The sequence below is a fragment of the Salarchaeum sp. III genome, from assembly GCF_036418315.1.
GTDB lineage: Archaea > Halobacteriota > Halobacteria > Halobacteriales > Halobacteriaceae > Salarchaeum.
The window spans coordinates 759326-812594 of sequence record NZ_JAZHPG010000027.1 but is presented as its reverse complement, the minus strand read 5'-3'; the positions used below and the strand labels follow the sequence as shown (position 1 = coordinate 812594).

Here is a 53269-nt window from a genome sequence, read left to right as displayed (position 1 = left end):
CTCGGCGTCGCCGCGGGCTGGTTCCTCCTCACCGCGGCCGTCACCGCCGGCTACCTCGGCGGCATCGCGACCACCCTCGACCACGCGACTCTGGGCGGCGTGGACGCGGCGGTCGAACACGCGCTCCCGATGCTCGCGGTGCAGGTCGTGACGGCTGCCGCCGCGATTCTCGCGTTCCTCCCGGCGCTCGTCTCGCCCGCGTTCGTCGTCCTCGCGTTCCCGGCCGCGCTCCTCGTGACCTACCTGCTCTACGGCGCGCCCTACCTCGTCGTGCTCGACCGCTCCGCGACCGACGCCCTCGCGGGGAGCTACCGGCTCGCGCTCGACTCCCGCGAGTACCGGTCGTTCGGCCTGCGCTACCTCGGCGTCGCCGCGGTCGCGTCCATCCCGCTCACGGCACTCGCAACGAACGCGGGCGTGCTCGGCGTGCTCGCCGCCGCGGCGATAGCCGCCTATCCGTCCTACGTGGGGAGCGTCGCGACCATGCGGGTCGTCGCGGACGCGGACTGACACCCGCACTCGTTTTATTCTCGAATCGACTACGGAACCCGTGGAGAACGTCACCGACCGCACGAGCAACCCCTTCGGGATGAATCCGCCGCGGGAGACGCCGGTTCCCGGGTACGGGGACGCGAACGCCGACTTCCACGTCGTCGGCGACCACCCCGGCGTTCACGGCGGCGCGGACACCGGCGTGCCGTTCACGGGCGCGGAGCGCGGCCTGCGCCTCCAGCGCGCGCTCGCCGCCGTCGGCCTACTCACGGACGTGGGCGACCGGCCGGGGGTGGAGAACCTCTACCTCTCCTACCTCCACATGGCCGACGCGGACGGCAGTCCCGACGAGGCGGCGTACCGCGACCTCGAACCGTTCTTCGACGCGGAACTCCGCGCCATCACCGCGCACGTCCTGATTCCGGTCGGGGAGCGCGCCATCGACCACGTCCTGCGCGAGTACACCGCCCGGCACGCCAAGCACGCGCCCGTCGACCCGGACGCCCTGCACGCCGAGGAACTGCTCGGCGCGGGCTTCCTCGTCCTCCCGGCGAAAGACCCCGGCGACTGGACGGACGCAGACGAACGAGCGTTCGTGGACGCGCTCGCGGACGTGCTAGACCACGACTACCGCCGCGAGACGGACTTGGGGCGGTTCCTCACCGGCCCCGACCCATACAGGGTGCGCTAGTCCTCCGTCCGGTCTCGGAGTTCGGTGCGCCGGATCTTCCCCGTCACCGTCTTCGGGAGTTCCTCCACGTACTCGATCTCGCGGGGGTACTCGTGCGCCGCGAGTTCGGACTTCACGTGCGACTGTATCTCGCCAGTGAGGTCGTCGTCGCCCTCGTAGCCCTCCGAGAGCGTCACGTAGGCCTTCACGATGTTGCCGCGCTCGGGGTGCGGTTTCGGAACGACCGCGGCCTCCGCGACCGCGGGGTGCTCGCCGAGCGACGACTCGACGTCGAAGGGGCCGATCCGATACCCGGACGAGAGGATGACGTCGTCAGCGCGCCCCTCGAACCAGAAGTAGCCGTCCTCGTCCCGGGACGCGAGGTCGCCGGAGAGATACCACTCGTCGCCGTCCGGATCCTCGACGAAGCAGTCGGCCGTCTTCTCCGGGTTCTCCCAGTAGCCCGCGAAGAAGCACGGATAGTCGCCGCGCTGGGCGATGACGCCGGTCTCGCCCGGCGGGAGTTCCTCTCCGGTGTCCGGGTCGACGACGGCGGCCGTGATTCCGGGGAGGGGTTTTCCCATGCTGCCGGGGCGAAGTTCCATCGTGGGATAGTTGTTGATGATCATGTTCCCCGTCTCGGTCTGACCGTACGTGTCGTGGATGGTGACACCGAGGGTCTCCTCCCCCCAGTCGACCACGCCGGCGGAGAGCGGTTCCCCGATGGAGAGCGCGTGTCGGAGGTCGAGGTCGACGCCGTCGAGCACGTCCTCGCGCTCGCGGAACATCCGGTAGGCGGTCGGAACGCTGAACAGCACGCTGATCGGGTATTCGTCGAGCAGGGCCGCCCAGTCCGCCGGGTCGAACTCGCCGTCGTAGACGAACAGTTCGGTTCCCCAGAACCACGCGCCGAGCGTGTTGATGACGCCCGTGAGCCAGCCGATGTCGCCGGTGCTCCAGTAGAGGTCGTCCGCGGTGAGGTCGACGGCGTAGTACTGGGTTGCGGCGACGCCCGCGACCCAGCGGTGCTCGTGCAGAACGCCCTTCGCGGGGCCCGTGGTTCCGGACGTGTAGTAGAGGAGGGCGTTCGAGTCGCCTGAGGTTTCGGCGGCCTCGTAGTCCGGGCTGGCGTCGGCGAGCGCGCGCTCGTACCGGACGTCGCCGGGTTTGCCGCCGCCGACGGTGACGACGGTGTGGACGGACGGCGCGTCGTCGAGCGCGTCCCCGACGGTGTCGCGGTTCTCGTCGGTGGTGACGGCGACGGCGGCGTCACAGTCGTCCAGCCGGTACGCGATCCCGTCCGGTCCGTATCGCTCGTTCACGCTCCCCCAGACCCGGCCGGCCTTCAGCGCGCCGACCAGCGCGACGTAGTGCTCGGGGATCCGAGGCATGTACGAGACGACGCGGTCGCCGGGGTCGGTGTGGGTTTCGAGGACGTTCGCGAACCGGTTCGAGCGCTCGGCGAGTTCCGCGAAGGAGAGCGACTCCCGGGAGCCGTCGCTGCCGGCGTACCGGAGCGCGACCCGGTCGGTGTCGGCGTATCGGTCGACGCACTCGTGGGCGATGTTCAGGTGTTCGGGCGCGTCCCAGTCTGCCTCGTCGAAGAACCGGCTCCAGTCGAATCCGTCGCGTTCGGCCTCGTAGTCGGGGAGGTTGTTGGACGACATCAGGCAACAATTGTCACATGCACACATAGTCTTTTCCGCGTCCGCTAACTCCTTACTCCCCCCTGTCGAACCCCCGGGTATGCGACACATCCAGCTCGGGAACACCGAGTTCGAGGGCCGGAACAGCGTCTACCTCCTCGCCGGGGACGGCCCGACGACGCTCGTGGACACGGGCGTCGGCACGGACGGCGTGCACGACCAGCTCGCGGGCGCGCTCGCCGACGCCGGCCACGCGGTCGGCGACCTCGACCGCATCCTCCTGACGCACTTCCACGAAGACCACGCGGGCCTCGCGGGCCGCCTCCAGCGGGAGAGCGGCGCGGACGTGTTCGTCCACGAGGCGGACGCACCGCTCGTCGCTGGCGACGACGACGCCCGCGCAGCGATGCACGCCCGCCAGCGCGAACTCCTCGACGAGTGGGGGATGCCCGCGGAGAAGCAGCGCGAACTCCTCGACTTCCTCGACACGCACGACGACATCCGGGGCGAACCCGCGGACGTGACGCCGGTGGCGGACGGCGACACGCTCGCGCTCGGCCCGCACGAGGCCGAGGTCGTTCACCTCCCCGGGCACGCCGCCGGGCTCGCGGGCTACCTCGTGGAGCGCGAGGGGCGCCGGGAAGCGTTCGTCGGGGACGCCCTCCTCCCGAAGTACACGCCGAACGTCGGCGGCGCGGACGTGCGCGTCGAACGCCCCCTCCAGACGTACCTCGACAGCCTCGACCGCATCGAATTCCTCGACCTCGACCGGGCGTGGCCCGGCCACCGCGGCCCCATCTTCGCGCCGACCCTCCGGGCGCGAGACATCGCCGACCACCACGCCGAACGCACCGAACGCGTGCTCTCCGTGCTCCGCGAGCGCGGGCCGGCGACGCCCTGGGAGGTCAGCGCGGACCTGTTCGGCGACCTGCACGCCATTCACGTGCTTCACGGTCCGGGCGAGGCGTACGCCCACCTCGACCACCTCGCGCACGAGGGCGTCGTCACTCGCTCGGACGGCGAGTACGCACTCGCGGACGCGGCCGACACCGCCGACATCCGCCTGGACTGATAAAACCCGTATCAGTAAAGCAGGTGTCGTATCCGAACGGGGCGTATCTCTCTCCCTGCCTGCAGACTGCAGGCACTGTGCCTCTGAGAACGGAAGCCGTCTCCGGCTTCCACTCTCCACTACACTCTTTGAGCCGCGCGTCCGACCGTCGGACATGGACGTGTCTCTCGACCGCTTGCGCGACGACATCGAGGCGAACGCCGCGTTCGGCGCGACCGGCGACACCGCCCGCACGAACCTCACTGGAAGCGACGCGAACCGGGACGCCCGCGACCACCTCGTAGAGCGCATGGAGGACGCGGGCCTCGACGTGCGCGTGGACGCCGTCGGGAATATCGCGGGCCGGTGGGTTCCCGAATCGGCGGACCCGGACGCGCCGGCGGTGGCGTCGGGCAGCCACCTCGACTCGGTGCCGAACGGCGGCATCTTCGACGGGCCGCTCGGCGTGTACGGCGCGCTCGAAGCCGTGCGCGCGCTCCAGGGGGGCGACGCCGACCTCGCGCGGCCCGTCGAGGTCGTGTCGTTCACGGAGGAGGAAGGCGCGTCGTTCGCGCCCGGCCTGCTCGGGTCGTCCGTCGCGACGGGCGAACGCGACCCCGAAACCGCGCTCGCGTACGAACACGACGGCCGGACGCTCGACGACGCGCTCGACGCCATCGGCTACCGGGGCGACGGCGTGCTCGACGCGAGCGCGTGGGACGCCTGGGTGGAACTCCACATCGAACAGGGCACGCGCCTCGAATCCGCGGGCGCTGACGTGGGCGTCGTCACCGACATCACGGGAATCACGCACTGCGACGCGGTCGTCGAGGGGCAGGCCGACCACGCGGGCGCGACCCCGATGGACGCCCGGACGGACGCGTTGGCCGCCGCGAGCGAGTTCGTGCTCGACGTGGAGGACGCCGCCACCGACGCCGCGGCCGAGGACGGAACCGCCGTCGGCACCGTCGGGAGTCTGAACGTGTCGCCGAACGCGACGAACGTCGTTCCCGGCCGCGTCGAACTCGGCGTCGACATCCGGGACGTGAAGTACGACACGATGGACGACATCGTGGCCGCGGCCCGGGACTCCCTCGACCGCCTCGAAGCGGAGCGCGGCGTGGACACCTCGCTCTCGCGGCCGTTCGACGTGCCGCCCGCGCCGATGGCCGACCGCGTGCGGGAGGCGGCCGCGGACGCCGTCGCGGAGAACGACCTGTCGAGCCTCGCGTTGCACTCGGGCGCGGCGCACGACACGATGCACGTCGCCCGCGTGACGGACGCCGGCCTGCTGTTCGCGCCCTCCGAGGGCGGGTTCTCGCACAGCCCCCGCGAGTGGACGGACTGGTCTGACTGCCGGGACGCCGTCCTCGCGCTCGCGGGCACCGTCGAACGGCTCGCGGGACGGTAGTTACTTCCCGCGCGCCGCCCGAGAGCGCCGTATGAACGGCCGCGCCATCGCGTCCCTGCTCGCGGCGCTCGCCTGCGGCGTCCTCGCCGCGCTCGTCCCCTCCGCCGTCGGCGCGACGGCCGAGTTCGCGGGCGTCCTCCTCGCGCCCGCGCTCCGGAACACCCTGCTCGCGGTCGCCGCCGTCGCCGCGCTCGCCGCCGCGTACGCGCTCGTCCTCGACACGCTGCTCGCGCACACCGCCGACCGCCGCCGCCAGCACCGCCTCCGCGCCGTCGTCCGCCTCGCCTTCCTCGTCGTCGGCACCGTCCTCGTGCTCGCCGTCGTCACCGACCAGTGGCTGCCCGCGCTCGTCAGCCTCGGCGTGGTCGGCGTCGCCGTCTCCCTCAGCCTCCAGCAACCCCTGCTCTCCCTCCTCGGCTGGGTGTACATCACCACGAAACAACCCTATCAGGTCGGCGACCGCGTCGCCATCGGCGACTCGAAGGGCGACATCGTGGACGTGGACTACCTCGTCACCACGCTCTGGGAGATAAACGGCGATTTGGTGTCGACGAACCAGCACTCCGGCCGCCACGTCACCGTCCCGAACTCCGTCGTCCTCAGCGCGCACGTCACGAACTACTCCCGGGACGAGTTCCCCTACGTCTGGAACGAACTCTCGATTCAGGTCGCGTACGAGACCGACCTCGACTTCGCGCGCGGCCTCCTGCGCGACACCGTCGACGACTACCTCGGGGACGAGATGGCGCGGAACGTCGCGCACTACCGCGAGATGCTCGCCGAAACCCCGGTGGAGATGGAGGTGAACGACCGCCCGACCGTGAACGTCGTGCAGAAGGAGTCCTGGGTGGAACTCCGCGCGCGCTACCTCGTGAAACCGCGAGCGGGAACGCGGGTGCGGAACGACCTCTACGCGCGCGTCCTCGACGCGTTCGGCGAGCACCCCGACCGGGTCGCGTTCCCGCTGGGGCGGAACCGCTAAGCACCTCGCCACGCGTGCCCTGAGTATGAGCGACGTACTCACCGACGCCGCCGCGGCCGCCGTGCGCGCCGGCAACCCCGACACCGACCCCGTGCTCGCGGAGATGACGGAGTACGGCCACGACGAACACTTCCCCATCGTCGGCCCCGACGCCGGCCGCTTCCTCCGACTGCTCGCCCGACTGGTCGGCGCGGAACGCGTCTTCGAGTTCGGCTCCGGGTTCGGGTACTCCGCCGCGTGGTTCGCGGACGCCCTCCCCGCCGACGGCGAACTCGTCCTCACCGACTTCGACCCCGAGAACCTCGAGAAAGCGCGCGAGTTCCTCGAACGCACCGGCGACGCCGAGAAATGCGCGTTCGAGGCCGGGGACGCCTTCGAGACGTTCGACGCCCACGACGGCCCCTACGACATCGTGTTCGTCGACTGCCAGAAAACCCGGTACGCGGACGCGCTCGACCGCGCCGTCCCCGAACTCCGGGACGGCGGTCTCGTCGTCGCCGACAACGTCCTCGACGGCCCCGCTTCGCCCGCGGAACTCCGGGACGCGTTCGGCGGTAATCCGCCCAGCGACACCGCTGCCGGTATCGCGAAATACGTGGAGAAAGCGGGGGAGGAGCCGTTCGAGACCGCGATAGTCCCGCTCGGCGAAGGCCTCGCGGTCAGTCGCTACAGCCCTTAGTCGCGGAGCGCGAGGAACGCCGCGCCCGTCACCGCGAGCAGGCCGACGCCGAGACCGAACCCGGGCGTGCTACCCGAGGAACCCGAGTCGTCGGACTCCGTGGTGGTGTCCTCGGACATCGTCGTCGTGTCCGCCGATTGCGTCGTGGTGGACTCGGTCGTCGTGTCGTCGGCCGTCGTCTGCGTGGTCGTGTCGCCGCTCGTCGTGGTCTGCGTCGTCGTACTCTGCTGGGTGTCCGCGACATCGAACGTCGCGGTCGCCTGCGAGCCGCTGGACTGCGGGTTGATGTCGAGCGTCACGTTGTACGACCCGGCCTGGTCGGGGTTCGCGACGTCCTCGTAAACGACGACGACCTCGTCGCCCTCGTAGAGGCTGTAACTGCCGCCGAGGTCGAACGTGAGGGTCGCGCCGTTGTTGCTCGAGGAGACGCTCGCCAGGTCGTCGCTGACGTTCACGTCCACGGCGTCGCCGGTCTGGTTGTCGCCGCGGTCGATACCGATGGCGGCGACGTCCTCGACGCTGACGTTACTCGCGTCCGCGCCGGACCCCTGGTAGTTCACCTGGAAGCCGTTCCACGAGGAGGTGTCGACCGTGGAACCGGCGGTGAGGGTTGCGGTGTGCTGTGCGGTCGCGCCGGCCGCGCTCGGGTTCGCCGTCAGGGACGCCGCGGACGCCGCGGCGACGCCGCCGGTGAACGCGCCGGCGACGACGGTCAGTGCGAGCAACGCGGCCACGAGGCTACGTGTGTTCTTCATTGCTGTACCACACGCAACACGAGACTTCTTCAAAGGCCTTCGGGCCGAAAAATAATCGGCCTTACTAATGAGAATCGTTCTCGCGGTACTCCGCGGCACGGTCGAGCGCGGCCGCCTCCGTCGGTTCGCTCACGCGCTCGTACGCCTCGCCCTCGGGCGCCTGTTCGAGCCGGTCGTACGTCACCGCCCAGTCGCCGCCCGCCGTCTCCCGGACGGAGACGACCGCGTACCCGTCCGCGCGCTCCCACCGCCGTCCCGTGTGCGCGTCCACTTCCTGCCAGTCCATACCAGAAGAGCGCGCGCCAGCCACTTATCACTCCCCGTCGTCGGCCACAGGGCTATTGACGGCGTAGCCCCCGCACCCGGGTATGCCACTGCTCGCCGTCGACGCGGACTTCGAGATAGCCGACGCCGACGCGTCCGCGCTCGCCGACCGCCTCACCGAACTCTACAGCGACCACATGGCCACCGGCACCGGCCACGTCGCCGTCGCCGTGCGCGACGACCAGCACCTCTCGCTCGGCCGCGGCGTCACCGGCCCCCTCCTCTTCCTGCACGCCGACGTGCGCGAGGGCCGGTCGTTCGACCGCCGCCGGTCGTTCGCGCTCGCCGCGATGGACGAGGCCCGCGACCGCTTCGGCGTCCCCGAACCGAACCTGAAGGTCGCGTTCACCGAACACGCCGGCCAGGACCTGATGGGGTACGACCGCGTCGGCGGCGCGTGGTCGCCCGAGGAGGATGACTGAGGTCGTGGTGGCGGGCGAGACGCTCGTCGACTTCGTCCCGGACAGCCCCCGCCCGCTCCCCGAGGTGGAGTCGTTCACGCGGCGCGCGGGCGGCGCCCCCGCGAACGTCGCCGTCGCCCTCAGCCGCCTCGGCCACCACCCGCGGTTCGACACCCGGGTCGGCGCGGACGCCTTCGGCCGATTCCTCGCCGACACGCTCGACGCGGAGGGCGTCGGCGACCACGTCCAGCGCGACGCCGAGCGCGACACCGCGGTCGCGTTCGTCAGCCACGCGCCCGGCGACGACTCATTCAGCTTCTACCGGGACGACACGGCCGACTGCCACCTCGACACTACCCGGGTTTCGAGCGACGCGCTCGACGCCGCGGAATGGCTGGTCGTCGGCGGTGTGATGCTCTCCGCGGAGCCGGGCCGCACCGCAATTTTCGACCTCGTCGAGCGCGCCCGCGAGCACGACTGCCGGGTCGCCTTCGACCCGAACGGCCGCCCCGCCCTCTGGGAGTCGAAACACGAACGCCGCGAGGTCACGGACCGCGCACTGTCGGCGAGCGACCTCGTCGTCACCTCGCCCGACGACCTCCCGTGGCTCCCGGACGCCGGGTTCGCGGACGCTGTCCTCTCCGCCGGCCCGAGCGCCGTCGCCGTCACCCGCGGCGACGCGGGCGCGGGCCTGCTCACCACCGACTCGTCCCCCTGGGGCGAGACCGCCGTCGACCACCCCGGGTTCGACGCCGCCGAAGTCGACGCGACCGGCGCGGGCGACGCGTTCACCGCCGGACTCGTCGTCGCCATCCTCGACGACCGAGACGCGGAGAGCGCGCTCGCGTACGCGAACGCCTGCGGCGCGGCCGCCGTCACCGCCCGTGGCGCGATGCCCGCGCTCCCCGACCGCGAGGCCGCCGAATCCTTCCTGTAGGCCAAGAATTATTCGAGGCGCGGGAGACCAGCCGGGTATGTCGGAAGAAGCCCTCCTCCGCTCCATCCGCCGATGGCTCGTCGTACTCGCCTTCCTCGTCGATATCGTCCTGCTCGCCGTCGCCAATGGCACGCCGCTCGCGCTGTTCGCGGCGTTCGTCGGCGTCCTCCTCCTCGTCCGGCTACTCTGGTCGTTCCTCGCGATGTTCGAGGAACCCTAGATGACATCGTCGGGGTCGTGGTCGGCGCGCATTCGCTGCGCCTCCGCGGCGTACTGCTCGCGCTCGTCCGAGTCACTCACGCGCCCGAGGTTCTCCGGGTCGGCGTCCACGGCGGCCGTCGTGTCGCGGTGGTCGCCGAAACTGGTGAGCGCGCGCTCCTTCCGGAAGTAGCGCTCGCCGTCCGGCGTCGCGTACGTGAGGATGATGAGGTTCTGTTCATCGTCCGAATAGGTGCGTTCGACGAGCCACACGCGAACCTGGTCGCTCTCGGTCGTGTTCATACGAGAAATCGGGGACGAGAACGTAAGGCCGTACCGCCTAGTACTCGTACTCGTCCTGGCGGAGCTGGACGTAGCCGCCGTTCGCGAACGTCTTCTTCGTCTTCCGATAGCTCCGGTAGAGCTTGAGGCCGTGCACGCCGACGCTCGCGGTCTTCCGACTGATGAGCGACCCGCCCGTCGACTTCTCGAGGATGCGCTGGGCCACGTCGAACGTCTTGTCCCAGTCGTCGGGGCCGTAGTCCTTCACCACGTCCGCGATGGCGACGTTCCGGAGGAGTTCGCTCCCGATGGCTTCCTTCCACGCCTCGTTGTACTCGTGGAGCATGCCCTCGGCGGCGTACTCGCCGGCGAGCGCGCCCGTCCGCATCGCGACGTGGTCGCCGCCCTCGTGGAACGCCGACGTGGTGCCCATCGCGCCGCCGACGACCGCGATGTTCGCCTCGGTGGGTGAGTCGATTGGGCGCGTGCTCGAAATCGAATAGGTCTCCGTCCCCTTCGACTTCCCGTACCCCTCCTCGATGATCGGGAAGTCCTCCTCGATGTCGTACTCGTCGCCGTACACCTCTTCGAGGAGGCGTCGAATGTACTCCTTGCCCGAGGGTATCTTCTCGTCGTCCTCCCGCAGGAGGCGGTACTGGGATTTGTCGAAGTCGTCGATGTCCATCCCGATGGGCATCGTCAGACCGACGCGCCCGACGTTGTCCTGATTCGGGAAGATCCAGGGGTACGCGGTCTCGCCGGGCATCCAGCCCCACCAGAACTTGATGTTGTGCCGCTCGAACACCTCCTCGGGGATTTTCCGGTACTCCTGGTAGGCGATGTGGTTCACCGTGCGCGGCGACAGCACCTCGGAGGCCGCGCGGTCCTCGGGCAGGTACTGGTCGAGGACGGGCATCGTCATCTGGCGCTGCGGGCCGTCCGCGAGAATCACGTAGTCGGCCTCGACTTCGCTCCCGTCCGCGAGCGTGAGCGTGTGCGACGGTTCGCCCGAGAGGTCGGTGTCGACGTTCCGCACGCTCGTCCCGACACGGTACTCGGCGCCCGCGTCCTCCGCGCGGCTGCGGAGCCAGTCGTCCAGGCGCGCGCGGTGGAACGTGAACCCGAACTCGTCGTAGGAGGACTCGATGCCCGTCCGGTCCAGTTCCATCGTCTCGCTCGGCCCGATGAACTCCGCCTTGTCGAGGCGCTGCTGGTAGACGCCCTCGGGCATCGCGTCCACGTCCAGTTCCGCGATGTCCACCCAGTAGTCGAGGAAGCCCGCGGCGTCCGTCGAATCCGGCCCCAGGTCGGGCCGGTCCGCGCGCGGCACTCCCTTCTCGAACACCACGGCGTCAGCGCCGTGCTCCGCCGCCGTTCGGGCGGCCGACGACCCCGCCGGCCCACCGCCGACGACCGCCACGTCCACTCGTTCCATAGTCCGGGTATTCGAGTACGGCGTTAAAAGCGTTCGAGATTCACCGCGGTCACGGCGGCCGCCGCGGCCGCCGCGGTCGCCACAGTCACCGCGGGGTTTACGTGACCGTCTCGGATACAGTCGATATGGACAGAGGGCGCGCCATCTACCGATTAGCGGAAATATACGTCGCGGTGCTGGTGTTCGCCGCGCTCCTCACCACCGGCTGGCTCGTCCTCCCCAACATCGCCGGCGCCCCCGAACTCGCCGGCGTCTGGTTCGCGGTCGGCGGATTCGGCCTGCTCGTCCTCTTCATCATCGTCTTCGGCTACTACACGCGATAACGACGCTCAGGGGAACAGCCCGCGGTACTCGTGCGCGCTCGCGACACGCTCCATCGCGATGGTGTACGCGGCGGTGCGGAGGTCGGGAATGTTCTTCTCGTCGTAGACGCCGACCATCTCGTCGAACGCCATCGTCATGCGGTCGCGGAGGTCGTCGTTCACGTCTTCGAGGTCCCAGGAGTACTGCTGGGTGTTCTGCACCCACTCCAGGTAGGAGACGATGACGCCGCCCGCGTTCGCGAGGATGTCGGGGACGACCGGGACGTCGCGTTCGACGAGCACGCTGGACGCGTCGAACGTCGTCGGGCCGTTCGCGGCCTCGATGACCACGTCCGCGCGCAGGTCCTCCGCGACTTCGGTGGTGATGACGTCCTCGATTGCGGCGGGGATGAGGGCATTCACGTCGAGGCGGAGGAGGTCGTCGTTCGAGATTCGCTTCGCGTTCTCGTACTCGGAGAACGTCTTCCCGTCCGCAACGTGCGCCGACACGTCCTCGATGTCGAGGCCGTCCGGGTCGTAGATACCGCCCGTCACGTCGCTCACTGCGACGACGTTCGCGCCGCGCTCGGTGAGGAGTTGGGCGGCGACGCCGCCGACGTTCCCGAAGCCCTGGATGGCGACGCTCGCGCCCTCCAGGTCGGCGTCGAGGTACTGGAACGTCTCCTCGGTGATGATGGTGACGCCACGGCCGGTCGCTTCGACGCGGCCCGCCGTCCCGCCGACTTCGAGCGGCTTCCCGGTGACGACGTTCGGGACCGCGTACCCCTGGTAGACGGAGTACGTGTCCATTATCCACGCCATCGTCCGCGCGTCCGTGTTGATGTCGGGCGCGGGGATGTCCATCTCGGGGCCGATCATCCGGCGGATGCCCTCGGTGTACCGGCGGGTGAGCTGTTCGATTTCGCCGTCGGAGAGCTGTTTTGGTTCGCAGACGATACCGCCTTTCGCGCCGCCGAACGGGAGGTCGACGAGCGCCGTCTTCCACGTCATCCAGCCGGCGAGCGCCTCGACTTCCCCCATCGAGACGCCGGGGTGGTAGCGGATGCCGCCCTTGTACGGGCCGCGGGAGCTGTCGAACTGACAGCGGTAGCCGTCGTACACCTCGACGTGACCGTCGTCGTGCTCGACGGGCAGGCTGACCTTCTGGGTGCGCTCCGGCGACTGCAGTCGTTCGTAGATGTTGTCGGAGATGTCGACGTACTCGCGGGCGCGGTCCATCTGCGCCAGCATATTGTCGAGCGGACTGTCTGCCATAGCGGTAAGGCTTACACGAACCCATAAGGCAATATCGGACCTCCGCCCGGTGTGTGAAGGAGTGACGCGGGCGGAGGGTGGTAGACACCGTGCCTCTGGTGGAGCGACGACCGAACCCATCCACGCGGCCGTCCGCGGCACCGGGGTGTTCCGCGGCGACCGCACCCGGTCGGCGCTCCACGGCTATCCGGAGGGACCGTCGGACGTTATAGGGTCGTGACCGTCGAACACCGTTCAGATCGTTTATCGCCCGTGAACGGTCGCGCCGACAACGCTTTGAGCGCCCGCGCCCGTGTTCGGGGTATGCTGGGTCGCGCCCTCGGGACGGTCGTCGAGCGTGCGTTCGACGCGCTTCCAGGGCCGGCGGCGCGCGGCGTCCGCCTCGTCGCGCACCGCGGGTTCGCGGGCGTCAACCCCGAGAACACCACGGACGCCGTGACGCGAACCGGCGGCGCGGACGCCGTCGAGGTGGACGTGCGGCGCGCGGCGTCGGGCGAGGTCGTGGTGTGTCACGACGCGACCGTCGACCGCGTCACCGACGGCACGGGACCGGTCGGAGGCCTGAGCGCCGTCGAACTCGGCTCGCTCTCCGTCCACGACAGCGGCGCGGGCGTCCCGACGCTCGACGCGCTGCTCGACGCCGTGCCGGACCGCGTGGACGTGAACGTCGAACTGAAGGAGCGCGGCCTCGGGAGCGACGTGGACGCCGCCGCCGACCGCGTCGAGAACGACGTGTGGGTGTCCGCGTTCGACCCCGTCGCGCTCCGGGACTCCACGCTCGACCGCGCGCTCCTCTTCGACCGGCAGCCCCGAGAGAACCTCGCCGTCGCGGACGAACTCGACTGCGTCGCCGTCCACCCGAGCGTCGCGCTCTGCCTCGCCACCCGCACCGTCCAGCGGGCGCACGCGCGGGGGTTCGACGTGAACGCGTGGACGGTGGGCGGTCCCGCCGTCGCGTGGGCGCTCGCCCGCCGGGGCGTGGACGGCGTCATCGCGGACCGCCCGAGCGTGGTGCGTCAACCCTAAATTCCGGAACCGCCCAGTCCGTGGTATGCGAATCGAGAACTCGTTCATCGCCGCCGACGGCGTGGGCGAGACGACGGAACGACGCCTCTGGCAGGACGGCGCGACGCACTGGGACGAGTTCGACCCCTCGCTGGTCGGCGAGAAGACGGGCGAACGCATCCAGTCATACATCCGGGACGCGCGGCGCGCGCTCGACGACGGCGACACCGACGCGCTCGCCGAAACCCTCCCCTCTGGGAGCCTCTGGCGGCTCTACGAGAACGTCCGCGACGAGGCGACGTTCTTCGACATCGAAACCACCGGACTGGACGCCGCGACGAACGACGTGACCACGGTGAGTTTCCACCGCGGCGGCGACACGACGACGCTCGTGCAGGGACGCGACCTCACGGCTGACGCCCTGGAGCGCGAACTATCCAAGTCGGCGATGCTCGTCTCGTTCAACGGGAAGCGCTTCGACCAGCCATTCCTGGAGACGAACTTCGACCTCGACATCGGGACGCCCCACCTCGACCTCATGTACCTCTGCAAGCGACTCGGGCTCTCCGGCGGCCTCAAGTCAATCGAGAAGGACCTCGGCGTCAGCCGCGAAGGCGTGGAGGACGTGGACGGCCGGGAGGCGGTTCGGCTCTGGAAGCGCTACGACCAACGAGAAGACGACGCCGCGCTCGACCGCCTCGTGAAGTACAACCGCCTCGACACGGAGAACCTCCGCGTGATTCTGGACGACGTAACTGGGCGCCTGCACGACGACGTGTTCGCGCGCCACGTCTGATTCCCGGTTTCGAAGAACGTACCACACCCGCCTTAGGGCCGCAGAACCAACTGACAGGTAATGTCTCAGGACCGACGCGGCATCCCGCGCCGCGAGTTCGTGAAGTCCGCGGTCGCCATCGGCGGCGCGTCCGCGCTCGCGGCCTGCCTCGACCGCGGGCCGGGAAGCATTCCGACGGGAACGGACGACCTCTCCGCGCTCCCGGAGCGCCAGCACGCGTGGAACGACGCGCTCGCCATCGACGACGCCGGGAACGCGCTGAACGCCCGCCATCACGTCCTCCTCCTCCTCGACTACACGGGCGACGGAACGCCGTCCGACGCGGAGCGCGAAACCGTGGAATCCGCGCTGCGCTCGCTGGAGCGCGCGTACGAGCGAAGCAACGAGGGCTTGCTGTTCACGCTCGGGTACTCGCGGGCCTACTTCGACCGCTACGACGCCGCGCCCGCCAGCGTGGACCTCCCGCGGCCCGAGGCGCTCGCGCCGTTCGAGGACCCGGACGCCGACACCCCGGACGCGATACTCCACCTCGCGAGCGACCGCGGGGACGCCCTCCTCGGCGCAGAGGAAGCGCTTCGCGGGAACCAGACGGAAGCGAACGGCGTCGAAACGACGGACTGGAGCGGCGTCTTCAGCGTCGCGGAGCGCCGCACCGGCTTCGTCGGCGCCGGCCTCCCCGCCGAGCACGACGACGTGTCCGGCGTCCCGGACGGCGCGGTGGACGAGGACGCCCCGCTCTACATGGGGTTCAAGTCCGGCTTCCGGGGCGCGCAGGCGAGCGAGGACCGCGTTACCATCCAGTCCGGGCCGTTCGCGGGCGGCGCGACCCAGCACGCGAGTTTCATCGAACTCAATTTAGACCAGTGGTACGAGCAGGACTCGCGCTACCAGCGCGTCGCGAAGATGTTCTGCCCCGCGCACGCCGAGAACGACCGCGTCGAGGGCGTCGGCGAGAATCTCGGCGCGAGCAGCGGCGTCGCGTCCTGCGAGAAACCGCAGGAGACGGCGCGCGAGCAGGGCGTCGTCGGACACTCGCAGAAGATGGAGGGCGTGCGGGAGGACGGGTCGCCGCTCATCCTCCGGCGCGACTTCGACTCGACGGACGGCGGGCGCGCGGGCCTGCACTTCGTCAGCCTCCAGCGCGAAATCGGCGAGTTCGTGGAGACCCGCGATGCGATGAACGGCACGGACGTGGCCGACGACTCGGCGGTCGGCCAGCGAAACAATAACGGAATCCTCCAGTACATGAACGTCGTGAGTCGCGGGAACTACCTGCTGCCGCCGCGCTCGCGGCGCGCGCTCCCGGAGGCGGAGCCGTGAACCGCCGTCGCTTCCTCGCGGCCGCTGGCGCGGCGAGCACGGCGGGACTCGCGGGCTGTCTGGACGCGCTCGGGTTCGGCCGACAGTCCTCGCCGTACGCGCCGCCGCTCGTCGAGGACCGCCCCAACGCGGTCTACTACCCGACGCACGTCGAGGGCATGAAGTCGTTCGGCATGGCGAGCGATGGCCCCTACAAGTGCGCGCTGACGTACAGCTATCCCCATCGGTTCTGGCTCGTCACCAGCAACCCCGACGACCCGACGAACAAGGTCGAGATTCGGGGCGAGGATTCGATTCACGTGATGCCCGTCGTCTGGCACGAGGAGACGGGACTCGTCCCGCCCGCCGCGAACCCGAGCGTGGAGTTCGCGCTCGCGGACGGCGACGAGTCCGTGCCGTCGGTGTCGCCGTGGCCGATGATTTCCCAGCCGATGGGCGTCCACTTCGGCGACAACGTCGCGCTCCCGCGGAACGGCGACTACACCGCGACCGTCCGCGTCGCGTTCGGCGCCACCGAACGCACCGGCGCGCTCGCCGACGCCCCCGACACCGCCGAGTTCGACTTCGAGTTCACCTACCTCGCCGAGCGCGTCGACACCATTTCCTTCCGCACCCTCGACAACGCGGGCGAGCGCGGCGCCGTCGACCCGATGGAGATGGATATGCCGGTGAACCAGCTCGACGCCCCCGAAGACATGCGTGGTTCCCTGTACGGAACGGGGACGACCGGCGACGCGACAGTGCCCGTACTCGTCGTCGACAGCGCCGCGCGGTTCGGCGGTCGCGAGTCCGAGAGCTACCTCGTCGTCTCCCCGCGAACGCCGTACAACCGCTTCCCGCTCCCGATGGCGTCCGTCTCCGCACGCGCGAGCGCCGAGGGCGAAGTCGTCCACGACGGCCCGCTGACCGCGACGCTCGACCCCGACCTCGGCTACCACTACGGCGCACCCGTCAGCGAACCCCCGGACTCCGTCGAGGTGTCGTTCGACGCGCCGCCGCAAATCGCGCGCCACGAGGGCTACGAGACCGCGTTCCTCGACATGCCCCCGGTCTCGGTGTAGTTTCAGGGAGTTCAAGCCGCTCGACGCGTACTACTCGATATGAGCGACGACGACAGTCACGAGCACGTCGTCCCCGGGTCCGAGGAGGAACTGGACTCGGCGGACGTGCGCGGCTACGACTTCCGCGGCGACTTCGACTTCTTCGAGATGCTCGACTCGTACGAGACCACGGGCTTTCAGGCCACCCACCTCGCGCAGGCCGTCGACATCGCCCGCGACATGCGCGACGACGACGTGACCACCTACCTCACGCTCACGTCCAACATCGTCTCCTCCGGGTTGCGAGAAACCGTCGCCTACCTCGTCCGCGAGGGGTTCGTCGACGTCATCATCACCACCTCCGGCTCCATCACCGAGGACGTCATCAAGACCGCGAAACCGTTCAAAATGGGGGAGTGGGACGCCGACGAAGCCGAACTCCGCGAACGCGGCATCAACAGGCTCGGAAATATCTTCGTCCCCTCGGACCGGTACGTCTGGCTGGAGGAGTACCTGAACGACTTCTTCGAGGACTTCTTCGCCGACGAGAAAATCCGCACCCCCACCGATTTCTCGAAGGAACTCGGCGAAACCCTCGACGACGAGGACTCCATCCTGAAGAACGCCGCCGACCAGGACGTGCCCATCTTCTGTCCGGCGCTCACCGACGCCGAGGTCGGGAACTTCCTCTACTACTACCGCCAGGGCTACGACAGCGAGGTCGGTATCGAAATTCTGGACGACTACGATTCGCTCATCGAGCACGGCCTGCTCGCGGAGGAAACCGGCCTCATCGCGGTCGGCGCGGGCGTCCCGAAGCACCACGCCATCATGACGAACCTCTTCCGCGGCGGCGCCGACCACGCCGTCTACATCTCCACCGGGATGGAGGGCGACGGCTCGCTCTCCGGCGCGCCGCCCGAGGAAGCCGTCTCCTGGGGGAAAATAAAGGACGACGACACGAACTACGTCCAGATAGAGGCGGAAGCCACGCTGGTCTTCCCCCTGCTCGTCGCCGGCGCGTTCAAGCGCGACTACTGAAAGTGTACTGGACGCCGCAGAGCGAGTAGGGGAGACACTCACCGGCGACCCACCAGTATGAGCCGATACATTCGAATACAACAATAATCCAAAGGATTTTACACTTAAACACTATTGGTAAGATATGAACCGGCGTAGTGTACTCGTTGCAACTGGTGCAGCGACGGCCGGTCTCGTTACCACGAGTGGCTGCCTCAGCCGTTCCAACAAGGAGTCTCGTGCGAAATTATGCTTTGTGCGGTTATTCAACGAAGACGACCAGCCCCGGACGCTTGAGTTCGCCGTGGAAGCACCCAGCGAAGACGGGGCCGGAACGACAGACGTATTCGTGGACTCCTACGATCTTGACCCTGGCTCATTGAGGCGCATAGAGCCAGACGTAGGCGCCAGCGGTCAATACGTAGTTCGAGCCTCCTCCGAAAGCGAGACAGTTCGTGTTTCATTGTCAGAGAAGGTGGCTACTGCGGAGGGACAGCCCGAGGGGATCGCGTTGACCTTTCGGATGGTCAGCGGCGACCACTTACCGTGGGACTGGACGATATTCCCGGAGTGTTGACGGCGACATGGGAAGCATAACCAAGAAGTTGCGACCGGCCCGCTCAATGCATATGCCAGAGGTGAACTGTTGGTTCGCCACTGGCATTAACGACTTCACCAGTGTGATCGAGATTAAGCGAATAGGTGATTCATCTTGTCACGGGCGGCGTCGCTTCTCTCGTTCGTAGAAAGTTCACGCGACGACTGACTAGTGCGCCCAACGCGCCCCACAAACCAGTGTGTATCATCCCTGGCGATGCTGTTAATCTCGCCACGACCCTTCATGAGGATGTATTTCCTGACCACTTGTCCGTGACCGTTCTCACCCACGACGACTTAGCGACGCTCGGCCTCATCAACGCTCTGACCCATGCCTTGTTTATTCCCCTAATTAAACCCAGAATAATTGTGGTCGTGGCTAATCGGTTCAGCCCCGCACTGATTCGTTGATGCCTCCCGGATTCCGTAGAACCACAATTGCGTCGCCGGTGTTCATGGCTGGTGGCTCACAGAGACAGTACAAGGGAATGGTATGACGAACCAATCCCTGAGCGGACTGGTTCCGGCTATCGGCCGAGGACTGGGTGGATAGGTGCCGAGGTCCCAACTTGCACGGTGTAGTGTGGGTCGGGGTTCCAGTCACCAGCAACGACAGTCTTGTGCATCGTCTGCTTGTGGCCGAAGTAGATGTTATCGTAGTCCTGGGTGCCGAAGAAGTACTCGTGGTTGGACGTACCGTACGAGATGATTCCGAGTGCAATCGCGCCTACTGCTGCCAGGCCGCCAGAGATGATGCTGGCTCCAGCGAGATATGCGATACCTGCGGCGATAGTCGCTTTTCCGATCTCGTCCGGGGCGGCATCGAGCTCGATAGAGTATCCCGCGATTCGGTGATCGTAGCTCGTGAACGCTTTGCACGGTTCGAACGCATTCTCAGTCCAGGAATGGCGTTTGAAACCGTCAAGATGGTTCTGCGTGGTGAAGCCATCTGTTTCCTCGTGCATCTGGAGGGGACCGAGGCCGTCTTTGGTTTTCTCTGCGGAGACGATGAAGACCTGCTTAGTGACTGGTTGGACTGACGTGTCCCACGACGTAATCCGCTGCGTTCGCTCTGTGTCGTCATCAGCAAGCGTTTCAACTCTGTGGTAGAGTCCTGCACCGACATCTTCTGCATCGGACGGGGCGTCTGGGTGTCTGGTGTTCTTGTCCGTCTCTTTCGCTGCTACGGTCCCTGTGAAAACAGACGCTGCGAGACCCACTCCAGCCACTTTCAGCATGTTTCGCCTACTGACTATGTCTTTCTTATTAGACATCAAATAGGAAGAAGATTAGACTAATGATAAGTATTTCTATTTTGTCTAGAGAGCAAATAGATTTTCTAGGGGATAGACATATCTAAAATTATGAGGTCGCACACAGCGATGATAATCCAAACACTCTGTCCCGCGAACCTATCAGATATTTCACACTATGAATTATATTTTTGACATGTGGCACAAAGAGTCTGTCGTACCGGCTTCTCGAGGTGTGACTAAGCCGACCACGTCGAGAGAGTTAGCTTTGGTAAGTGCTACTTAATGTGTATTAGACACCAGATTTATTGATGTAGTAATAGTTTCGGACTAATTACATTTGTTAGAGGCTCGCCTGATTTCGACGATTCAGACCAGTCCCGAGGGCGACTCCAACCGCTACACCAATCGCAATCCACATCGGCAGGTTGTGCATAAGGATTCCTGCGGCAGTCCCAAGCGAGATGCCAACTCCGACACATCTCATCATCTCGTCTCGAGTTTCGGTATCGCTGGTTTCGTCCTCCATATTTATCGGTAGTCATCACAGAATATAAATTCTTCCTGAACGCTGCTGGCGTTTTTGCTCACGCATTCCAGGCTGGAACCAGGAGACCACGCTCGCGGTAGTAGCAACCCAAGCATATGATTACCCAATCGCAGTGAGCGACCTCACTCGCAAGGGGTTACCCGTTCCCCCACTCGAAATATAGGTCTCAACGACAAATCCCTGCAGGTGGGGTCTAAAACTCCCTGGAGCGACATATTCGCCCCACCGAGGGTGGTATTTTGAGCGAGGGGTACAGTGGCTCGCCGTGAGGGCAAGCCTGCGTCGCGCTGGAGCGTCTTTCGAACGATCGGACAACACTCGTACACCGAGTGGCCAGCCTACGCGTCGACACCGCTATATGATCGCTCCTCACCCAGTGGGTTAGAATCAGACGTTCGAGTCGTCTCAACTGTCTGGTTTACGCACCCAAACCATAACTCACTCGAACAGTTCGTCTGCTCGATTCTTCTGGCCTACTTCAGATTCGAGGTACACGACTGCTACAGACACTCAACTCGTTACGAGATGGCTACGCTCTTTCGCGTATTCGTGCTGAAAGAACTCCACAGATGGCAGCACGAAACATCTCCCGTCGAGTACCTCAATAGCCACCCCGAACTTTGTGAACGCTTAGAGTTGGAGTCGGTTCCGGATCAATCGACACTGCGGCGCATGAACAAGCGCTTCGCACGAGACCTCCGCGAGACGAATACCAACAAGAATAGTCGTTCAGAGAGCGCCCTGATCAGATTCCACTCATCGATTTGGTCGAAACCACGCATCACAGCCCCGCTAAACCCACTGTAGTCTCAACTTCCAGACTAACCAGTTCCTATATCGCCGCATGTGGTTTATTATCGTGGTGTTTTCGGTGATGGGGTTCGACACCCCGGGTGATGGCTGCGCGACCACCGATGACCGACGACGGGGAGGAACCGGACGCGGTGGCGTTCGGTATCGCGGCGGTGGACGAACACCTCGGGAGCATCGACTGGCCGGCGACGCCGTCGGAAATCACGGCGGCGACCGGCGACCCAGAGATTCCGTACGAGGCGAGCGGGCGGACGCTCGCGCTCTCAGAGGCCCTCGACGAGACGGACAGCGAGGAGTTCGAGTCACGCCGGGACTTGCTCGACGCCCTGCATCCCGTGTTCGAGGAACACCGGCAGTCCGCGGGGCCGGGCATCCTCTCGTGGCTCCGGAACGCCCTGCCGGTTTAACCGTTCTCGCGTCCTCCACTCTCGTATGACCGTTCTCGATATCGAGTGTCCGGACTGCGGGCGCGTGGAGTCGGTGCGGAAGGCGGGAATCGGCGAGTACCGCTGTACGGAGTGCGGACGGGAGTTCTCGCGGGCCGACCTCAGTCGATGAACGCGCGGAGCGCGTCGGGGTCGGCGGTGTCGCCGCGGATGGCGTAGTGGGCGGCGCAGGCGTTCGCGAGCGCGAGCGACTCGACCCAGGAGCCGTCGGCGGCGCGGCCGTGTGCGAGCGCGGCGCTGAACCGGTCGCCGGCGCCCGTGAAGCGGACGGGGTCGCTCGTCGGTTCGTTCGGCACGAACGCGAGCAGGTCGGAGGTGGCGGCGACAGCGTGCTCGACCTCGTGGATGACGAGCGCGTCGGCGCCGAGGGCGTCTCGGACGCCGCTCGCGAGCGACGCGTCGTCGTCGAAGGACGTGTCAAGCGCGTCCGCGAGAAACTGGGCTTCGGCGCGGTTCGCGCTCACGACGACCTCGTAGCAGTCGGTGAGCGCGCCGACAGCGTCGGCGAACCCGGGGGCGGTGTCGGGGTCGGTGACGGTCACGTCGCCCGGGTCGAGAACAAGCACGCCGCCGTCGGGATCCCGCTCGCGGAGTTCGCGGAGCGCGTCCGTCGCGTGCGGGAAGGACGCCCAGTTCGCCCACACCACCGCGTCCGCCGCGAGCGCGGCGTCGAGCCGGGATTCGAGCGCGCGTTCGAGCAGTTCGAAGCGCCACGTCTCGATGCCCGTGGACTCCTCGGTGAGCATCACCGCGTCCGACTCGAACTCGTAGACGTCGACGTGAGCGGGCGCACCCATCGAATACGCGTCGAACGGCAGCGTCTCGAAAATGTCGTGGTCGAGGTGGCCCGCGAGGAGCGCGTCGTCACCGAGTGCGTGAAACTGGAGCGCGGCGTTCACCGCCTGCCCGCCGGGGTCTGTGGTCTCGTGGTCGACGTAGAACGACTTCGCGTCACCCGCGGCGATGCGGCGGCCGAACGACTCGCGCGAGCGCACCGCGCCCTCCCGGTCCTCCACCGTGTACCGGCGGTCGACGCTGCCGTCCGGGAGCGCCGTGGCGGTCACGGACGCGTCCAGCACGCCGCGGGCGTCCGCAAGCCGTCCCGTGCGTTCGTCCATACAGGCGTCGGGGACCGCCGCGGGGTTAACTATTCGGCCAGCAGCGCGTCGAGGGCGTCGAGGAAGCCGTCCGCGTACGCGCCCGCGACGACGTGGTCGGCCGCGGCCTTCGCGGCGTCGTCCGCGTTCGCGACCGCGTACCCCGTCCCCACGGCTTCGAGCATCTCCACGTCGTTCGCGGAGTCGCCGACCGCGACGAACTCGTCCATGGTGTAGTCGAGGTCGGCGACGAGGGATTCGAGCGCGCGACCCTTGTGCATCCCAGGGGATTTCACGTGGTACGCGTATCCCGTGTCCACGACGTGCAGGCCGTGTTTTTCGGCGATTTCGCGGAGGGGCGCAAGCGGTTGGTCGCGGCTCACCGCGACCTCGGTCTCCCGCCAGCGGTTCACCAGGTCAACCTCGCCCCAGCCGGGACTGTGGCCGCGCGCGACGTACTCGTCCACGACGTCCTGCGCGGCCTCGCGGTCCCCGTGGAAGTGGAGGCGGTCGCGGTCGCGGTCGTAGGAGACGCCGCCGTTCTCCGCGACGACCCGCTCCGGCACGCCGATGAACCCGCAGAGCGCGACCGGGTAGGGAAGCGCCTTCCCCGTCGCGATGACGACGGGCGCGTCCCAGTCGCGGAGCACGTCGAGCACGCGGGAGTCGATGGAGCGGTCGTCGCGGCTGAGCGTGCCGTCGATATCCACGGCGAGCGGCGGAACCATACCCAATGCTGGCGCGACCGCGAGAAAAACCCTATGCGCCGAGACCGCCCGCGTTGACGTAGTCGAGGAACTCGTCCACGACGCCGGCGTCGTACGTCCAGAACCCGTGGAACGTCCCGTCGTCCTGCTCGTGCGCGATGAGCGCGAGCTTTCGGGCGTCCCGGCCGTCGCCGTCGTACACGACGAACCACGACTCCCGGACCTCCTGCACGTCGTCCGTGTGGAACGCGATGTCGAGTTCGCGCTGGGGTTTCTCCCAGTCCGGAATCCCGTACACGTGCACGTCCAGGCCGCTGTCCGCGAGCTGCGTGTAGACGCGCCACTGGTCCTCCATCTTCGAGAGTGCCTGAAAGCCGACCCGGAGTTCGCCGTGTCCGACGTTGTACGCGGACACCTCGACCTCGCGAGACGCGATTATCATGCTGCGCTTGTTGAAGGACGTGAACGTCGTCGTGTCGTCGTGTTCGAGCACCGCGGGGTACGCGTCGCGGTCGAAGTCGGGATCGGAGACGATGCCCGCCTCGAACGCGATGACGGAGTCGACGTCGTCGAGGTCGCTCGCAGCGACCACGTCGCCGTCCTCGTGCAGCACGGCGAAGTTCGCGGGGGCGTTGCTGCCCCGGGATTCCGCGACGGTCACGGTGACGCGCTGCGGGCCGAAGTAGTCGCGGAGCCGGTCGACGACGCGCTCGTCCGCGGGGTCGTAGACGGTGAGCGTTCGCCCCTCGCTCTCCACGCGTTCGACGAGCGAGCGGATAGAGTCCATCTCGCACGAAAATCGAACTGTCAGGGATATAAATCCGGGGGCGGCTCAGCGCCGCCAGTCGCGTGTCGTGTGGTTCAGCCGTTCACAGCCGTCGGCGGTGACGGCGACGAGGTCCTCGATGCGGACGCCCCACTCGCCCTCTCGATAGATGCCTGGTTCGACGCTGAACACCATTCCCTCCACGAGTTCGCGGTCGTTCCCGTCGACGATGTAGGGTTCCTCGTGCACGTCGAGGCCGACGCCGTGACCGGTGCGGTGGACAAACTCCTCGCCGAACCCCGCGTCCGCGATAACCTCGCGCGCGGCGGCGTCCACGGCCTCGCAGGACACGCCGGGTTCGACGGCGTCGACCGCGGCCTGCTGTGCTTCGACGACGGTCTCGTGCGCGTCGATGTACGCTTCGGGTGGCTCGCCCTCGAAGACGACCGTTCGGGTCTGGTCGCTCGGGTAGTGGTCGACGCGCGTCCCGAAGTCGAAGACGACCGGCTCGCCCGCTTCGATTTCGCGCTCGCCGTGATGGTGGTGGGGGAGCGCGGCGTTCGGCCCCGACCCGACGATGGTCTCGAACGAGGTACCCTCGCCGCCGTGGGCTTCGAGGCGGTCGGCGACGTACCGGGCGAGTTCGGTTTCGGTCATGCCGACGGCGTCCGCGCCGAGCGCGCGCACGTCCCGCATCGCGGCGTCCGCTGCCTCGCTCGCCCGACGGATGGCGTCGAGTTCGGCGTCGTCCTTCCGCACGCGCAGCGCGGACAGCACGTCCGTCGCGAGGCCGAACTCGGCGTCCGGGAGCGCCGCGCGGAGGTCCATCGAGAACCGCGCCCACATCGTCTCGTCGAGGAGCACCCGCGAACCGATGTCGAGGTCGTCCGCGATGGTTTCGACGTGCGCGACGGGGTCGTCGCCGTCGCTCCAGGTGCGAACGTCGTCCACCCACGTCTCCGCCCGCAACTGGTCCTCGTAGAGCGCGGGCGCGAGGAACGCGGCGTCGGTGGACGTGACGAACAGGAAGAAGTGGCGCTCACCGGGGGATTCGTGGAAGCCGCCGAGGTAGTAGAGGTTCGGACTCGGGAAGAGTATCAGGGACTCGTCCGCGTCGAGGCGGTCCTGGCAGGCGCGGGTGCGGCGTTCGAAGGGCGTCATGTCTCGGAATTCGGGGGCCACGACCTAAATCCGCCCGACCGGCGACGAGCTATCACTGGACCGCATGTTCGAGCAGATGGACCGCGCGTTCGACGACGTGCGGACGCGCTGGAACCGCAGCGAAGCCGGCGAACCCGGCGCGTACAGCGGCCTCGACAGCCTGAACCACCGAATGACGCACGACTGACAGACCACGGACGACACGCACACGCTCGTCGTCGACCTCCCCGGGTTCGAGCGCGACGAACTCGACGTGCACGCCGAGGACGGTGTCGTCGTCATCGACGCGGAACACGAAGCGGCGGGGAACGCCGCCCTCGGGCGACGCGTCCACGAACGCCTCTCCCTCCCCGCCGACGCCGACACCGGGGACGTGCACGCGACCTACCGGAACGGCGTGCTCGAACTCGCGTTCGGCCGCACCCACGAATCCGGCCGCCGTATCGACATCCGGTAGTCGGTCGCTACGCTTTTTCCCTCTCGCGCGGAGGGGAGACGTATGGCGTTTCCCTCATCCCTCGCGACCGCGCTGAGTTCGCGCCCGAAACAGCTTCTCGGCGCCGGGTTCGGCCTGCTCGGCACCGGCCACTTCGCGTTCTGGACGCGGTCCTCCACCGCGTTCTCCGAATCGCTCGCCGCCGGTGACTACGCCGCCGCGGTGACACCGCTCTCCGAGTACGCCGCCGGCCACCCCGCCTACCTGCTCGCGGTGCTCGTCGGAATCGCGCTCGTCGCGTGGGCGCAGTGAGTGCGAGCGCGTCCTCGCGGAGCTGGCGCGGCGTCACCGCCGTCGCCGCCTGGCAGGTCGTCGCGTCCGCCACGTACTACGCGGTGTTCGCCGCGACCTCCTCGTTCCGTGACACCTACGGCCTGAGCGGGTTCGAGGTCGGGCTCGTGGTGTCGGTGATGACGCTCGGCTACACGCTCTTCCTCTTCCCGATGGGGGCCGTCGTCGACGCGTACGGCGACCACCCCGCGATGGTCGGCGGCCTCGTCGGGCTCGCAATCGGCGCCGCTGGCGTCGCCGCGTCCGGCGCGGGCCTCCCGCTCGCCGGCACGTATCCGGGCCTCCTCGTCGCCGTGTTCGTCCTCGGGTGCGCGTACGCCACCGGGATGCCCGCGACGAACCGCGCCGTCGCCAGCCGCGCCCCCCGCGGCCGATACAACCTCGCCGTCGGCCTGAAACAGGTCGGCGTCACCGCCGGGAGCGCCATCAGCGCCGTGTTCGTCACGAACCACCTCGTCGTCCCGACGTGGCCCGCGAGCTTCGCCGTCATCGCCGCCGTCGGCTTCCTCGTCGCCGCCGCGTACGCGCTCACGTTCGACGGTACGGGCGGCAGCGGACGCATGGAGTTCCCGGACATCCGCGCCATCGCCGCCGACCGCCTCCTGCTCGTTCTGTCGCTCGCCGGGTTCTTCCTCGGGGCGGCTATCTTCACCCTCACCGGGTACACCGTCCCCTACATCGAGGACGCGACGCCCGCCACCACCGCGTTCGCCGGCGCGACGCTCGCCCTGATGCAGGTGGCGGGGAGTATCGGCCGCATCGGCGCGGGCAGCATCGCGGACCGCATCCGCGGTACCGCCGCGCGCGCCAGCCTCCGCGTGCTCACCGTTCAAGTCGCCGCGGCCGCCGTCCTGTTCTTCGCGCTCCCCGAAGCCCGCGGCGTCTGGCTGCTCGTCGTGTTCGCCGGCCTCGGCTTCGGCCTGCTCGGCTTCACCGGCCTCTACCACGGCGCGGTCACCGCGCTCGCCCCCGAGGGGAAGTCAGGGGCCGCGACCGCCGCCGGACAGATAACACTCAACATCGGCGGTCTCGTCGTTCCGCCCCTCTTCGGGTTCGTCGCGGACACCGCGGGCTACACCACCGGCTGGTACCTGCTCGGCCTCGGCGTCGCCGCCTCCACGGCGATGGTCGTCTTCGCGCTCGCGCGCTACGACTAACCGGCGATAACTATTACCGCCCGCCGGCCGAGCACTCTCGCATGTATCGCACCGGCCACTACGGCGTCAGCCTCCTCCTCTACGCGCCCGTTCTCGCCGTCCTGCTCGCCATCGGTCGGTCGAGCGCCGCGCTCGCCGGCCTGCTCGGCGTGCTCGCTCTCGCCCGCGTCCCCGACTGGGACCACCGGATTCCGGGGGTGACTCATCGGGGGTCGACGCACACGCTCGCGTTCGCGTGGCTCGTCGGCGCGCTGCTCGCCGCGGCGGCGCTCTCGCTTCCCGGTGTCGCCCCGGGTGCGCGTATTCCACTCGCCGCGCTCGCTCTCTTCGTCGGGACGTACGGCATCACCGCCCACCTCGTCGCAGACGCACTCACGCCGTCCGGCGTCGCCCTCTTCTGGCCGCTCACCGCGAACCGCTACTCGCTCTCCCTTACCACCGCCTCCAACCGCCTCGCGAACACCCTCCTCCTCGCACTCGGCGTGTTCGCCACCGCCGTCGCCGTCGCGCTCCCGTTCCAGTTCTGAATCCCGCATCGACTCGTACACCGTATGTCGCTCTACAAAATTTCCCCCGGGACGTCCCAACCTGGCTGTTTGGATTCCTACAGCCCACCACCACGGTAACCACGGCTCTTGATTGGTGTATACTCCCTTCGGAGGGGCTCCCCTGTCAGAGCGGACAATATCTCGATACGGAGAGCCGTTCTCGAAGACGCGGTCAGGGGGATCGAACCGCGCTCGGGAGTAACTGTTAAGGCTGTCAGTCCTGTACGTCCTGGTAAAGCAATGTCGGCTGATAAACGAATTCCCGTGACGGAAGAGACGCGCAAGGAGCTCCACGAGCTCAAAGAACCCGGGGAGACGTACGACGACCTGTTGCAGTCGCTCGCCCAGGAACGCCGCCGCCAAGAGCTCGCCGAGCGCTTCGCGGAAATGGACGACTCCCGCGAGGAATTCGTCGCCCTCGACGATGCCTGAGGACGACTACACCGTCCTCCTCCACCCGGACGTCAACGAATTTCTCACCGCTGTAGACGAGAAGACTGAACGGATCGTCCGCGAGAACCTCGGCTATCTCGCCGACAACCCCTATCCCGGACGAGGCCAAAGAGACAAAGAACGCCTCCCAATCGATGGAGAAGACCGGCATCGGATGCATATTGGTCGGACGTGGACGGTCTTCTACGATATCTACGAGGACGATGACGAGGTCGGCGTTCTCGAAATCCTCCCCATCGATGACGCCCACGACCGCTACGGCTTCTGAGGGCCATACACAGCAGGCCCATCTACGGAGGTCTCTTCGGTAGGAAGTGCTTATACTCGCCCAATATAGTGAGTGAAATTGATTAATTGGAATTCTAACTAGTAAGCGTATGGCTGACCCCCGTGACGTGGCCCCCTCCTCCTCAACCTACACTAGTCTCCGAGCCTTGGACGCCAGTCCCCGGACGAAACAAGAGCTCCTTCCAGAGGTCGAGATCGCACGGTCAACGCTTGATAGCGTCATGCGGAAGTTGGAGAAGGCAGGTATTGTCGTCTATACCGATGGGGAGTGGCATCTGACTGTCTACGAACGTGCGCCTTCACGCTCCATCAACGGTATCGTGAGCAACTCAGCGGGCTTCGTGAGGCTGCGTCGCTCGTCGATACGCCGAGCGAGGAGACATGGCTCGACTGTTCGCTTCTTAGCGATGCAGACGTCTATTCGTCGAAGGGAGCGATTCAGGAGGACGTTATGCAGGTGCTCCTCGATGCAGCACGAGAGGCAACGCGCTTTCGGCTGTTCACTCCACGGGTCCTCGCCGCGCACATGGAGCCGTTCACCGCCATACAACCGTGCTAAGGATTTATGCTACTCCGAGTTGGTATTCTAACTATGTCGAAGGATTCCACCTCAAAAGGGACTCAACAGGTGGTGACTAATGGGATCTTAGATGCAATTGGTACCCTGGGACTTTCCGTATTATGTGGGTTAGTTTCACTACTTGGAGTATTGATAATCGCAGTTGTTCTCGGGGAGTTCAATCCGCTCGGCCCAATTTGGACTGGAATAGCTATTCTTCTTGGCGTTGGCTTCGCAGTTGGAGGCGGGTATGGTCTCTATAAGCTGTAACGGTATCACTCAGATGCCGTGTCTTGGGGTAGTGAAGGCGTAACTCAACGAAAACAGCGAGCCGTGTTGAGTGATCCGCATTCATTTTTCGTTAGTCCCTGCGATACTAGTCGTTAAAGCAGTAGAGCTCAGGTAGACCCTGTTCCATACTTAATTGAGTACGGTGAATAATCCCCGAGATCTGCCTCAATCATTGAGAAATGGGACGGAGTCTCGTGTGAAAGTTAGTCGTAATCGAGACGAGCGAGCTCCGCCTGATGCGTCGTCACCCAGTCAAGCAACGAATCCATCTCCTCATCGACCCGGTGCGTATACTCGAGTGAGCCAATACGAACGATACTAGTCGAGATTCGATCAGGTTCTCTCCCAACGGAGAATCTTTCCTCGACAGACTCCGATTCACCCTCAAACCACCCGATCTCGTTTGTAGAACTCTTAAACAGGCAGGTGGGGGGTCTGTAGCCAGCCGCGACGGAACGTTTTTGACTGACCGGTCAGTAAGCTCGAGTGGAGAGCGAGCCGATGACCGACACCACCGGCGATATCGAACCCGAGCTTGAACGAGTGCTTCCCGACGCCGGAGCCGACCTCCTGCCCGAACTCCGGGACGCCCTCGACACGAACCACTGGTACGGCGACCTATCGCTCCGGGTGCACGACGCGCTCGCGGGCCGACGGCACGACGGGGCAGCGGCCGCAGCGGCCGGCGTGGAGTTACTCCACGCGTACTGTCGAGTGCGCGGCCAGCTACTCGTCCAACTGAGCGACGACATCGCGCACTCCCTGACCGCCGACCCGACGCGAACGCTACTCGCGACCGACCACCTCTACGCGGCCGCGTACGCCGCGTTCGCCCACGCCAACGCACCGACAACACTGTTCACCACGGCTATCGACACGTCCCAGCGCATCACCACCGCGTTCACGGCCCGATACACGGACCAGGCACAGAGCATGACCGAGCCGGGCGACCTCGTGGACGGCACGACCGGCGCACTCGGCGAGGCGGCAGCGGTCGCCGGTGCAGTACTCGCGGACGCCACCGGCGCACAGCGGGACGCAGCACGAACGCTCGGCCGCGGCCTCGGCGCGCTCGAATCCGTTCGGCGCGCGGATGAGTCGGAGCCCCGGGACCGCCCCGTCACCCTCCCGAACGTGGACGAAACCCAACTGAACGAGTACGCGGACCGCCGGCGAGCGGACGTCTCACGCGCGCTCGACACCCTCGAATCGAGCGTCGACGTACGCGCGCTCCAGGAACTCGTTCCCGAGTGAGCGCTGACGAGGGGCTTTTACGCGGCTCGGTGCAATCCCAGGGTATGTCGGAAGCTCGAACGACCGGCGAGTACCGGGTGCGCTCGCGAACGCCCGACGGCGCGGCGTTCGTGCTCGTCCCCCTCGACGGGGACGACGAACCGGTACGCGTCGAGGACGCCGGCGAGGCCCTCGCGCCCGGCAACCGCGTGAGCGCGACCCTCGCCTGGAGTGACGGTATCGCGCGCTTCGAGGCGTACGAAACCGTGGAGGACACCCGCATCACGTACGTCCGCGGCGCGACCGGTCTGTTCGAGGACGCGCTCGACACCATGGAGGAAGCCCGCCGCGAGAACCTCGGCGTGAACTCACAAACTACGTACAGCACGGACGGCGAACCGAACGGCGCAGTTTACACGTTCGCCAGTCAACCCGGCGAGCGCGACCTCTACACCGAGTTCCGGGACGGCACCGCGCCGCTCGAACCACTCCTCGACAGACTGGACGACTTCGAGGACTGCCCGCACCACGTGTTCGTCCTCGACCCCGCCGAACACGACTTCCTCGTGCTCTACCTCGTCCTCCGACGCGACAGCGTCCTCGAACGAACAGTCGAGGACACCTACGCCTAGCGTACCCGTCAGGAATTTATCACAGCGCGTTCGAGAGGCGAACGACGGAGCCGCGAACCGGCCCCGGAGACCGACCTATGCGAACGCACGTGTCCCGACGCTCGGTCGTCGTCGCGACAGCGGCGGCGCTCGGCGGCCTGGCCGGCTGTCTGAACCGTGGGCGTGACTGCGCGCGGCCAGCGCGAATCCTCATCGAGCGAGTGTACCCGCACGAGGACTACGAGCGCCAGATCGTTCCCGTTCGATACCGGGCGCTCACGTCCGCCGAGCAGAAGTTAGCCGAGTCGGCGATGGAGGCGCAAGTAGAGCCGTGTCTGTCGGAGGACGCGGCGGCGCGGCGGTTCGTCGAGCGGGTTCGGACGGCGGTCGACGAGCAGGGATCGATTCGCGGCGGCGCGAGTCACGCGTACCTCCTGTGGGACGGCGCGTACTACAACATCCGCCTCGTCGTCGACGGCGAACTCATCACCGCGTGAGGCGCACGTGACTGCCTACGTCTGCGCGAGTCGCACGAGGTCGGTCAGCGTCTCGTTCACCGGCGTTTCGATGCCGTGGTCGCGGCCGCGAGCGACGATTTCGCCGTTCAACGCGTCGATTTCGGTCTTCCGTCCGCGTTCGAGGTCTTGGCGCATCGAGGAGACGTTCTCCGCGGTGCGGCGGGCGACCCGCGACGCGGCCGCGACGGGGTCGACGGTGAGGGAAACGCCCTCGGCGTCCGCGACGGAGGCGGCTTCCTCGACCGCGCGGCGGAGCACGCGCTCGCCGGGGTCGGTGTCCGCGAGGCGGCCGTTCGGCACGCCCGCGAGCGCCGTCACGGCGTTGATCCCGACGTTCACGAGGACTTTCTCCCAGACCGCGCGCTCCGCGTCCGCCACCACCGTCGTCTCGATGCCGGCGTCGGTCAGCGCGCGGGCGAGCGCCGTCGCCGTCGTGTCGGTGTCCGCGAAGTAGTTCCCGACGTAGGTGTCGCCGACGCCCGCGTGCCGGACGTGACCCGGCGCTTCGAGGGTCGCGCCGTGGCTCGTCGTTCCGGCGAGCACCCGGGACGCGGGCACGAACTCCGCGAGTGTCTCGGGGTTCCCGAGACCGTTCTGGAACGTGCAGACGTCCGCGTCCGTGAGCAAGTGCTCGGCGTCGGCGAGCGCGCTCCGCGTGTCGTACGCCTTCACGCACACGAGCACGACAGCTACGGAGTCGACGGTGTCGGCGTCGGTTGTCACGTCCACGGGAACGCGCTCCGTCGTCTCGTCGGGGAGCGTGAGCCGAAGACCGTCGGTGCGGAGCGCGTCGACGTGCGCGCCGGGCCGTCCGACGAGCGTCACGTCGACGCCGCTCCGCGCGAGTCGACCGCCGAACACCGACCCGATAGCGCCCGGGCCGAGCACTGCGACGTGCATACCGCGGGTTCGACGCCCGCCTACAAAAACACTAGAAGTCGGCTTCGCGGAACGCCTCCTCCGCGTCGGCCAACTCGTCCATCCGCGCCTGCGTCCGTTCCTCGAGGGCGTCCGCCTGCGCGTGGAGGGTGTCGAGCGCCTCGCTCGACTGCTGTTCCTCGGGTGAGAGTTCGGACTCCAGCACGGCGATTTTCGACGTCGTCGCGTACAGTTCCTGGAACGCGTCGTCCAGCGTGAGCCGCGTGTAGAGGTCCTCGACGGCCTCGACGAGTTCCTCGCGCGTCACCGGTTTCGTGAGGTAGTCGTCGAACTCCATGTCGACGATGTCGTCGTCGGGTTCGACCGCGGTGAGCATCGCGACCCGGCAGTCGTAGCCCTGCTCGCGAATGTGTTCGAGGACTTCGCCGCCGGACAGCCCCGGCATCCGGCGGTCGAGCAGCACCACGTCCACGTCATCGTCGAGTTTCGACAACGCGTCTTCGCCGCCGTACGCGGTGCGGACGTCGTACTCCTCGTCCAGCCAGATGGCGTACGTGTCGGCGAGGTCGGTGTCGTCGTCGACCGCGAGAACCGTGGGGGTTTCCGCGGCGTCGTCCGACGACGGTTCTTCGGGTGGCATAAGTACGGGAGGGCAGAATGCCCCTTGTTCGTGTTCACGCCGTACGGCTTGTATAACCTTGTGGCCGGGTTAGATGGCGTGCGGGCCACCTCGTTCGAAACGCGCGTGTGTTGCCTACTGTTCCGCGCCGCAGACGAGGACCGGGCGGTCCGACCCGAGGATGACCGCCTGCGTCACGCTCCCGAACAGCGCTTTCCCGGTCGGCGTGCGTTTGCGGGACGCGACGCAGATGGCGTCCACGTCGAGGTCGCGGGCCGTGTCGAGGATGGCCTCGCTCGGGTCGCCGCTCGTCTCGTGCAGCGTCACCTCGATACCGGCGTCTTCGAGGGTGTCCTTCGCGTGTCGCGCGGACGCGAGCTGACCGATGGACGCCCCCGTGGGGTTGTCCTGAAAGTCGTGGAAGACGTGCGCGTGAATCTCGTCCCGACCGGGGAGGTCGACGACCGCGTCGACCTGGGCTTTCGCGTGTTCGTCCTTCTCGTCGACCGCGAGCAGTATCTCGTACATCGTCCCGGTGTGCGTTCCCGAGACGCATACCGCTTGTGGGTTACTGACACTCTCAGCGGCGGTGAGCGAACGCACCGCTTACGGCGCTCCGCCGGAAACCCCGGATATGGCCGAACCCGACCTCGACCGCGACGCGTGGCGCGAGCGCGTCCGTGAGCACCGCGCGGAGAAACGCCAGTTCGTCCGGGAGAACATGGAACTCCCGGAGACCGGTGACGACCTCGTACTCTACGACATCGACCCCGAGTTCCGGGTGGTCGCGCGCCTCCAGCGCGCCCAGAACCCCGAGGTCGTGCGGATGGAGCTGACGCGCGGCCCCGCCGCGGAGTACGAACGCGCCGCGACGCTCGGGTTCACGCTCGGCGGCGACCACCACGTCCTCGCGGGCTACCACGCGCCGAACCAGGACGGCCTGTTCGTGCCGTTCACGGACGAAACGTCGGGCGACGACACGCCGAAAATCGGCCGGTACGTCGAACTCGACGTCGCGGGCGTGGAGTCCGGGAGTCAGGTCGCGCTGGACTTCAACCTCGCCTACCTGCCCTTCTGCGTGCTTGACGAGAGCTACGCGAGCCCCGTCCCGCCGGAGCGCAATCACGTTCCGGTCGCTATCCGTGCGGGAGAGAAGCACGTCGAAATCGAATAGTCGCCGACCGAAGTAAGAGTGGAGAGAGCGAGTGTCAGCGACCGCCGGCGGTCTTACGCGCCGACCTCGGTGGCTTCGAGGAGTTCCTGGTAACGGTTGCGGATGGTGACTTCGCTCACGTCAGTGACGTCGCTGACTTCGCTCTGCGTGACCTTCTGGTTCACGAGCAGACTCGCGGCGTAGATCGCGGCCGCGGCGAGGCCGACCGGACTCTTGCCGCTGGTGACGCCCTGCTCCTGCGCGTTCGTGAGGAGTTCGCGGGCGCGGCGTTCGACCTCGTCGCTGAGGTCAAGTTCGCTCGCGAAGCGCGGGACGTAGCTCGCGGGGTCCGCGGGCGCGACTTCGAGGCTGAGTTCGCGCACGATGTAGCGGTACGTGCGCTTGAACTCCATCTCGTCGATGCGGCTGACGGTCGCGACCTCGTCGATGCTGCGCGGCGTCTGCATCTGGCGGGCCGCCGCGTAGACGGACGCGGTGGCGACGCCTTCGATGCTGCGGCCGGGGAGCAGGTCCTCGTCGAGCGCGCGCCGATAGATAACGGACGCCGTCTCTCGGACTTCCTTGGGGAGGCCAAGTGCGCTGCTCATGCGTTCGATTTCGCCGAGCGCCTGCTTCAGGTTGCGCTCCTTCGAGTTCCGGGTGCGGAAGCGCTCGTTCCAGGTGCGGAGGCGCTGCATCTTCTGGCGCTGGCGGGAACTCAGGCTGTTGCCGTAGGCGTCCTTGTCCTGCCAGCCGATATTGGTGGACAGCCCTTTGTCGTGCATCATGTTCGTCGTCGGCGCGCCGACGCGGCTCTTCTTGTCCTTCTCCGCCGAGTCGAACGCCCGCCACTCCGGCCCCCGGTCGATGCCGTCCTCCTCGATGACGAGGCCACACTCCGAGCAGACGGTCTCGCCGTGCTCCTCGTCGTTAACGAGCTTCCCGCCACACTCGGGGCAGGTGGTGGTGTGCTCTTGCTCGTCGGTGGTCGTGGTCTCTTCTTCGGTGCGCTGGCGGTCGCTGGAGTACGTTCGTATTGTAGTCTCGCTCATGGTGAATCTCCGAAAGCGAGGGAAAGCTTCAAACGCCTTTCCCTCACGCTTCCTAACCATCAGTAGGTGCGAAACAAACTTAAACCTTTCGTATACCTTGTGTAACCCTAGCACGCGATGGTTGCTGGTAGACGCCCCAAAACCCGGCGTACCGGAGGCTTTAGCCCACCCAAAAACACGACCGGTGGAGCACAAGGTTTAGAAGCGTGCTCGCGAACCCAACCATCACCTTCCCGGCCAATAATTTTATAGTTGAACGTTCTAAACATTAATCTAGTATGGCGGGGCAGACACCGCGTCCGACAGTTCTCGTCGTCGACGACGCCGACCGTCACGACCGCTACCGGTCGTGGCTGCCGTCGTACGAGGTTCGCGCGGTCGAGACCGAACGAGCGGCCATGGACGTCCTCTCGGACGACGTTCACGTGGTCCTCCTCGACGCGTGCCGCCACCGCGACGGGTCGCTCGTCGAGCGGAGCCACCGCCACGGTGCGCACGTCGCCCTGCTCGCCGCCGACCACGACGACGATGTCCGCGGACCGGACGCGAACGTCCCCGAACCGGTCGACCGGGCGAGCGTCGTGGACACCGTGGAATCCCTGCTCGCGCACACCGCCTACGACGCCGACCTCGACGAACTGTTCGTGCTCTGCAAGCGCCGGGCCGCCCTCATCGACGGGAACGCGGACCGCTCGAAGACCGTCGCCGCCCTCTCCCGCCGCATCGACGCCGTCGCCGCGACGCTCGACACTACCGTCGCCGACTTCGCGCTCGACGACTTCCAGGTCGCGTTTCACGACGTAGACACACCCCAAAGGGACGAGGAAACCGAACGAGGGCGTCGACGGAAGACTTATTCACACAGAACGCAGTGACACAAACCGAGAGCCGACGATGCCGGAACGCGCCGACGCGGTCGCGGTACTCGTGCTGGGAGACCTGCAGGACTCGGTCCGCCAGTACGCCGCACACACCGACCACGACGTTCACGCAGGCACCGCCGATGACATCGACGACACTATCGACGTCGTGGTGCTCAACGGCACGGCCGGCATCTCGGCCGACGGACTCGTCGAACACGTCCGCGACCACGACTACGAGTGCGGTATCCTCTTCCTGCGCGACCGCGACGAGACCGCCCGCGGCGTCGACCTCACGCTCCCCGCGTCCGCGTCCGCCGACGAGATTCGAACGGGCGTCGTCCGAATCGCGCGCCGGGTCGCGTACGAGGCCGTCGTGGACGACCTCTTCGACCTCTGCGAACGCCGCGCCGACCTCCTCGACGCCGGCGACGAGGACGCGGCTGACGCGGTCTCAGACCGCATCAAGGAACACCGCGAATGCACGGACGACATCGCGGCGACGTTCGACGACTCCGACTACCGGGCGGCGTTCCGCGACCTCGACTAGCCGTCCAGGTCGCGCGCGATGTCCGCGAGGCTGTCGCTCGGTTTCTCCGTCGCGTCGTAGTACGCGGTCGTCCCGGGTTCTCGGAGGCCGTACGCGTAGCCCGCTTCGACGATATCGACGGACACCGACCGGCCGATGTCGAGGTCGGTGTCGTCCAACCATGCGACGAGATGGTTTTCGCCCTCGCTCGGCGTGCGCGCGAGTCGCGGCGTCTCGTACGCCCCGCGAATCACGGGCGTGCCACCGCTCTCCGCGATTCGAGCGCGGTACTCGGTGCCGTCGAGCACGAGCCGAACGACCTCCCCGACCGGGAAGCGCTCACCATCGTCGGCGGGGAGTTCTATCTGGGGGCGTGTCGTGCCGCCGTACCGGCCGATAGTCGCGGTGACCGTCTCGACCGCGGGATTGTCGGACGCGATTCTGTCGGGCATATTCGAGGATGGGTGCGTGGAGAGAAAAACCGTGCGTCTATCGGTCGGAGCGCCACGCGCTGAACCGAATGTACGCGTAGAGGATGACGCCCGTGAGGGCGAACAGGAGGCCGAACCAGATGAGCATCGCCGCGACGACCTGCGCGAGGTCGTTCCCGAAGTACTTTGCGATGAGGAATCCGAGCGCGATGAGGAACACGTCCACGAGGACGAGCTTCAGCTTGAACTGATTGAGGTACACCCACTGGAACACCGGGTTCGGGTCCCCGGCCTCCTCCGCCGTGTTCGCGTCTGAGAGTCCAACCATACTCGGGCGTACGGCCGAGAACATCTATAAGTCCGGGGTTTCGCGGCGCACGGTCGAACGCGGCGTTTTTCATACTGCGCTCCCAACTTCGAATATGGCCGCGCCAACGCCGGAGGACGACCGCGAAACCGGCTCCCGGAAGCGGGCGTTCCTCTACATTTCGCCGTTCCTCGCGCTCGGCATCGCGGACGTCGTCCTCCTCCTGCTGTGGGGACTCGACGGCCTCTGGGGGTTCATGATACTCCCCCCGATTCTCTTCATCAGCGCCATCGGCTGGATAGCACTCCGATACGGCTTCGTCTAGACGCCCAGCGCACGGCAACCGCTCACCGGACGAAGCCGTATACGGCGTCCGGACGAAGCCGTATACGGCGTCGTTTAGGGGTGCTCGACGCTCGTGAACTCGAAGCGTGCGCCGCCGGCCTCGCTCTCCATCGCTTCGACGGTCCAGCCGTGCGCCTCGGCGATGCGTGAGACGATGCGGAGGCCGAGGCCGGTTCCGTCCTCGCTCGTCGTGTAGCCGGCGTCGAAGACCTTCGACGGGTCCGCGTCCCCGAACCCCGCGCCGTCGTCCGCGACCGCGAACCCGTCCTCGATGTCGCTGACGGTGACCGTCACGGACGGGCTGCCGTGTTCTATCGCGTTCCGGTAGAGGTTCTCGAAGAGCTGTGTGAGGCGGCTCGAATCGGCGAGCACCTCGCGGGTGGTGGTAGCGTCGAGTGTGGCGTCCGAGGTCTCGACGGTCTGCCACGCGGACTCCGCGACGCCGGCGACCTCAGCAGGATGTAGGTCGTCGACCACGTCGCCGTCGCGCGCGAGCGTCAGGATGTCCTCGATGAGGCGTTCCATGCGCTCGTGGGCGTCCGCGACGCGTTCGAGGTGCTCGCTGTCCCGCTCGTCGCGGGCGAGGTCGAGGTGGCCGGACGCGACCGTCAGAGGGTTGCGGAGGTCGTGGCTGACGATACTCGCAAACTCCGCGAGTTGGTTGTTCTTCGCCTCGAGGTCGGCCTGGTACTCGCGCTGTTCGAGTTCGTAGGACAGCCAGCGCGTGAGGAGTTCGACGAACGTCGTCTCCATCTCCGTGAACTCCCGGTCGCGCGCAGCGTCATCCGCGAAACACACCGTTCCGTAGAGGTCGCCGTCCACGACGATGCGCCCGCCGACGTACGCCTCCAACCCGAACGCGTCGTACGCGGGGTCGTCCGCCCAGCCCGCTTCGCTCGCGTGCTGCACGGCGAGCAGTCCGTCGTCGGTCTCGACGGTCTTCCGGCAGTAGGACTCGCCGAGCGGGCACGTCTCGCCGGGCTGGAGGAGCGGGTGGTCGCCGGTCGACTCGACGACGGTCTGCGTCGTCTCGTCGAGTCGTGACACGAACCCGTACGGCACGTCGAGGTACTCCGCGCCGATGTCGAGGACGGTGTCGAGTTTCGAGTCGAACGACCGCTCGCGGTCCGACGTGACCTCGTAGAGCCGGCGGAGCGCGTCGACGCTCTCCCCGAGCACGGCCGCGGTGCGGTGTTCGTCGGTCACGTCCCGGTAGAACCAGACGAAGCCGTGGCGGCCGCCGTCGTCGGCGTAGACGGGCGCGGAGTACTGGTCGAGGACGGTGCCGTCGCGGAGCCGGATGCGCTCGTGGTGGGTGCTGTCCGGGTTCTCGTACTGGGTGTCGACGACCTCCCGGAACCGCTCGGGGTCCGCAACGGCGTCGCAGGCGGCATCGAACACGCGCTCGCCGTCCGCGTCGTCGAGAACCGACTCCCGGACGCCCCAGAGTTCGGTGAGGCGGTCGTTGTACGTCGTTATCCGCCCGTCGCTCGTGGTGACGAGAATACCGTCCGGACTCGTCTCGAACAGGGAGTCGAGGAGCGACGCCCGGTAGGGGTTCGCGCCGTCCGTCACGGGGTACGTCGCCGTCTCGCGCAGCACGCGCACCACGCTCTCGGTGCCGTCCCAGGCGACGCGGCGCGCGGTCGCGTCCACGGGAACGCGGTGCTCGCCGACGGTGACGACGAGGCGTTCGACCGCGGCTGTTCCGTTCGGTTGCGCGGGCGACCGCACAAAAAGGTCGTCGACCGTAGTGCCGAGAACGTCGTCGTCCGGGGACGCCGCGAGCAGGTCGACCGCCGCCGGGTTCGCGTACGTCACGCGGCCGCGCTCCGTGACGAGAATCGGGTCGGGGGACGCTTCGAGGATGGTTTCGGCGCGCTCCGTCGTCGCGTCCGCCTGCTCCCCGAGTCGGTAGCGCTCGACCGCGTTCCGGATGCGTTGTGCGAGCACGCGGTACTGGTCGGTGCCGGAGTCCTTCTGCATATAGTCGGTGACGCCCGCGCTGACGGCGTCCGCCGCGATGTCCTCGGACCCCCGGCCGGTGAACAGGACGAACGGGAGTCGCGGGTGGTCCGCGCGGACGGTTTCGAGGAGCGTGAGTCCGTCCACGTCGGGCATATCGTAGTCACTGACGATGCAGTCGATGTCGTCGAGGCGGTCGTACGCCTCGCGCGGATCGGCGACGGTATCGACTGAAAGCCGGTCGTCGAACCGTTCGAGGTAGGTCGCGACGAGGTCAGCCATCCCCGGTTCGTCGTCCACGCAGAGAACGGAGATGTCGGCTGCCTCTCGAGTCATACGTTCGATAGGCGGAGCGAGACACAACTAGGTGTCGCCCACGTGTCGGCCGTCCGGTAGTTTACAGGAATCGGAAGGTTTCGAGGTTCTTCGGCGCGAACGTCCGCATGTTGTACTCGTGGTAGAGCGCGCTGGAGAGGTCTTGCGTGGAGCGCTCGTCGCCGTGCACGCACAGCACTTTCTCGGGGCGCGGGTTCATCGTGCGCACAAAGTCCTCGAGGCCCTGACGGTCGGCGTGCCCGGAGAACCCGTCCACCGTCTCGACGTCCATCCGGAGTTTGAGGCGGTCGTTCCGCCCGCGGTCGCCCGGCATCGCGATTTCGTCCCGGCCGGACTGGATGCGGCGCCCCATCGTCCCCTGCGCCTGGTAGCCGACGAACACGAGGCGGTTGTCGGGGTCGGGCGCGAGGTATTCCAGCCAGCTCATAATCGGGCCGCCGGTGACCATGCCGGACGTGGAGAGGATGATGCAGGGGTCGCCGTCCGCGACCTCCTGTCGTTCGTCCTGCCCGCCGTCGATGTGGTTGAACTGGTCCGCGAGGAAGGGGTTCGCGTCATCGTGGAAGATGCGGTCCCGGAGTTCGTCCCGGAGGTACTCGGGGTACGTGGTGTGGATGGCGGTCGCCTCCCATATCATGCCGTCGAGGTGGATGGGCATCTCGGGGATGTCGCCCTCCCGCATCGCCTCCTCCAGCACGAGCATGATTTCCTGGCTGCGGCCGACGGCGAACGCCGGAATCACGACCTTGCCGTCGCGCTCGTACGTGTCGTTGATGACGCGCTTGAGTTTCTCCTCGGAGTCCTCCTGGTCGGTCTGGTAGTCGTTCCGCCCGCCGTACGTGGACTCCATGACGAGCGTTTCGACGCGCGGGAAGTCGTTCACCGCGCCGTTGAACAGCCGCGTCGGTTCGTAGTGAATGTCGCCGGAGAAAGCGACGTTGTAGAGGCCGTCCCCGATGTGGAAGTGGGAGACGGCGCTCCCGAGGATGTGGCCGGCGTTGTGGAGCGTGAGCTTCACGTCCGGCGCGATATCCGTCACGTCGCCGTACTCGAGGGGGATGCAGTGCTTGATCGCTTTGCGCACCATCTCGGACTCGTAGGGCGGGTTCCGCCCCTCTTTCGCCGCCACGTCGAGGTAGTCGAGCGTCAGCAGCCCCATCAAATCGCGGGTGGGTTCGGTGCAGTAGATGGGACCGTCGTAGCCGTACTTGAACAGGAGCGGGATGAACGCGGAGTGGTCGAGGTGGGCGTGCGTCAGCACGACCGCGTCGATGGAGTTCAGCGGAACGGCCTCGGGCGCCTGGAGGTAGGGGACTTCGCCCTCCGCGCCCGGCTTATCGCCGCAGTCGATGAGGATGCGGGTGTCGGGCGTGGAGAGGATGAAGCTCGCGCGGCCGACCTCCCGGCAGCAGCCGAGCGTCGTGATGCGCACGTACTCGTCGTCTGAGAGTTCCTCACGGTGAATCTGGCGGCCGACTTTCTCGAGGATGTCGCGTCGCTCCTCGCGCTCGTGCTTGAGGAAGTTCCGGACGTTCGACACCGTGGAGGACTCGATGGGGGGCGTGCGCACGACCTCGGGCGTCCACCCGGAGGTCTGCGTTATCTCGCGGAGCGTGCTCCCGTGACGGCCGATGACCATCCCGGGTTTCTCCGCCTCGATGACGACCTCACCGGTGTCCTCGTGGAAGTCGAGGTTGGTGACGCCGGCGTCGTCGGGAATCACGTCCATCACGTCGTCGCGTGCCTTCTCGGGGCGCGTGAGCACGTCCGGGTCTGGGCGGACGGTGATGCGCTTCCTGAGCTTGCTCGCGAGGTTCCGGATGAGGTCGCCGTTCTGCGCGAACTTCTTCGGGTCGCGCGTGTACACGACGAGCTCGGGCCCCTCGTACTTGACTTCCGTGACGGTGATGTCCGGCGGAATCTCGTTCGTTATCGTTTCGTGCAGGTCTTCGAGTTGCTGGTCTACCGTACTCATAGTACGCGAACTGCGGGTTCCGGGTCCCGGCCACCCCACGGTAGCGCGCCCGGATCGGCGCAATACTGACGTGGGGTCACTGACCGGAGGTGTGGTATCATCGTGGGAAAGCGGTGCGTCCGGCCGGTCCGACGCGTCCGCGGGAACAGTGTCTGGAAAACCCGCTTGGTAACTCCTATCCGTCGCGGATTATAAAAGACTTCGCAATAGGTGTCCGCGCAGCGATAGTTAGTCGCCGATGGCGAGTTCCTCGTCCTCCATCGTTGGCGGTTCGTCGCTGGCTTCGAGTTCGCGTTGCTCGATGCGGAGGCGGCGCTGCGTCTGCTTGTTCATTCCCTTCCGCTCGCGACCACGTTTCGTGTCGCCCATATCGTGGGGGACGTTCCCATACCACATAAGTTTTCCCGCCGTCGCCCGCGCGTCCCGCCGGACGCGCTTCACGGGATTTAAGGCTGCATCCGGCGACTCTTCGCGTAATGAGCGAGAACGAGCAGGAACTCGGCATCACCGAGAGCAAGGAGCACAGCCCCGGGGAGTGGTACTCGGAGGTCGTGCGGAAGGCGGGCCTCGCGAGCTACGGTCCGGATTCGATGGGCGGCTTCATCGTCACCCGCCCCCGCGGCTACGCGCTCTGGGAGAAAGTGCAGGAGAACCTCGACGAGTGGTTCAAGGGCACGGGCGTGGAGAACGCCTACTTCCCGATGTTCATCCCCGAGTCCTACCTCGACAAGGAGTCCGAGTTCGTGGAGGGATTCGACCCCGAAGTGGCGTGGGTGACCGAGGGCGGGAACCAAGAACTCGAGGAGCGCCTCGCCGTCCGCCCCACCTCGGAGTCCATCATCACGCCGTACATGAGCCAGTGGACGCGCAGCCACCGCGACCTCCCCCTCCGATTGAATCAGTGGTGTTCGGTGGTTCGGTGGGAGGCGACGGAGACGAAGCCGTTCTTCCGGACGAAGGAGTTCCTCTGGCAGGAGGGACACACGGCCCACCAGTCCGCCGAGGAGGCGTGGGACGAGACGGTCACGCGGCTCGGGCAGTACGAGCGGCTGTACGAGGACGTGCTGGCGATTCCGGTCATGCGCGGCCGGAAACCCGAGCACGATAAGTTCCCCGGCGGGAAGACCACCACCACGGTGGAGGCGCTGATGCCGGACGGGAAGAGCCTGCAGGGCGGGACGAGCCACGACCTCGGGCAGTCGTTCGCGGAGGCGTACGACCTCACCTACGTGGACGAGGACGAGGAAGAGCAGGTCGCGCACACGACCTCGTGGGGGCTGTCGTGGCGCGCGCTCGGCGGCCTCATCATGACGCACTCGGACGACCAGGGACTCGTCCTCCCGCCGACGGTCGCGCCCGAGCAGGTCGTCATCGTTCCCATCTGGCAGGAGGACACGCACGAGGACGTGCTCCAGTACTCGACGGAGGTCGCGGCCGAACTGGAGGAAGCGGGCGTGCGCGTCCACCTCGACGACCGCGACGAGCGCAACCCCGGGTTCAAGTTCAACGAGTGGGAGTTGAAGGGCGTCCCGCTCCGCATCGAAATCGGCCCGAACGAGGTCGAGGACGAGGAGCTGACGTTCGCGCACCGGCCGGACGGCGAGCAATCCGTGATCGACCGCGACGGGCTAGTGGATTCCACGGAGGAGCACCTCGCCGATGTGCAGGAGAAACTGTACGAGGCCGCGGAGGAGAACCTCACGGAGAACATCCGGGAGGCCGACTCTCCCGAGGAGATTCTCGGCACCATCGGGAAGCACGGCGGGTACGTGAAGACCCCGTGGTGTGGTGACGAGGCCTGCGAGCAGGTCATCAAGGAGAAAATCGCCGCAGAAATCGTGATGGTTCCGTTCGACGAAGAACACGACCCAGAAGCGGACGAATGTACGCTTTGTGGCGATAAAGCTACGAAAACCGCGTACTTCGCCAAGACATATTAGGGCATAATACGCCCTTCCACAGGTCTAATATGAGGTAATACTATCAGGGGTGGGTTTTTCCCTGTTCGTGGCAACCAATGCCATACACCTATGGGGAACAATGAGCTTCTCGCAGACCCCTCTGACGCCAGCGCGAACTGCGGCGTCGGGGTAGTAATGGACCTCGACGGAGGGCGAAGCCACGACGTACTCTCCGACGGCATCGACCTCCTCGAAAACCTCGAACACCGCGGCACCACCGGCGCCGAAGAGAACACCGGCGACGGTGCGGGCGTCCTCCTCCAGACACCCCGAACGTTCTTCGACGACGAACTCGACCTCCCCGACGAGTACGCCGTCGGTCAGTTCTTCCTCCCACAGGACGAGTCAGAGCGCGAATCCGTCGTCGAGACCGTCGAATCCGTCTTCTCCGACCACGGCCTCGACACGCTCGCGTGGCGGGACGTTCCCACCGACAACAGCGACCTCGGCGCGACCGCCGTGGACTCAGAACCCCACGTCGCGCAGGCGTTCGTCGCCGGCGACGCGAACCTCTACGTCGCCCGGAACGCCGTCGAGGACGCGGTCGACCACGAACGCTTCTACGTCTGCTCGCTCGACGAGGACACGCTCGTCTACAAGGGACTCCTCAAGAGCACCCAGCTCCGCGACTACTACCCCGACCTCCGCGACGACCGCATGGAAACGACGTTCGCGATGGTGCACGCGCGCTTCTCCACGAACACGCTCGGCGCGTGGCACCTCGCTCACCCCTACCGGAACATCATCCACAACGGCGAGTTCAACACCATCAAGGGCAATGTCAACTGGATGCGCGCCCGGGAGGCCGACCTCGACGCGTCGACCCTCAGCGACGAGGAGCTCGACACGGTCCGCCCCATCATCGACGACCCCGAGCAGTCCGACACGGCGAGCGTGGACAACGCGCTCGAACTCCTCACGGAGACCGGCCGCAGCCTCCCGCACGCTCTCCGAATGCTCATCCCCGAAGCGTGGCAGGGCGACGACGCGATGGACGAGGCGCGCGAGGAGTTCTACGACTTCCACGCGTCGCTCGTCGAACCCTGGGACGGCCCCGCGCTCGTCGTGGGGACGGACGGGGAGCGCATCGCGGCGGCGCTCGACCGGAACGGCCTGCGGCCGTGCCGGTACGAGGTGACGAGCGACAACCGGCTCGTGATGGGGAGCGAGGCGGGCGCGCTCGACACGCCGGCGAGCGAGGTCGAGGAGCGCGGCCGCCTGACGCCCGGGCAGCTGTTCGTCGCGGACCCGAACGAGGGCCGCGTCATTCCGGACGACGAGGTGTTCGACGACCTCACGGACGAGAAGTACGGCGAGTGGGTGGACGCGGAGCAGGAGCACGTTGACGGCGACGACCCGCTCCCCAAGAATCCCGTGGAGAAGCTGCGGGCGCGACAGGCCGCGTTCGGGTACACGCACGACGAGCTCGACGAACTCGTGGAGCCGATGGCAGTAGACGGAGAAGACCCGGTTGGGTCGATGGGCGACGACACGCCGCTCGCGGCGCTCTCCGAGTTCAACCGTCCCTTCTTCACGTACTTCCGACAGCTGTTCGCGCAGGTGACGAACCCGCCCATCGACTACCTCCGCGAGGACCTCGTGACGAGCACGGAGACCCGCTTGGGCCGGCAGCGGAACCTCCTCGACGAGTCGAAGGCGCACGCCCGTCAGGTAGTACTGGACTCGCCCGTGCTCACGGACGACGACCTCGCGGGCGTCCGGGAGAGCCGTCGGGAGGTCCGCACCATCGACACGACGTTCGACATGGACGGCAGTCTCAGCGACGCAATCACCCGCCTCCGCGAGGACGCCGAGGACGCTATCGCTGACGGCGCGGACGTGCTCGTGCTCTCCGACCGCGAACTGGGGCCGGACCGCCTGCACGTGCCCAGTCTGTTGGCGACGGCCGCGGTCCACCACCACCTCGTCCGCGAGGGCCTGCGCTCGCGCGTCGGCCTCGTCGTGGAGTCCGGGGACCCGCGGACGGTCCACCACCTCGCGACGCTCGTCGGGTACGGCGCAGGCGCGGTGAACCCCTACCTCGCCATCCAGTCCGTCACCGACCTCATGGACGAGGACGGCGACATGCCGCGCGCGGTCGAATCGTACGTCTCCGCGATGGAGAAGGGGCTGCGGAAGGTGATGGCCCGCATGGGTATCTCGACGGTCGCGTCCTACCAGGGCGCCCAGATTTTCGAGGTCGTCGGACTCGACTCGGAACTCGTGGAGGACTGCTTCACGGGCACGCCGAACCGCACGGAGGGTGTCGGCGTGGACGAAATCGAGGCTGACCTCCGGCAGCGCCACGCGACCGCGTACGACGACGACGTGGACCTCGACCGGCAGGGCGAGTTCACGAACCGCTCGAACGGCATCTTCCACCAGTGGAACCCGGAGACCGTGCACACGCTCCAGGGCGCGGTGCGCTCCGGCGACTACGAGCAGTTCGAGGAGTACGCGGACCTCATCAACACGCAGAACGAGCAACTCCAGACGCTCCGCGGCCTCCTCGACTTCGACTCCGGCCGGGAGTCGATTCCCGTGGAGGACGTGGAACCCGTGGAGGACATCGTGAAACGCTTCTCGACGGCGGCGATGAGCCTCGGGAGTCTGAGCCCGGAGGCGCACGAGAACAACGCCCGCGCGATGAACGAGATCGACGCGAAGGCGAACACGGGCGAGGGCGGCGAACCCCCGGAGCGCTTCGGCACCGACCGCGAGTGCCGCATCAAGCAGGTCGCGTCCGGTCGGTTCGGCGTGACCTCCGAGTACCTCTCCTCCGCGGACGACCTCCAGATCAAGATGGCGCAGGGGTCGAAGCCCGGCGAGGGCGGCCACCTCCCCGGGGAGAAGGTGAATCAGATGATAGCCGACGTCCGGTGTTCGACGCCGGGCGTGGGCCTCATCAGTCCGCCGCCCCAGCACGACATCTACAGCATCGAGGACCTGAAACAGCTCATCTTCGACCTGAACGCCAGCAATCCCGACGCTCGCGTGCACGTGAAACTCGTCTCCGAGGCGGGTATCGGGACGGTCGCCGCGGGCTGCGCGAAGGCCAAGGCCGACTGCATCCACATCTCCGGGCACTCGGGCGGCACGGGCGCGAGCCCGAAGACGTCCATCAAGCACGCGGGGCTGCCGTGGGAGCTCGGGCTGGCGGAGGCGAATCAGCTCCTCCGCGAGACCGGGCTTCGGTCGCGCGTGACGCTGCGCGCGGACGGCGGCCTGAAGACGGGGCGCGACGTGGCTATCGCGGCCCTGCTCGGCGCGGAGGAGTTCGCGTTCGGCACGGGGTCGCTCGTCACGTCGGGCTGCGTGATGGCGCGGCAGTGCCACAACAACACGTGCCCGGTCGGCATCGCGACGCAGGACCCCGACCTCCGCGAGCGGTTCGCGGGCGAACCCCAGCACGTCGTGAACTACATGTGCTTCATCGCGCGCGAACTCCGCGAACTCATGGCCGACCTCGGGTTCGAGACGGTGGACGAGATGGTCGGACAGGTGGGCGCGCTCGAACAGACGGAGACCGACCACCCGAAGGCGAAGCACATGGACCTCTCGCAGGTGCTCGCCGAACCGTCCGGCGACGACCGGTACAAGACGATGGAGCAGGACGTTTCGTTCGACGACCACCTCGACACCGCCATCGCGGCGGAGGCCGAAGAGGCGCTCGCGGGCGGCGAACCCACCACGGTCTCCGCCGAGGTGACGAACGAGGACCGGACCGTCGGCGGGCGGCTCTCCCACGAAGTGTCGAGTCGGCACGGCGGCGACGGCCTGCCGGACGACAGCGTTCACGTGGACCTGACGGGGACGGCGGGCCAGTCGTTCGGCGCGTGGCTCGCGTCCGGGCTGACGCTCGACCTCGACGGCGCGGCGAACGACTACGTCGGGAAGGGACTCTCGGGCGGTCGCGTGGTCGTCTCGACGCCCGCGGACGCCGGGTTCGACCCCGCGGAGAACACGCTCGTCGGGAACGTCGCGCTGTACGGCGCGACCGACGGCGAACTCTACGTGAACGGCGTCGCCGGCGAGCGCTTTGGCGTCCGGAACTCGGGCGCGAAGGCCGTCGTGGAGGGCGTCGGCGACCACGGCTGCGAGTACATGACGGGCGGCGTCGTCGCGGTGCTCGGCGATACGGGCAAGAACTTCGCCGCGGGGATGAGCGGGGGCGTGGCGTACGTCTTCGACCCCGACGACGAACTCGAAGCGCAGACGAACAAGGGCATGGTCAGTCTCGAATCCGAGCTGGACGACCGCGACCGGACGGTGCTCCGGCGGCTGGTGGAGAACCACGCCGCGCACACGGACTCCGAGCGCGCTCGCGACCTGCTCGACGACTGGGACGCGGCGCTCGCCGGGTTCACGAAGGTGATGCCGGACGCGTACCGCGCGGCCATCGAGGAGCGCCCGGAGGCGGACGCGCGCACGGACCTCCCGACCTCGGTCGAGGGGCTCGACGGCCGCCTCGGCGCGACCGGGAGCGCGGACTGACGCGCGGACCGAGCGCGAGTCGGCGGCCACCCACACTTAACTCCCGTCCGCTGGTTCTTCCGGGTATGAATTCGGCGCTCGTCGTCGGCGGCACGCGGTTCATCGGCCGCCACACGGTGGAGGAACTCCTGGAGCACGAGTATCACGTGACGCTGTTCAACCGCGGGAGTCACGAGAACCCGTTCGTGGACTACGCGGATGTCCACCATGTACGCGGCGACCGGGGGAACGACGAGGAACTGCTGTCCGCGAAGCGTGAAGTCGAGCCGGACGTGGTGTTCGACTTCGCGGCGTACCACCCCGAGGAGGTGCGGTCGGCAGTCGAAATCTTCGCCGACGTGGACGCGTACGTGTACGTGTCGTCGGGGGCGGCGTACGCCCGGGACGACATCCCGAAGCGCGAGGCCGAGACGCCCATCAAGGAGTGCACGCCCGACCAGGCCGTGGACGACTCCTACGACACCTACGGAAACCGGAAGGCGGAGGGCGACCGCGCGGTGTTCGAGGCAGCGGACCGCGGCGTGAACGCGATGAGCGTCCGGCCGACTGTGGTGTACGGGCCGTTCGACTACACGGAGCGCCTCGACTACTGGGTGAATCGAGTGGAGAACCACGACCGCGTGGTGGTGCCGGGCGACGGGACGAACGTCTGGCAGCGCGTGTACGTCGAGGACGTGGCGAACCTTCTCCGACTGGTCGCGGAGAACGGCACACCAGGAAACGCGTACAACGCGGGCGACCAGAACTCGATCACGCTCGAACGCACCATCGAGGAGATTGAGAGCGCGCTCGACACGGACGTGGAGGTCGTGCACGCGAGCGAACGCGAACTCTCCACGGTCGACCTCGACCTCGCGGACTTCCCGCTCTACCGGCCGTACCCGCACGTCCTCGACACCCATCGCGCGGAGAGCGTCGGCTGGGAGTCCACGCCCGTCTCGGAGGCGATGGAGCGCACGGTCGGCGAGAGCACAGAAAGCGACCGCGACGGCGCGGACGTGGGGCCGGCGCGCGAGACCGAGGAACGGCTGTTGGACGTGCTGGACACGGTCTAGGAAAAGGCGTATAGGGGTTCGTGGTGACTGGCCGGTATGTTCGAGAAATCCTCGTGGATTCGTCTCCCGCGGAACGTCGTCATCGGGCACGGCGTGCTCGGGGAGACGCGCGCGGTCCTCGACGACGTGCACCTCACCGGGGACCCGCTGGTGGTGACGAGTCCGACGCCGCGCGAGGTCGCGGGTGAGCGCATCGTCGCGCAGCTGGAGGACGCGGGGCGAAGTCCGGCAATCGTGACGGTCGAGGAGGCGTCGTTCGACGCCGTCCAGGAAGTCATCGCGGCCGCAGAGGAGACGGACGCGGACTTCCTGATGGGCGTCGGCGGCGGGAAGGCCATCGACATCGCGAAGATGGCGAGCGACACGCTCGACCTCGGGTTCGTGTCCGTGCCGACGGCGGCGAGCCACGACGGCATCGTCTCCGGGCGGGGGAGCGTGCCCGAGGGCGACACCCGGCATTCGGTGTCGGCCGACCCGCCGCTCGCGGTCGTCGCGGACACGGGCATAATCGCGGACGCGCCCTGGGAGCTGACGACCGCGGGCTGCGCGGACATCATCTCGAACTACACCGCGGTGAAGGACTGGCGGCTCGCGAACCGATTGCGGAACGTCGAGTACTCGGAGTACGCGGCGTCGCTCTCGGAGATGACGGCGGAGATGCTGGTGGACAACGCGGACTCCATCAAGCCCGGGCTAGAGGAGTCGGCGTGGGTGGTCGTGAAGGCGCTCGTCTCCTCCGGCGTGGCGATGAGCATCGCCGGCTCGTCGCGGCCCGCGAGCGGGGCGGAGCACCTGTTCAGCCACCAGCTCGACCGCATCGCGCCCGGGAAGGCCCTGCACGGCCATCAGGTCGGCGTCGGCGCCATCCTCTGCGAGTTCCTGCACTCGGGCGAGCGCGGGGACTGGACGGCGGTGCGGGACGCGCTCGCGTCCATCGACGCGCCGACGACGGCGGAGGAACTCGGCGTGAGCGACGAGGAGGTCATCGCGGCGCTCACGTCCGCCCACGAGATCCGGGACCGCTACACGATTCTCGGCGCGGGCATCAGCGAGGACGCGGCGCTCGAGGTTGCGGCGAAGACCGACGTTATCTGAAGTCGAGCGGAATCGGCGCGAACGCTACAGAGAGCGCCGAGATGGCGAAGTGCAGCCAGAACCCGACGAGTCGGTAGAGGAGCGCCGCGGCCGCGGCGAGCGCGGTCGGCGCGCCCGTGGTGAGGACGAGTAGTCCGAGGAGGGCGGCGTCCACGCTCCCGATGCCGCCGGGAAGCGGGACGATTGCGGCGAGGCCGGCGAGCGGGACGACGGCGAGCGCGAGCGACACCGGCACCGAGAGCGCGACCGCGGCGGCGGCGTAGTGGAGCGTGGCGGCGATCGTGACCCAGCCGAGGAGGGCGAACCCGGTCATGGTGGCGAGGCGGACGCGGTCGGTGGCGATGGCGCGAACGGTGCCGTCGAACCCCGCGAGGCGCGCCGTGACGTTCTCCCGGTCGAGCGCGGCCGCGGCGCGGGGGCTGACGCGCGCGGCGACTCGCTGGAGGCGGTCGGTGACGGCTGCGACAGCGTCGGCGAGGCCGCGGGGTTGAGCGCGCGCGACGGCGAACACGCCGGCGACGACCGCGAGACCGGCGACGCCCACCGTGGCGGCGAGCGTGGCGAGGTCGCCCGTGCCGCCCGACACCGCGAACGCGGCGCCGACGACGACGGCGACGAACGACGTGGCGGTGGTGACGTACTCGTCGGCGACGACGGCGGCGAGCGTGCGCTCGTAGCCCGTGTTCGCATCACGCGAGAGCGCGTACGTGACGAGCGTGGCGCTCGCGACGTTCCCCCACGGGAGGACGTTCCGCGCGAACGACCCGGCGAGGTAGGTGGCCCGCACGCGCATCCCGCGGTCGTCGACGACGCTGACGGCCTGCACGAACGTCTCGACGAAGCACGCGAGCGAGAGCAGGGAGGTCGCGACGGCCAACGCGACGTACCACGGGTCGGTGCCGGCGAGTGCGTCGAACACGCGGTCCGCACCCGCGACGTACCCGACAGCGGCGAGCGCCGAGAGCGCGAGCGCGAACCGAACGCCGACCCGTCGCGTGTCCATACCTCTCGGAAGCGCGGGCACGCTACAAAAAGTATCGCCCTAGACGTGTTCGTCGAGGAACGCCACGGTCTTCCGGTACGCCGTGATGCGGTTCTCCAGCTTGCTGAATCCGTGGCCCTCGTCGTCGAACACGAGTTTCTCCACGGGGACGTGTTCGGCGGCTTCCTCCGCGACCTGTTCCGCTTCTCCGACGGGGACGCGGGGGTCGTTCGCGCCGTGCATGACGAGCAGGGGCGCGCGAATCGACGAGATGTTGTTGATGGGACTGATGGATTCGAGGAACTCGCGGTCTTCAGCGAGACTTCCGTACTCGGCCTCGCGGTGTTCTCTGCGCCACTCGCCGGTGTTTTCGAGGAACGTCACGAAGTTCGCGATGCCGACCACGTCGACGCCGGCCGCCCAGAGGTCGGGGTACTCGGTGAGCGCGGCGAGTACCATGAACCCGCCGTAGGAGCCGCCGTAGGCGACGATGCGGTCGTCGTCCACGTCGCCGCGGCCGGTGAGCCACTCGACACCTGCGGCGATGTCCTTCACGGAGTCCATCCGCTTCTCGACGTTGTCGAGGTTCATGTACTCCGCGCCGTACCCGGAGGAGCCGCGGACGTTCGGTTCGAAGACGGCGTAGCCGTTGTCGACGAAGTACTGGCGCAGGGAGAGGAAGTAGGGGCGGCGCTGGGCCTCGGGGCCGCCGTGGATGTCGACGATGACGGGGTGCGGGCCGGGTTCGTCCGGGAGCGTGAGGAACGCAGGAATTTCGAGGCCGTCGAAGGAGTCGAAGTGCACGAGGTCGGGCGTCGTGAACGACTCCGTCGGGATGCCGGCGGTCGCGGCGTCCGTCCACCGGGTGCTCTCGCCGGTCTCAACGTCGAACACGTGGACGTTCGTGTTCTCCGTGGGCGCGGAGACAGCGACCGCGACCGCCTCGGCGTCGGGGCCGAAGCTCAATCCCATCACGACGCCGTTCGGGAGGTCGGGGGTCGAGTGCTCGGTCCAGTCGGGGAGGTCGTAGAGTGTGAGTTCGCTGTAGCCGTCGACGTTCCGAATCGCGGCGAGCGTCCCGGAGTCGTGGTCGACGGCGAGAGACTCGACATTCCAGCCGTCGCCCTCCACGCGGGTGTCGAGGTCGAGCGTGTCGAGGTCGAGTTCGGCGAGGTGGCGCGTGTCCGCCCCGTGGTCGGTGGAGACGAGGAGGGAGTCGCCGCTCGGATGCCAGGCGACGCTCCCGTACCGCACGTCGCCGTCGTGGGGCGTGACGTGCTCGTACTCGCCGGTGTCGAGGTCGAGAACGTAGAGGTCGTGGTCGCGGTTCGAGTGCATCTCGTGGACGACGAGCCGGTCGTCCGATGGACTCCAC

57 protein-coding genes and 2 pseudogenes (1 of these 59 only partly in view) are annotated in these 53269 nt (G+C 67.3%); 36 read left to right on the top strand and 23 right to left on the bottom strand.

What is annotated here, in order from left to right:
- Positions 1-510, top strand: a pseudogene (locus U3A55_RS15165) (hypothetical protein); the annotation flags it as partial.
- A 40-nt stretch (positions 511-550) separates the two neighbouring features.
- Positions 551-1183: a uracil-DNA glycosylase family protein gene (locus tag U3A55_RS15160; protein WP_330992337.1), complete on the top strand. Its 633-nt coding sequence runs from the start codon at positions 551-553 to the stop codon at positions 1181-1183.
- Here the strand turns inward: U3A55_RS15160 and U3A55_RS15155 are convergent.
- Positions 1180-2829 (bottom strand): acyl-CoA synthetase, encoded by a 1650-nt coding sequence (locus tag U3A55_RS15155; RefSeq protein ID WP_330992336.1) that lies wholly within the window; start codon positions 2827-2829, stop codon positions 1180-1182. The genes U3A55_RS15160 and U3A55_RS15155 overlap by 4 nt on opposite strands.
- A 79-nt stretch (positions 2830-2908) precedes the next feature.
- On the opposite strand from U3A55_RS15155, the gene U3A55_RS15150 reads away from it, so the two are divergent.
- From U3A55_RS15150 to U3A55_RS15135, 4 genes are all read left to right on the top strand, one after another.
- Complete coding sequence (locus tag U3A55_RS15150; RefSeq protein ID WP_330992335.1) at positions 2909-3880, top strand: MBL fold metallo-hydrolase; 972 nt, start codon at positions 2909-2911, stop codon at positions 3878-3880.
- Positions 3881-4034: 154 nt separating this feature from the next.
- Positions 4035-5270: a M20 family metallo-hydrolase gene (locus U3A55_RS15145; RefSeq protein ID WP_330992334.1), complete on the top strand. Its 1236-nt coding sequence runs from the start codon at positions 4035-4037 to the stop codon at positions 5268-5270.
- A 31-nt stretch (positions 5271-5301) separates the two neighbouring features.
- Positions 5302-6252 (top strand): mechanosensitive ion channel family protein, encoded by a 951-nt coding sequence (locus U3A55_RS15140; RefSeq protein ID WP_330992333.1) that lies wholly within the window; start codon positions 5302-5304, stop codon positions 6250-6252.
- Between the two features lie 25 nt (positions 6253-6277).
- Positions 6278-6931: an O-methyltransferase gene (locus tag U3A55_RS15135; RefSeq protein ID WP_330992332.1), complete on the top strand. Its 654-nt coding sequence runs from the start codon at positions 6278-6280 to the stop codon at positions 6929-6931.
- Here the strand turns inward: U3A55_RS15135 and U3A55_RS15130 are convergent.
- Together U3A55_RS15130 and U3A55_RS15125 are read right to left on the bottom strand one after the other, a co-directional pair.
- A complete protein-coding gene (locus U3A55_RS15130) occupies positions 6928-7686 on the bottom strand; it encodes a hypothetical protein (protein WP_330992331.1) in 759 nt (252 codons plus the stop codon). The two genes, U3A55_RS15135 and U3A55_RS15130, sit on opposite strands and share 4 nt — an antisense overlap.
- Positions 7687-7750: 64 nt before the next feature.
- A complete protein-coding gene (locus tag U3A55_RS15125) occupies positions 7751-7972 on the bottom strand; it encodes a DUF7543 family protein (protein WP_330992330.1) in 222 nt (73 codons plus the stop codon).
- An 82-nt stretch (positions 7973-8054) separates the two neighbouring features.
- Here U3A55_RS15125 and U3A55_RS15120 point away from each other — a divergent pair, with 82 nt between their 5' ends.
- From U3A55_RS15120 to U3A55_RS15110, 3 genes are read left to right on the top strand one after another with little or no spacing between them, the layout of a single operon-like run.
- Positions 8055-8432 carry a tautomerase gene (locus U3A55_RS15120; protein ID WP_330992329.1) on the top strand — a complete coding sequence of 126 codons (378 nt, stop codon included), beginning with the start codon at positions 8055-8057 and terminating at the stop codon, positions 8430-8432.
- A complete protein-coding gene (locus tag U3A55_RS15115) occupies positions 8425-9348 on the top strand; it encodes a carbohydrate kinase family protein (RefSeq protein WP_330992328.1) in 924 nt (307 codons plus the stop codon). Before U3A55_RS15120 ends, U3A55_RS15115 begins: the two co-directional genes overlap by 8 nt.
- A gap of 37 nt (positions 9349-9385) precedes the next feature.
- Positions 9386-9568, top strand: coding sequence for a hypothetical protein (locus U3A55_RS15110; RefSeq protein ID WP_330992327.1), 183 nt, complete (start codon positions 9386-9388; stop codon positions 9566-9568).
- Here the strand turns inward: U3A55_RS15110 and U3A55_RS15105 are convergent.
- Positions 9565-9849, bottom strand: a complete 285-nt coding sequence (locus tag U3A55_RS15105) for a hypothetical protein (RefSeq protein ID WP_330992326.1) — start codon at positions 9847-9849, stop codon at positions 9565-9567. The genes U3A55_RS15110 and U3A55_RS15105 overlap by 4 nt on opposite strands.
- Before the next feature lie 37 nt (positions 9850-9886).
- Positions 9887-11263, bottom strand: coding sequence for an NAD(P)/FAD-dependent oxidoreductase (locus tag U3A55_RS15100; protein ID WP_330992325.1), 1377 nt, complete (start codon positions 11261-11263; stop codon positions 9887-9889).
- A gap of 125 nt (positions 11264-11388) precedes the next feature.
- Here U3A55_RS15100 and U3A55_RS15095 point away from each other — a divergent pair, with 125 nt between their 5' ends.
- Complete coding sequence (locus U3A55_RS15095) at positions 11389-11586, top strand: hypothetical protein (protein ID WP_330992324.1); 198 nt, start codon at positions 11389-11391, stop codon at positions 11584-11586.
- A gap of 6 nt (positions 11587-11592) precedes the next feature.
- On the opposite strand, the gene U3A55_RS15090 is transcribed toward U3A55_RS15095, so the two are convergent.
- A complete protein-coding gene (locus tag U3A55_RS15090; protein ID WP_330992323.1) occupies positions 11593-12840 on the bottom strand; it encodes a Glu/Leu/Phe/Val family dehydrogenase in 1248 nt (415 codons plus the stop codon).
- Positions 12841-13143: 303 nt separating this feature from the next.
- Here U3A55_RS15090 and U3A55_RS15085 point away from each other — a divergent pair, with 303 nt between their 5' ends.
- From U3A55_RS15085 to U3A55_RS15060, 6 genes are all read left to right on the top strand, one after another.
- Entirely contained in the window at positions 13144-13866 is a 723-nt protein-coding gene (locus U3A55_RS15085; protein WP_330992322.1) for a glycerophosphodiester phosphodiesterase, read from the top strand.
- A 25-nt stretch (positions 13867-13891) separates the two neighbouring features.
- Positions 13892-14641: a ribonuclease H-like domain-containing protein gene (locus tag U3A55_RS15080; RefSeq protein ID WP_330992321.1), complete on the top strand. Its 750-nt coding sequence runs from the start codon at positions 13892-13894 to the stop codon at positions 14639-14641.
- A gap of 60 nt (positions 14642-14701) precedes the next feature.
- Positions 14702-15961, top strand: coding sequence for a DUF7405 family protein (locus U3A55_RS15075; protein WP_330992320.1), 1260 nt, complete (start codon positions 14702-14704; stop codon positions 15959-15961).
- Positions 15958-17022 (top strand): DUF7350 domain-containing protein, encoded by a 1065-nt coding sequence (locus tag U3A55_RS15070; RefSeq protein WP_330992319.1) that lies wholly within the window; start codon positions 15958-15960, stop codon positions 17020-17022. Before U3A55_RS15075 ends, U3A55_RS15070 begins: the two co-directional genes overlap by 4 nt.
- A gap of 39 nt (positions 17023-17061) precedes the next feature.
- A complete protein-coding gene (locus U3A55_RS15065; protein ID WP_330992318.1) occupies positions 17062-18042 on the top strand; it encodes a deoxyhypusine synthase in 981 nt (326 codons plus the stop codon).
- A gap of 124 nt (positions 18043-18166) precedes the next feature.
- Positions 18167-18598: a hypothetical protein gene (locus tag U3A55_RS15060; protein ID WP_330992317.1), complete on the top strand. Its 432-nt coding sequence runs from the start codon at positions 18167-18169 to the stop codon at positions 18596-18598.
- A gap of 547 nt (positions 18599-19145) precedes the next feature.
- Here U3A55_RS15060 and U3A55_RS15055 read toward each other — a convergent pair.
- A complete protein-coding gene (locus tag U3A55_RS15055; RefSeq protein ID WP_330992316.1) occupies positions 19146-19892 on the bottom strand; it encodes a hypothetical protein in 747 nt (248 codons plus the stop codon).
- A gap of 322 nt (positions 19893-20214) precedes the next feature.
- Positions 20215-20400: a hypothetical protein gene (locus U3A55_RS15050; protein WP_330992315.1), complete on the bottom strand. Its 186-nt coding sequence runs from the start codon at positions 20398-20400 to the stop codon at positions 20215-20217.
- Between the two features lie 917 nt (positions 20401-21317).
- Here U3A55_RS15050 and U3A55_RS15045 point away from each other — a divergent pair.
- Positions 21318-21641 (top strand): DUF5789 family protein, encoded by a 324-nt coding sequence (locus U3A55_RS15045; RefSeq protein WP_330992314.1) that lies wholly within the window; start codon positions 21318-21320, stop codon positions 21639-21641.
- A gap of 25 nt (positions 21642-21666) precedes the next feature.
- Positions 21667-21792: a hypothetical protein gene (locus U3A55_RS15040; RefSeq protein ID WP_330992313.1), complete on the top strand. Its 126-nt coding sequence runs from the start codon at positions 21667-21669 to the stop codon at positions 21790-21792.
- Here U3A55_RS15040 and U3A55_RS15035 read toward each other — a convergent pair.
- From U3A55_RS15035 to U3A55_RS15020, 4 genes are read right to left on the bottom strand one after another with little or no spacing between them, the layout of a single operon-like run.
- Entirely contained in the window at positions 21782-22798 is a 1017-nt protein-coding gene (locus U3A55_RS15035; RefSeq protein WP_330992312.1) for a PfkB family carbohydrate kinase, read from the bottom strand. The two genes, U3A55_RS15040 and U3A55_RS15035, sit on opposite strands and share 11 nt — an antisense overlap.
- Positions 22799-22827: 29 nt before the next feature.
- On the bottom strand, positions 22828-23505 hold the full coding sequence (locus U3A55_RS15030) for a phosphoglycolate phosphatase (RefSeq protein ID WP_330992311.1): 678 nt from the start codon (positions 23503-23505) through the stop codon (positions 22828-22830).
- A 31-nt stretch (positions 23506-23536) separates the two neighbouring features.
- Positions 23537-24271, bottom strand: coding sequence for a DICT sensory domain-containing protein (locus U3A55_RS15025; RefSeq protein WP_330992310.1), 735 nt, complete (start codon positions 24269-24271; stop codon positions 23537-23539).
- A 45-nt stretch (positions 24272-24316) separates the two neighbouring features.
- Positions 24317-25411: a M24 family metallopeptidase gene (locus U3A55_RS15020; protein ID WP_330992309.1), complete on the bottom strand. Its 1095-nt coding sequence runs from the start codon at positions 25409-25411 to the stop codon at positions 24317-24319.
- 205 nt (positions 25412-25616) lie between these two features.
- On the opposite strand from U3A55_RS15020, the pseudogene U3A55_RS15015 reads away from it, so the two are divergent.
- The 10 genes and pseudogenes from U3A55_RS15015 to U3A55_RS14970 form a co-directional block, all read left to right on the top strand.
- Positions 25617-25868 (top strand): annotated as a pseudogene (locus U3A55_RS15015) (Hsp20/alpha crystallin family protein); the annotation flags it as partial.
- A gap of 42 nt (positions 25869-25910) precedes the next feature.
- Entirely contained in the window at positions 25911-26159 is a 249-nt protein-coding gene (locus tag U3A55_RS15010; protein ID WP_330992308.1) for a hypothetical protein, read from the top strand.
- Positions 26156-27355 carry an MFS transporter gene (locus U3A55_RS15005; protein ID WP_330992307.1) on the top strand — a complete coding sequence of 400 codons (1200 nt, stop codon included), beginning with the start codon at positions 26156-26158 and terminating at the stop codon, positions 27353-27355. The genes U3A55_RS15010 and U3A55_RS15005 overlap by 4 nt, the downstream gene beginning before the upstream one ends.
- 41 nt (positions 27356-27396) lie before the next feature.
- Positions 27397-27882, top strand: a complete 486-nt coding sequence (locus U3A55_RS15000; protein WP_330992306.1) for a metal-dependent hydrolase — start codon at positions 27397-27399, stop codon at positions 27880-27882.
- A 261-nt stretch (positions 27883-28143) separates the two neighbouring features.
- Complete coding sequence (locus tag U3A55_RS14995; RefSeq protein WP_330992305.1) at positions 28144-28335, top strand: hypothetical protein; 192 nt, start codon at positions 28144-28146, stop codon at positions 28333-28335.
- Positions 28328-28624, top strand: a complete 297-nt coding sequence (locus U3A55_RS14990; RefSeq protein ID WP_330992304.1) for a type II toxin-antitoxin system RelE family toxin — start codon at positions 28328-28330, stop codon at positions 28622-28624. The genes U3A55_RS14995 and U3A55_RS14990 overlap by 8 nt, the downstream gene beginning before the upstream one ends.
- Positions 28625-29236: 612 nt before the next feature.
- Positions 29237-29473: a hypothetical protein gene (locus tag U3A55_RS14985; RefSeq protein ID WP_330992303.1), complete on the top strand. Its 237-nt coding sequence runs from the start codon at positions 29237-29239 to the stop codon at positions 29471-29473.
- A 507-nt stretch (positions 29474-29980) separates the two neighbouring features.
- Positions 29981-30748, top strand: a complete 768-nt coding sequence (locus U3A55_RS14980) for a hypothetical protein (protein ID WP_330992302.1) — start codon at positions 29981-29983, stop codon at positions 30746-30748.
- A 44-nt stretch (positions 30749-30792) separates the two neighbouring features.
- Positions 30793-31359 (top strand): DUF6663 family protein, encoded by a 567-nt coding sequence (locus tag U3A55_RS14975; RefSeq protein ID WP_330992301.1) that lies wholly within the window; start codon positions 30793-30795, stop codon positions 31357-31359.
- A 77-nt stretch (positions 31360-31436) separates the two neighbouring features.
- Positions 31437-31835, top strand: a complete 399-nt coding sequence (locus U3A55_RS14970) for a hypothetical protein (protein ID WP_330992300.1) — start codon at positions 31437-31439, stop codon at positions 31833-31835.
- 15 nt (positions 31836-31850) lie between these two features.
- Here U3A55_RS14970 and U3A55_RS14965 read toward each other — a convergent pair whose 3' ends face one another.
- The 3 genes from U3A55_RS14965 to U3A55_RS14955 form a co-directional block, all read right to left on the bottom strand.
- Positions 31851-32756 (bottom strand): ketopantoate reductase family protein, encoded by a 906-nt coding sequence (locus tag U3A55_RS14965; protein WP_330992299.1) that lies wholly within the window; start codon positions 32754-32756, stop codon positions 31851-31853.
- A gap of 31 nt (positions 32757-32787) precedes the next feature.
- On the bottom strand, positions 32788-33375 hold the full coding sequence (locus tag U3A55_RS14960; RefSeq protein WP_330992298.1) for a response regulator: 588 nt from the start codon (positions 33373-33375) through the stop codon (positions 32788-32790).
- Between the two features lie 114 nt (positions 33376-33489).
- Positions 33490-33882 carry a universal stress protein gene (locus U3A55_RS14955; protein WP_330992297.1) on the bottom strand — a complete coding sequence of 131 codons (393 nt, stop codon included), beginning with the start codon at positions 33880-33882 and terminating at the stop codon, positions 33490-33492.
- A 106-nt stretch (positions 33883-33988) separates the two neighbouring features.
- Between U3A55_RS14955 and U3A55_RS14950 the strand changes: the two genes are divergently transcribed.
- Positions 33989-34528 (top strand): DUF1684 domain-containing protein, encoded by a 540-nt coding sequence (locus U3A55_RS14950; RefSeq protein WP_330992296.1) that lies wholly within the window; start codon positions 33989-33991, stop codon positions 34526-34528.
- A gap of 53 nt (positions 34529-34581) precedes the next feature.
- Here U3A55_RS14950 and U3A55_RS14945 read toward each other — a convergent pair whose 3' ends face one another.
- Positions 34582-35559 (bottom strand): transcription initiation factor IIB, encoded by a 978-nt coding sequence (locus U3A55_RS14945; RefSeq protein WP_330992295.1) that lies wholly within the window; start codon positions 35557-35559, stop codon positions 34582-34584.
- 278 nt (positions 35560-35837) lie between these two features.
- Here U3A55_RS14945 and U3A55_RS14940 point away from each other — a divergent pair, with 278 nt between their 5' ends.
- Positions 35838-36434: a HalX domain-containing protein gene (locus U3A55_RS14940; RefSeq protein ID WP_330992294.1), complete on the top strand. Its 597-nt coding sequence runs from the start codon at positions 35838-35840 to the stop codon at positions 36432-36434.
- Between the two features lie 19 nt (positions 36435-36453).
- On the top strand, positions 36454-36969 hold the full coding sequence (locus U3A55_RS14935; protein ID WP_330992293.1) for a hypothetical protein: 516 nt from the start codon (positions 36454-36456) through the stop codon (positions 36967-36969).
- Here the strand turns inward: U3A55_RS14935 and U3A55_RS14930 are convergent.
- Both U3A55_RS14930 and U3A55_RS14925 read right to left on the bottom strand, forming a co-directional pair.
- The gene (locus tag U3A55_RS14930) at positions 36966-37400 is read right to left on the bottom strand and encodes a DUF7112 family protein (protein WP_330992292.1); all 435 of its coding nucleotides are present in this window, start codon (positions 37398-37400) and stop codon (positions 36966-36968) included. The two genes, U3A55_RS14935 and U3A55_RS14930, sit on opposite strands and share 4 nt — an antisense overlap.
- A gap of 37 nt (positions 37401-37437) precedes the next feature.
- Entirely contained in the window at positions 37438-37707 is a 270-nt protein-coding gene (locus U3A55_RS14925; protein WP_330992291.1) for a hypothetical protein, read from the bottom strand.
- A 94-nt stretch (positions 37708-37801) separates the two neighbouring features.
- Here U3A55_RS14925 and U3A55_RS14920 point away from each other — a divergent pair, with 94 nt between their 5' ends.
- Positions 37802-38011 carry a hypothetical protein gene (locus tag U3A55_RS14920; RefSeq protein ID WP_330992290.1) on the top strand — a complete coding sequence of 70 codons (210 nt, stop codon included), beginning with the start codon at positions 37802-37804 and terminating at the stop codon, positions 38009-38011.
- 74 nt (positions 38012-38085) lie between these two features.
- On the opposite strand, the gene U3A55_RS14915 is transcribed toward U3A55_RS14920, so the two are convergent.
- The 3 genes from U3A55_RS14915 to U3A55_RS14905 form a co-directional block, all read right to left on the bottom strand.
- Entirely contained in the window at positions 38086-40332 is a 2247-nt protein-coding gene (locus U3A55_RS14915) for a response regulator (protein WP_330992289.1), read from the bottom strand.
- A gap of 61 nt (positions 40333-40393) precedes the next feature.
- Positions 40394-42307 (bottom strand): beta-CASP ribonuclease aCPSF1, encoded by a 1914-nt coding sequence (locus U3A55_RS14910; RefSeq protein WP_330992288.1) that lies wholly within the window; start codon positions 42305-42307, stop codon positions 40394-40396.
- A gap of 228 nt (positions 42308-42535) precedes the next feature.
- On the bottom strand, positions 42536-42676 hold the full coding sequence (locus U3A55_RS14905) for a hypothetical protein (protein WP_330992287.1): 141 nt from the start codon (positions 42674-42676) through the stop codon (positions 42536-42538).
- 107 nt (positions 42677-42783) lie between these two features.
- On the opposite strand from U3A55_RS14905, the gene proS reads away from it, so the two are divergent.
- From proS to U3A55_RS14885, 4 genes are all read left to right on the top strand, one after another.
- The gene (gene proS / locus U3A55_RS14900) at positions 42784-44247 is read left to right on the top strand and encodes a proline--tRNA ligase (RefSeq protein ID WP_330992286.1); all 1464 of its coding nucleotides are present in this window, start codon (positions 42784-42786) and stop codon (positions 44245-44247) included.
- Positions 44248-44403: 156 nt separating this feature from the next.
- Complete coding sequence (gene gltB, locus U3A55_RS14895) at positions 44404-48762, top strand: glutamate synthase large subunit (RefSeq protein WP_442978310.1); 4359 nt, start codon at positions 44404-44406, stop codon at positions 48760-48762.
- 65 nt (positions 48763-48827) lie between these two features.
- Positions 48828-49817: an NAD-dependent epimerase/dehydratase family protein gene (locus U3A55_RS14890; protein ID WP_330992284.1), complete on the top strand. Its 990-nt coding sequence runs from the start codon at positions 48828-48830 to the stop codon at positions 49815-49817.
- A gap of 36 nt (positions 49818-49853) precedes the next feature.
- A complete protein-coding gene (locus U3A55_RS14885) occupies positions 49854-50912 on the top strand; it encodes an NAD(P)-dependent glycerol-1-phosphate dehydrogenase (protein ID WP_330992283.1) in 1059 nt (352 codons plus the stop codon).
- On the opposite strand, the gene U3A55_RS14880 is transcribed toward U3A55_RS14885, so the two are convergent.
- Positions 50905-51915 carry a flippase-like domain-containing protein gene (locus tag U3A55_RS14880; protein ID WP_330992282.1) on the bottom strand — a complete coding sequence of 337 codons (1011 nt, stop codon included), beginning with the start codon at positions 51913-51915 and terminating at the stop codon, positions 50905-50907. The genes U3A55_RS14885 and U3A55_RS14880 overlap by 8 nt on opposite strands.
- Before the next feature lie 39 nt (positions 51916-51954).
- Positions 51955-53269 carry the 3' portion of a S9 family peptidase gene (locus U3A55_RS14875; protein ID WP_330992281.1) on the bottom strand. The gene runs 473 nt beyond the window's last position, so the window shows 1315 of its 1788 coding nt (coding positions 474-1788); its start codon lies off the right edge, out of view; the stop codon is at positions 51955-51957.

Coding starts and splice junctions, on each gene's coding strand:
- U3A55_RS14920 (WP_330992290.1), top strand. CDS start 37,802: ATGGCCGCGCCAACGCCGGAGGACGACCGCGAAACCGGCTCCCGGAAG.
- U3A55_RS15140 (WP_330992333.1), top strand. CDS start 5,302: ATGAACGGCCGCGCCATCGCGTCCCTGCTCGCGGCGCTCGCCTGCGGC.
- gltB (WP_442978310.1), top strand. CDS start 44,404: ATGGACCTCGACGGAGGGCGAAGCCACGACGTACTCTCCGACGGCATC.
- U3A55_RS15155 (WP_330992336.1), bottom strand. CDS start 2,829: ATGTCGTCCAACAACCTCCCCGACTACGAGGCCGAACGCGACGGATTC.
- U3A55_RS15135 (WP_330992332.1), top strand. CDS start 6,278: ATGAGCGACGTACTCACCGACGCCGCCGCGGCCGCCGTGCGCGCCGGC.
- U3A55_RS14905 (WP_330992287.1), bottom strand. CDS start 42,676: ATGGGCGACACGAAACGTGGTCGCGAGCGGAAGGGAATGAACAAGCAG.
- U3A55_RS15050 (WP_330992315.1), bottom strand. CDS start 20,400: ATGGAGGACGAAACCAGCGATACCGAAACTCGAGACGAGATGATGAGA.
- U3A55_RS15035 (WP_330992312.1), bottom strand. CDS start 22,798: ATGGACGAACGCACGGGACGGCTTGCGGACGCCCGCGGCGTGCTGGAC.
- U3A55_RS14935 (WP_330992293.1), top strand. CDS start 36,454: ATGCCGGAACGCGCCGACGCGGTCGCGGTACTCGTGCTGGGAGACCTG.
- U3A55_RS15130 (WP_330992331.1), bottom strand. CDS start 7,686: ATGAAGAACACACGTAGCCTCGTGGCCGCGTTGCTCGCACTGACCGTC.
- U3A55_RS14975 (WP_330992301.1), top strand. CDS start 30,793: ATGTCGGAAGCTCGAACGACCGGCGAGTACCGGGTGCGCTCGCGAACG.
- U3A55_RS14940 (WP_330992294.1), top strand. CDS start 35,838: ATGGCGGGGCAGACACCGCGTCCGACAGTTCTCGTCGTCGACGACGCC.
- U3A55_RS14885 (WP_330992283.1), top strand. CDS start 49,854: ATGTTCGAGAAATCCTCGTGGATTCGTCTCCCGCGGAACGTCGTCATC.
- U3A55_RS14950 (WP_330992296.1), top strand. CDS start 33,989: ATGGCCGAACCCGACCTCGACCGCGACGCGTGGCGCGAGCGCGTCCGT.
- U3A55_RS15085 (WP_330992322.1), top strand. CDS start 13,144: ATGCTGGGTCGCGCCCTCGGGACGGTCGTCGAGCGTGCGTTCGACGCG.
- U3A55_RS15075 (WP_330992320.1), top strand. CDS start 14,702: ATGTCTCAGGACCGACGCGGCATCCCGCGCCGCGAGTTCGTGAAGTCC.
- U3A55_RS14915 (WP_330992289.1), bottom strand. CDS start 40,332: ATGACTCGAGAGGCAGCCGACATCTCCGTTCTCTGCGTGGACGACGAA.
- U3A55_RS15060 (WP_330992317.1), top strand. CDS start 18,167: ATGAACCGGCGTAGTGTACTCGTTGCAACTGGTGCAGCGACGGCCGGT.
- U3A55_RS15125 (WP_330992330.1), bottom strand. CDS start 7,972: ATGGACTGGCAGGAAGTGGACGCGCACACGGGACGGCGGTGGGAGCGC.
- U3A55_RS15110 (WP_330992327.1), top strand. CDS start 9,386: ATGTCGGAAGAAGCCCTCCTCCGCTCCATCCGCCGATGGCTCGTCGTA.
- U3A55_RS15000 (WP_330992306.1), top strand. CDS start 27,397: ATGTATCGCACCGGCCACTACGGCGTCAGCCTCCTCCTCTACGCGCCC.
- U3A55_RS15020 (WP_330992309.1), bottom strand. CDS start 25,411: ATGACGCCCTTCGAACGCCGCACCCGCGCCTGCCAGGACCGCCTCGAC.
- U3A55_RS15010 (WP_330992308.1), top strand. CDS start 25,911: ATGGCGTTTCCCTCATCCCTCGCGACCGCGCTGAGTTCGCGCCCGAAA.
- U3A55_RS15145 (WP_330992334.1), top strand. CDS start 4,035: ATGGACGTGTCTCTCGACCGCTTGCGCGACGACATCGAGGCGAACGCC.
- U3A55_RS14880 (WP_330992282.1), bottom strand. CDS start 51,915: ATGGACACGCGACGGGTCGGCGTTCGGTTCGCGCTCGCGCTCTCGGCG.
- U3A55_RS15040 (WP_330992313.1), top strand. CDS start 21,667: ATGACCGTTCTCGATATCGAGTGTCCGGACTGCGGGCGCGTGGAGTCG.
- U3A55_RS15120 (WP_330992329.1), top strand. CDS start 8,055: ATGCCACTGCTCGCCGTCGACGCGGACTTCGAGATAGCCGACGCCGAC.
- U3A55_RS14945 (WP_330992295.1), bottom strand. CDS start 35,559: ATGAGCGAGACTACAATACGAACGTACTCCAGCGACCGCCAGCGCACC.
- U3A55_RS14965 (WP_330992299.1), bottom strand. CDS start 32,756: ATGCACGTCGCAGTGCTCGGCCCGGGCGCTATCGGGTCGGTGTTCGGC.
- U3A55_RS15090 (WP_330992323.1), bottom strand. CDS start 12,840: ATGGCAGACAGTCCGCTCGACAATATGCTGGCGCAGATGGACCGCGCC.
- proS (WP_330992286.1), top strand. CDS start 42,784: ATGAGCGAGAACGAGCAGGAACTCGGCATCACCGAGAGCAAGGAGCAC.
- U3A55_RS14985 (WP_330992303.1), top strand. CDS start 29,237: ATGTCGAAGGATTCCACCTCAAAAGGGACTCAACAGGTGGTGACTAAT.
- U3A55_RS14995 (WP_330992305.1), top strand. CDS start 28,144: ATGTCGGCTGATAAACGAATTCCCGTGACGGAAGAGACGCGCAAGGAG.
- U3A55_RS15055 (WP_330992316.1), bottom strand. CDS start 19,892: ATGTCTAATAAGAAAGACATAGTCAGTAGGCGAAACATGCTGAAAGTG.
- U3A55_RS15150 (WP_330992335.1), top strand. CDS start 2,909: ATGCGACACATCCAGCTCGGGAACACCGAGTTCGAGGGCCGGAACAGC.
- U3A55_RS15025 (WP_330992310.1), bottom strand. CDS start 24,271: ATGGACTCTATCCGCTCGCTCGTCGAACGCGTGGAGAGCGAGGGGCGA.
- U3A55_RS15030 (WP_330992311.1), bottom strand. CDS start 23,505: ATGGTTCCGCCGCTCGCCGTGGATATCGACGGCACGCTCAGCCGCGAC.
- U3A55_RS15105 (WP_330992326.1), bottom strand. CDS start 9,849: ATGAACACGACCGAGAGCGACCAGGTTCGCGTGTGGCTCGTCGAACGC.
- U3A55_RS14990 (WP_330992304.1), top strand. CDS start 28,328: ATGCCTGAGGACGACTACACCGTCCTCCTCCACCCGGACGTCAACGAA.
- U3A55_RS15095 (WP_330992324.1), top strand. CDS start 11,389: ATGGACAGAGGGCGCGCCATCTACCGATTAGCGGAAATATACGTCGCG.
- U3A55_RS14955 (WP_330992297.1), bottom strand. CDS start 33,882: ATGTACGAGATACTGCTCGCGGTCGACGAGAAGGACGAACACGCGAAA.
- U3A55_RS14910 (WP_330992288.1), bottom strand. CDS start 42,307: ATGAGTACGGTAGACCAGCAACTCGAAGACCTGCACGAAACGATAACG.
- U3A55_RS14960 (WP_330992298.1), bottom strand. CDS start 33,375: ATGCCACCCGAAGAACCGTCGTCGGACGACGCCGCGGAAACCCCCACG.
- U3A55_RS15080 (WP_330992321.1), top strand. CDS start 13,892: ATGCGAATCGAGAACTCGTTCATCGCCGCCGACGGCGTGGGCGAGACG.
- U3A55_RS15115 (WP_330992328.1), top strand. CDS start 8,425: ATGACTGAGGTCGTGGTGGCGGGCGAGACGCTCGTCGACTTCGTCCCG.
- U3A55_RS14890 (WP_330992284.1), top strand. CDS start 48,828: ATGAATTCGGCGCTCGTCGTCGGCGGCACGCGGTTCATCGGCCGCCAC.
- U3A55_RS14930 (WP_330992292.1), bottom strand. CDS start 37,400: ATGCCCGACAGAATCGCGTCCGACAATCCCGCGGTCGAGACGGTCACC.
- U3A55_RS15045 (WP_330992314.1), top strand. CDS start 21,318: ATGGCTGCGCGACCACCGATGACCGACGACGGGGAGGAACCGGACGCG.
- U3A55_RS15100 (WP_330992325.1), bottom strand. CDS start 11,263: ATGGAACGAGTGGACGTGGCGGTCGTCGGCGGTGGGCCGGCGGGGTCG.
- U3A55_RS14970 (WP_330992300.1), top strand. CDS start 31,437: ATGCGAACGCACGTGTCCCGACGCTCGGTCGTCGTCGCGACAGCGGCG.
- U3A55_RS14925 (WP_330992291.1), bottom strand. CDS start 37,707: ATGGTTGGACTCTCAGACGCGAACACGGCGGAGGAGGCCGGGGACCCG.
- U3A55_RS15065 (WP_330992318.1), top strand. CDS start 17,062: ATGAGCGACGACGACAGTCACGAGCACGTCGTCCCCGGGTCCGAGGAG.